At 54.3% G+C, this 57,671-nt stretch carries 52 protein-coding genes, 1 tRNA gene, 2 pseudogenes and 1 riboswitch (2 of these 56 only partly in view); of the genes and pseudogenes, 24 read left to right on the plus strand and 31 right to left on the minus strand.

Annotated elements, in window-relative coordinates:
- Together cls and VSX58_RS03080 are read left to right on the plus strand one after the other, a co-directional pair.
- On the plus strand, nt 1-300 hold the end of the coding sequence (gene cls, locus VSX58_RS03075; protein WP_327616765.1) for a cardiolipin synthase. 1,161 nt of this gene lie to the left of the window's left edge; only the last 300 of its 1,461 coding nucleotides appear in the window; its start codon lies off the left edge, out of view; the stop codon is at nt 298-300.
- A gap of 56 nt (nt 301-356) precedes the next feature.
- Entirely contained in the window at nt 357-680 is a 324-nt protein-coding gene (locus VSX58_RS03080) for an HI1450 family dsDNA-mimic protein (RefSeq protein ID WP_327613534.1), read from the plus strand.
- 116 nt (nt 681-796) lie between these two features.
- Here VSX58_RS03080 and oppF read toward each other — a convergent pair whose 3' ends face one another.
- The 6 genes and pseudogenes from oppF to VSX58_RS03110 all read right to left on the minus strand — a co-directional run bounded on the left by oppF (nt 797) and on the right by VSX58_RS03110 (nt 7,945).
- Nucleotides 797-1,813, minus strand: a complete 1,017-nt coding sequence (gene oppF / locus VSX58_RS03085) for a murein tripeptide/oligopeptide ABC transporter ATP binding protein OppF (protein WP_327616767.1) — start codon at nt 1,811-1,813, stop codon at nt 797-799.
- Entirely contained in the window at nt 1,810-2,808 is a 999-nt protein-coding gene (oppD, locus tag VSX58_RS03090; protein WP_407654836.1) for an ABC transporter ATP-binding protein, read from the minus strand. The genes oppF and oppD overlap by 4 nt, the downstream gene beginning before the upstream one ends.
- A gap of 8 nt (nt 2,809-2,816) precedes the next feature.
- Nucleotides 2,817-3,725 carry an oligopeptide ABC transporter permease OppC gene (oppC, locus tag VSX58_RS03095; protein ID WP_327616770.1) on the minus strand — a complete coding sequence of 303 codons (909 nt, stop codon included), beginning with the start codon at nt 3,723-3,725 and terminating at the stop codon, nt 2,817-2,819.
- An 11-nt stretch (nt 3,726-3,736) separates the two neighbouring features.
- Nucleotides 3,737-4,657 carry an oligopeptide ABC transporter permease OppB gene (gene oppB, locus VSX58_RS03100; RefSeq protein ID WP_327613537.1) on the minus strand — a complete coding sequence of 307 codons (921 nt, stop codon included), beginning with the start codon at nt 4,655-4,657 and terminating at the stop codon, nt 3,737-3,739.
- Nucleotides 4,658-4,725: 68 nt separating this feature from the next.
- The gene (oppA, locus tag VSX58_RS03105) at nt 4,726-6,357 is read right to left on the minus strand and encodes an oligopeptide ABC transporter substrate-binding protein OppA (protein WP_327616771.1); all 1,632 of its coding nucleotides are present in this window, start codon (nt 6,355-6,357) and stop codon (nt 4,726-4,728) included.
- A 944-nt stretch (nt 6,358-7,301) separates the two neighbouring features.
- A pseudogene (locus VSX58_RS03110) lies at nt 7,302-7,945 on the minus strand (YchE family NAAT transporter).
- 547 nt (nt 7,946-8,492) lie between these two features.
- Between VSX58_RS03110 and adhE the strand changes: the two are divergent.
- On the plus strand, nt 8,493-11,183 hold the full coding sequence (gene adhE / locus VSX58_RS03115; protein ID WP_327616773.1) for a bifunctional acetaldehyde-CoA/alcohol dehydrogenase: 2,691 nt from the start codon (nt 8,493-8,495) through the stop codon (nt 11,181-11,183).
- Nucleotides 11,184-11,823: 640 nt separating this feature from the next.
- Here the strand turns inward: adhE and VSX58_RS03120 are convergent.
- Nucleotides 11,824-12,420, minus strand: a complete 597-nt coding sequence (locus tag VSX58_RS03120) for a thymidine kinase (RefSeq protein ID WP_327616775.1) — start codon at nt 12,418-12,420, stop codon at nt 11,824-11,826.
- Nucleotides 12,421-13,061: 641 nt separating this feature from the next.
- On the opposite strand from VSX58_RS03120, the gene hns reads away from it, so the two are divergent.
- On the plus strand, nt 13,062-13,469 hold the full coding sequence (gene hns, locus VSX58_RS03125) for a histone-like nucleoid-structuring protein H-NS (protein WP_327616777.1): 408 nt from the start codon (nt 13,062-13,064) through the stop codon (nt 13,467-13,469).
- Between the two features lie 299 nt (nt 13,470-13,768).
- Here hns and galU read toward each other — a convergent pair whose 3' ends face one another.
- The 3 genes from galU to rssA form a co-directional block, all read right to left on the minus strand.
- Nucleotides 13,769-14,677, minus strand: coding sequence for a UTP--glucose-1-phosphate uridylyltransferase GalU (gene galU, locus VSX58_RS03130; protein WP_327616779.1), 909 nt, complete (start codon nt 14,675-14,677; stop codon nt 13,769-13,771).
- A gap of 203 nt (nt 14,678-14,880) precedes the next feature.
- Nucleotides 14,881-15,897 carry a two-component system response regulator RssB gene (rssB, locus tag VSX58_RS03135; protein WP_327616780.1) on the minus strand — a complete coding sequence of 339 codons (1,017 nt, stop codon included), beginning with the start codon at nt 15,895-15,897 and terminating at the stop codon, nt 14,881-14,883.
- Nucleotides 15,898-15,980: 83 nt separating this feature from the next.
- Nucleotides 15,981-16,889 carry a patatin-like phospholipase RssA gene (gene rssA / locus VSX58_RS03140; protein WP_327616782.1) on the minus strand — a complete coding sequence of 303 codons (909 nt, stop codon included), beginning with the start codon at nt 16,887-16,889 and terminating at the stop codon, nt 15,981-15,983.
- A 132-nt stretch (nt 16,890-17,021) separates the two neighbouring features.
- Between rssA and VSX58_RS03145 the strand changes: the two genes are divergently transcribed.
- From VSX58_RS03145 to VSX58_RS03155, 3 genes are all read left to right on the plus strand, one after another.
- Nucleotides 17,022-17,489, plus strand: coding sequence for a YchJ family protein (locus VSX58_RS03145; protein WP_327616783.1), 468 nt, complete (start codon nt 17,022-17,024; stop codon nt 17,487-17,489).
- 89 nt (nt 17,490-17,578) lie between these two features.
- Complete coding sequence (gene purU / locus VSX58_RS03150; RefSeq protein ID WP_327613547.1) at nt 17,579-18,427, plus strand: formyltetrahydrofolate deformylase; 849 nt, start codon at nt 17,579-17,581, stop codon at nt 18,425-18,427.
- A gap of 165 nt (nt 18,428-18,592) precedes the next feature.
- A tRNA-Tyr gene (locus VSX58_RS03155) sits at nt 18,593-18,677 on the plus strand.
- Nucleotides 18,678-18,761: 84 nt separating this feature from the next.
- Here VSX58_RS03155 and VSX58_RS03160 read toward each other — a convergent pair.
- Complete coding sequence (locus tag VSX58_RS03160) at nt 18,762-19,388, minus strand: trimeric intracellular cation channel family protein (protein WP_327616785.1); 627 nt, start codon at nt 19,386-19,388, stop codon at nt 18,762-18,764.
- A 21-nt stretch (nt 19,389-19,409) separates the two neighbouring features.
- Nucleotides 19,410-19,506: riboswitch (glycine riboswitch) on the minus strand.
- A 233-nt stretch (nt 19,507-19,739) separates the two neighbouring features.
- On the opposite strand from VSX58_RS03160, the gene xthA reads away from it, so the two are divergent.
- Nucleotides 19,740-20,549 (plus strand): exodeoxyribonuclease III, encoded by an 810-nt coding sequence (xthA, locus tag VSX58_RS03165; RefSeq protein ID WP_327616786.1) that lies wholly within the window; start codon nt 19,740-19,742, stop codon nt 20,547-20,549.
- A 62-nt stretch (nt 20,550-20,611) separates the two neighbouring features.
- Here the strand turns inward: xthA and VSX58_RS03170 are convergent, their stop codons facing one another.
- The 3 genes from VSX58_RS03170 to VSX58_RS03180 form a co-directional block, all read right to left on the minus strand.
- Entirely contained in the window at nt 20,612-20,902 is a 291-nt protein-coding gene (locus VSX58_RS03170; RefSeq protein ID WP_327616787.1) for a DUF1496 domain-containing protein, read from the minus strand.
- Nucleotides 20,899-22,821 carry a DNA topoisomerase III gene (locus VSX58_RS03175; protein ID WP_327616788.1) on the minus strand — a complete coding sequence of 641 codons (1,923 nt, stop codon included), beginning with the start codon at nt 22,819-22,821 and terminating at the stop codon, nt 20,899-20,901. Before VSX58_RS03175 ends, VSX58_RS03170 begins: the two co-directional genes overlap by 4 nt.
- Before the next feature lie 96 nt (nt 22,822-22,917).
- The gene (locus VSX58_RS03180) at nt 22,918-23,469 is read right to left on the minus strand and encodes an NAD(P)H nitroreductase (RefSeq protein ID WP_327616789.1); all 552 of its coding nucleotides are present in this window, start codon (nt 23,467-23,469) and stop codon (nt 22,918-22,920) included.
- Nucleotides 23,470-23,667: 198 nt separating this feature from the next.
- Here VSX58_RS03180 and sppA point away from each other — a divergent pair, with 198 nt between their 5' ends.
- The 3 genes from sppA (at nt 23,668) to pncA (ending at nt 27,486) form a co-directional block, all read left to right on the plus strand.
- Complete coding sequence (gene sppA, locus VSX58_RS03185) at nt 23,668-25,518, plus strand: signal peptide peptidase SppA (protein WP_327616790.1); 1,851 nt, start codon at nt 23,668-23,670, stop codon at nt 25,516-25,518.
- A 114-nt stretch (nt 25,519-25,632) separates the two neighbouring features.
- Entirely contained in the window at nt 25,633-26,655 is a 1,023-nt protein-coding gene (ansA, locus tag VSX58_RS03190) for an asparaginase (protein WP_327616791.1), read from the plus strand.
- Between the two features lie 183 nt (nt 26,656-26,838).
- Nucleotides 26,839-27,486 carry a bifunctional nicotinamidase/pyrazinamidase gene (gene pncA, locus VSX58_RS03195; protein WP_327616792.1) on the plus strand — a complete coding sequence of 216 codons (648 nt, stop codon included), beginning with the start codon at nt 26,839-26,841 and terminating at the stop codon, nt 27,484-27,486.
- Between the two features lie 61 nt (nt 27,487-27,547).
- Here pncA and VSX58_RS03200 read toward each other — a convergent pair whose 3' ends face one another.
- Together VSX58_RS03200 and msrB are read right to left on the minus strand one after the other, a co-directional pair.
- A complete protein-coding gene (locus VSX58_RS03200; protein WP_327616793.1) occupies nt 27,548-27,820 on the minus strand; it encodes a YeaC family protein in 273 nt (90 codons plus the stop codon).
- A gap of 69 nt (nt 27,821-27,889) precedes the next feature.
- Nucleotides 27,890-28,312 carry a peptide-methionine (R)-S-oxide reductase MsrB gene (gene msrB, locus VSX58_RS03205; RefSeq protein ID WP_327617053.1) on the minus strand — a complete coding sequence of 141 codons (423 nt, stop codon included), beginning with the start codon at nt 28,310-28,312 and terminating at the stop codon, nt 27,890-27,892.
- Nucleotides 28,313-28,655: 343 nt separating this feature from the next.
- On the opposite strand from msrB, the gene gapA reads away from it, so the two are divergent.
- Together gapA and VSX58_RS03215 are read left to right on the plus strand one after the other, a co-directional pair.
- Nucleotides 28,656-29,651 (plus strand): glyceraldehyde-3-phosphate dehydrogenase, encoded by a 996-nt coding sequence (gene gapA / locus VSX58_RS03210; protein WP_327613557.1) that lies wholly within the window; start codon nt 28,656-28,658, stop codon nt 29,649-29,651.
- Between the two features lie 87 nt (nt 29,652-29,738).
- The gene (locus VSX58_RS03215; RefSeq protein WP_327616794.1) at nt 29,739-30,614 is read left to right on the plus strand and encodes a D-hexose-6-phosphate mutarotase; all 876 of its coding nucleotides are present in this window, start codon (nt 29,739-29,741) and stop codon (nt 30,612-30,614) included.
- Between the two features lie 50 nt (nt 30,615-30,664).
- Here VSX58_RS03215 and VSX58_RS03220 read toward each other — a convergent pair whose 3' ends face one another.
- Entirely contained in the window at nt 30,665-31,519 is an 855-nt protein-coding gene (locus tag VSX58_RS03220) for an aldo/keto reductase (protein WP_327616795.1), read from the minus strand.
- A 111-nt stretch (nt 31,520-31,630) separates the two neighbouring features.
- Nucleotides 31,631-32,380 (minus strand): MipA/OmpV family protein, encoded by a 750-nt coding sequence (locus VSX58_RS03225; protein WP_327616796.1) that lies wholly within the window; start codon nt 32,378-32,380, stop codon nt 31,631-31,633.
- A 448-nt stretch (nt 32,381-32,828) separates the two neighbouring features.
- Between VSX58_RS03225 and yeaG the strand changes: the two genes are divergently transcribed.
- From yeaG to VSX58_RS03240, 3 genes are all read left to right on the plus strand, one after another.
- Nucleotides 32,829-34,763, plus strand: a complete 1,935-nt coding sequence (gene yeaG / locus VSX58_RS03230) for a protein kinase YeaG (protein ID WP_327613561.1) — start codon at nt 32,829-32,831, stop codon at nt 34,761-34,763.
- A 37-nt stretch (nt 34,764-34,800) separates the two neighbouring features.
- A complete protein-coding gene (locus VSX58_RS03235; RefSeq protein WP_327613562.1) occupies nt 34,801-36,072 on the plus strand; it encodes a YeaH/YhbH family protein in 1,272 nt (423 codons plus the stop codon).
- 190 nt (nt 36,073-36,262) lie between these two features.
- Nucleotides 36,263-37,462 (plus strand): multidrug effflux MFS transporter, encoded by a 1,200-nt coding sequence (locus VSX58_RS03240; protein WP_327616798.1) that lies wholly within the window; start codon nt 36,263-36,265, stop codon nt 37,460-37,462.
- Here VSX58_RS03240 and VSX58_RS03245 read toward each other — a convergent pair.
- Entirely contained in the window at nt 37,459-38,715 is a 1,257-nt protein-coding gene (locus tag VSX58_RS03245; RefSeq protein WP_327616800.1) for a D-amino acid dehydrogenase, read from the minus strand. The two genes, VSX58_RS03240 and VSX58_RS03245, sit on opposite strands and share 4 nt — an antisense overlap.
- A gap of 285 nt (nt 38,716-39,000) precedes the next feature.
- On the opposite strand from VSX58_RS03245, the gene VSX58_RS03250 reads away from it, so the two are divergent.
- The gene (locus VSX58_RS03250; protein WP_327616802.1) at nt 39,001-40,536 is read left to right on the plus strand and encodes a SpoVR family protein; all 1,536 of its coding nucleotides are present in this window, start codon (nt 39,001-39,003) and stop codon (nt 40,534-40,536) included.
- A gap of 210 nt (nt 40,537-40,746) precedes the next feature.
- Here VSX58_RS03250 and fadR read toward each other — a convergent pair whose 3' ends face one another.
- Nucleotides 40,747-41,466 carry a fatty acid metabolism transcriptional regulator FadR gene (fadR, locus tag VSX58_RS03255; RefSeq protein WP_327616803.1) on the minus strand — a complete coding sequence of 240 codons (720 nt, stop codon included), beginning with the start codon at nt 41,464-41,466 and terminating at the stop codon, nt 40,747-40,749.
- Between the two features lie 420 nt (nt 41,467-41,886).
- Between fadR and dsbB the strand changes: the two genes are divergently transcribed.
- Nucleotides 41,887-42,420 carry a disulfide bond formation protein DsbB gene (dsbB, locus tag VSX58_RS03260; RefSeq protein ID WP_327613567.1) on the plus strand — a complete coding sequence of 178 codons (534 nt, stop codon included), beginning with the start codon at nt 41,887-41,889 and terminating at the stop codon, nt 42,418-42,420.
- Between the two features lie 124 nt (nt 42,421-42,544).
- Here dsbB and VSX58_RS03265 read toward each other — a convergent pair whose 3' ends face one another.
- From VSX58_RS03265 to ttdR, 4 genes and pseudogenes are all read right to left on the minus strand, one after another.
- Entirely contained in the window at nt 42,545-42,742 is a 198-nt protein-coding gene (locus VSX58_RS03265; protein WP_327613568.1) for a DNA polymerase III subunit theta, read from the minus strand.
- Between the two features lie 482 nt (nt 42,743-43,224).
- On the minus strand, nt 43,225-43,671 hold the full coding sequence (locus VSX58_RS03270) for a YcgN family cysteine cluster protein (protein ID WP_327613569.1): 447 nt from the start codon (nt 43,669-43,671) through the stop codon (nt 43,225-43,227).
- Nucleotides 43,672-43,771: 100 nt separating this feature from the next.
- Nucleotides 43,772-44,428: a fumarylacetoacetate hydrolase family protein gene (locus VSX58_RS03275; RefSeq protein WP_327613570.1), complete on the minus strand. Its 657-nt coding sequence runs from the start codon at nt 44,426-44,428 to the stop codon at nt 43,772-43,774.
- A gap of 500 nt (nt 44,429-44,928) precedes the next feature.
- Nucleotides 44,929-45,833, minus strand: a pseudogene (gene ttdR / locus VSX58_RS03280) (L-tartrate utilization transcriptional activator TtdR).
- A gap of 198 nt (nt 45,834-46,031) precedes the next feature.
- Here ttdR and ttdA point away from each other — a divergent pair.
- The gene (ttdA, locus tag VSX58_RS03285) at nt 46,032-46,973 is read left to right on the plus strand and encodes a L(+)-tartrate dehydratase subunit alpha (protein ID WP_327616804.1); all 942 of its coding nucleotides are present in this window, start codon (nt 46,032-46,034) and stop codon (nt 46,971-46,973) included.
- Nucleotides 46,939-47,544, plus strand: coding sequence for a L(+)-tartrate dehydratase subunit beta (ttdB, locus tag VSX58_RS03290; protein ID WP_327616805.1), 606 nt, complete (start codon nt 46,939-46,941; stop codon nt 47,542-47,544). Before ttdA ends, ttdB begins: the two co-directional genes overlap by 35 nt.
- 78 nt (nt 47,545-47,622) lie before the next feature.
- On the opposite strand, the gene VSX58_RS03295 is transcribed toward ttdB, so the two are convergent.
- Nucleotides 47,623-47,808 carry a hypothetical protein gene (locus tag VSX58_RS03295; RefSeq protein WP_327616806.1) on the minus strand — a complete coding sequence of 62 codons (186 nt, stop codon included), beginning with the start codon at nt 47,806-47,808 and terminating at the stop codon, nt 47,623-47,625.
- A 334-nt stretch (nt 47,809-48,142) separates the two neighbouring features.
- Entirely contained in the window at nt 48,143-48,400 is a 258-nt protein-coding gene (locus VSX58_RS03300; protein WP_327613572.1) for a YcgL domain-containing protein, read from the minus strand.
- A 136-nt stretch (nt 48,401-48,536) separates the two neighbouring features.
- Between VSX58_RS03300 and minC the strand changes: the two genes are divergently transcribed.
- Genes minC through minE form a run of 3 tightly spaced genes read left to right on the plus strand, consistent with a single transcriptional unit; the run spans nt 48,537 to nt 50,331 of the window.
- The gene (gene minC, locus VSX58_RS03305; RefSeq protein WP_327616807.1) at nt 48,537-49,223 is read left to right on the plus strand and encodes a septum site-determining protein MinC; all 687 of its coding nucleotides are present in this window, start codon (nt 48,537-48,539) and stop codon (nt 49,221-49,223) included.
- A 22-nt stretch (nt 49,224-49,245) separates the two neighbouring features.
- Nucleotides 49,246-50,058, plus strand: coding sequence for a septum site-determining protein MinD (minD, locus tag VSX58_RS03310; RefSeq protein WP_327616808.1), 813 nt, complete (start codon nt 49,246-49,248; stop codon nt 50,056-50,058).
- A gap of 3 nt (nt 50,059-50,061) precedes the next feature.
- Nucleotides 50,062-50,331 carry a cell division topological specificity factor MinE gene (minE, locus tag VSX58_RS03315; RefSeq protein WP_327613575.1) on the plus strand — a complete coding sequence of 90 codons (270 nt, stop codon included), beginning with the start codon at nt 50,062-50,064 and terminating at the stop codon, nt 50,329-50,331.
- 219 nt (nt 50,332-50,550) lie between these two features.
- Here minE and rnd read toward each other — a convergent pair whose 3' ends face one another.
- The 5 genes from rnd to VSX58_RS03340 form a co-directional block, all read right to left on the minus strand.
- The gene (rnd, locus tag VSX58_RS03320) at nt 50,551-51,672 is read right to left on the minus strand and encodes a ribonuclease D (RefSeq protein WP_327616809.1); all 1,122 of its coding nucleotides are present in this window, start codon (nt 51,670-51,672) and stop codon (nt 50,551-50,553) included.
- A 148-nt stretch (nt 51,673-51,820) separates the two neighbouring features.
- On the minus strand, nt 51,821-53,509 hold the full coding sequence (gene fadD / locus VSX58_RS03325) for a long-chain-fatty-acid--CoA ligase FadD (RefSeq protein ID WP_327617055.1): 1,689 nt from the start codon (nt 53,507-53,509) through the stop codon (nt 51,821-51,823).
- Nucleotides 53,510-53,713: 204 nt separating this feature from the next.
- Nucleotides 53,714-54,325, minus strand: coding sequence for a Slp family lipoprotein (locus VSX58_RS03330; RefSeq protein WP_407654850.1), 612 nt, complete (start codon nt 54,323-54,325; stop codon nt 53,714-53,716).
- Nucleotides 54,326-54,393: 68 nt separating this feature from the next.
- A complete protein-coding gene (gene tsaB, locus VSX58_RS03335) occupies nt 54,394-55,095 on the minus strand; it encodes a tRNA (adenosine(37)-N6)-threonylcarbamoyltransferase complex dimerization subunit type 1 TsaB (protein ID WP_327616810.1) in 702 nt (233 codons plus the stop codon).
- Between the two features lie 134 nt (nt 55,096-55,229).
- Nucleotides 55,230-57,161, minus strand: a complete 1,932-nt coding sequence (locus tag VSX58_RS03340; RefSeq protein ID WP_327616811.1) for an ATP-dependent DNA helicase — start codon at nt 57,159-57,161, stop codon at nt 55,230-55,232.
- Nucleotides 57,162-57,376: 215 nt separating this feature from the next.
- Here VSX58_RS03340 and VSX58_RS03345 point away from each other — a divergent pair, with 215 nt between their 5' ends.
- Nucleotides 57,377-57,671 carry the 5' portion of a RidA family protein gene (locus VSX58_RS03345; RefSeq protein ID WP_327613579.1) on the plus strand. It continues 50 nt past the right edge of the window, so the window shows 295 of its 345 coding nt (coding positions 1-295); its start codon is at nt 57,377-57,379; its stop codon lies beyond the right edge, outside the window.

Below are 57,671 nucleotides of genomic sequence, written 5' to 3' on the forward strand. Positions count from 1 at the left end.
CTGCTGGCGGCCGGCGTCAAAATCTATCAGTTTAAAGATGGCCTGCTGCATACTAAAAGCGTGCTGATCGACGGGCAGCTAAGTCTGATCGGTACGGTCAATCTCGATATCCGCAGTCTGTGGCTGAATTTTGAAATTACCGTGGTGATCGACGACGCCGGTTTCGGCGCCGATCTCGCCTGCGTGCAGGAGGATTATATCCTCCGCTCCACACTGCTAAGCGCCAAGCAGTGGCAAAGCCGGCCTTATTGGCAACGGATTATTGAGCGGCTGTGCTACTTTTTCAGCCCCTTGCTATAAATACGACTTTACCCGTGTTTTAATGGCTCCACACGCATTGACTGGACATCCCGTATATGGATTTGAATAACCGCCTGACTGAAGACGAAGCGTTGGAACAGGCCTACGATATCTTTTTGGAACTGGCTGCCGATAATCTTGATCCGGCAGATATTTTACTGTTTAACCTACAGTTCGAAGAGCGCGGCGGCGCGGAGCTATTCGATCCGGCGGAAGATTGGTCAGAACATGTCGATTTCGATCTTAACCCTGATTTCTTTGCCGAAGTGGTGATCGGGCTCGCGGAGCAGGATGGCGGCGAAATTACCGATATTTTCGCCCGCGTTTTGATTTGCCGGGAAAAGGACCACAAGCTTTGCCATATCCTGTGGCGAGAATAAACCGCGGCAAAGGCGAGTCGCTTCCCAGCGCGGCAGGCTCGCTCCGGATGTAAAAAGGGCGTCCCCACGGGACGCCTCAGCCCCGTGGTCGCCCCCTGTATCTCGATCTGACAGCCCTACGACGACGCCAGCTCCTGCGGATCGGTCTTCAGGCAGGAGACCGCATGCGTAAAGCTCCCCTCCATTACCGGTCTGTTTTTTACACACTCGGGCCCGGCGATCGGGCAGCGGGTGCAAAACACGCATCCCGCGGGCGGATCGATCGGCGAAGGCAGATCGCCCTCCAGCAGTTGTATCCGCTTGTTTCGCTCTTTATCCGGATCGGGGATCGGCACGGCCGACATCAGCGCCCGGGTATAGGGATGCAGAGGATGGCGATACACCCGATCGTAGGTCCCCAGCTCCACCGCATGCCCCAGATACATCACCAAAACCCGATCGGAAATGTGCTTCACCACCGATAAATCATGGGCGATGAAAATCAGCGACAGCCGCATGTCATGCTGCAATTGCCGCAGCAGATTCACCACCTGGGCCTGAATGGAAACATCCAGCGCGGAAACGGGTTCGTCGCAGATAACCAGCTTCGGCTCCAGTATCAGCGCCCGGGCGATGCCGATGCGCTGACATTGGCCGCCGGAAAACTCATGCGGGTAGCGATTAATCGTATTGGGCAACAGCCCAACCTTCAGCATCATCGCTTTGACTCTGTTTTTCACATCCTGACGCGCCAGCTTGGGATGATAGGTTTTTAACGGCTCGGCGATAATTTCGCCGATAGTCATACGCGGATTAAGCGACGCCAGCGGATCCTGAAATATCATTTGGATATCGCCGCGCGCCTTACGCCACTCTTGAGCATTCATCGCCAGCAAATCGCGCCCCAGCCAGGTAATGTTTCCGCCGGTTGCCTTCACCAGACCGATAATGGCGCGCGCCAGCGTGGATTTTCCGCATCCGGACTCGCCGACCACCCCCAGCGTCTCCCCCTCATATAAACGCAGCGTCACGCCGTCGACCGCCTTCAACGTTTTGGCCGGTTGCCAGAACCACTGTTTATCGTCTCTGACATCGAAGTGAACCTTCAGATCGACCACTTCCAGCAAGGGGGCCTTCTCTTTAGCCGTATTCATCGCACCTCCTCAATGGCTCTCAAACAGGCGCGCAGGCGATGGTCGCCAAAAGGCGTTAAAGGCGGAGTCTCACGGCAGCGCTCCATCGCATAGGGGCAGCGCGGCTGAAACGGACATCCCTGCGGCAGGCGCAGTAAATTGGGCGGATTTCCAGGAATGGTCGCCAAAACCTCATCCTCGGCGTCCAGTCGCGGCACGGCATTCAGCAATCCGATGGAGTAAGGGTGGCTGGGATGGTAAAACAGGTCGCGCGCCGAACCGTACTCCATCGTCCGTCCGGCGTACATCACCAACACCTTGTCGCAAGTACCGGCCACCACGCCTAAATCATGGGTGATCATAATGATGGCGGTATTAAACTCGCGCTTTAGCTCATTCAGCAATGTCATGATCTGCGCCTGTACCGTTACGTCAAGCGCGGTGGTAGGCTCATCGGCGATCAGCAGCTTAGGACGGCAAAGCAACGCCATGGCGATCATCGCGCGCTGGCGCATGCCGCCGGAAAACTCATGAGGATACATCCGCATGCGTTTCCTCGCTTCCGGCATTTTTACCGCGTCGAGCATGTTAACCGACGCTTCAAAAGCCTCGCTTTTGCTAAGTTGCTTATGCAGCATCAGCACTTCCATCAGCTGTTCGCCGACGCGCATATAAGGATTCAGCGAGGTCATCGGATCCTGAAATATCATGGCGATCTCCTGCGCGCGCAGCTTATTCAACTGCCGCTCGGGCAAATTGAGGATCTCCCGGCCCTGAAAGCGCGCAGAGCCGCTGATTTCGCCATTGCTGGCCAGCAGCCCCATCAGCGCAAACGCCGTCTGCGATTTACCTGAACCGGACTCGCCGACAATCCCCAGCGTTTCCCCGGCGCGCAGCGTAAAGTCGAGATCGTTTACCGCGGTTACCTCGCCATCCTCGGTATGAAACCTCACGTGCAAATCCCGCACGCTTAGCAGCGGCTCGCGCCTTTCGGTTGAATCAGATCTATTCATCATGCCGCTCCTCAGCGATCTTTCGGATCGAGGGCATCGCGCAGACCGTCGCCGATAAAATTAAAACAAAACAGCGTCACGACCAAAAACGCCGCCGGATAAAGCAGCAGCCAGGAAGAGACTTCCATTGAGTTCGCGCCGTCATTCAACAACGCGCCCCAGCTGCTTAACGGCTCCTGCGTGCCTAATCCCAGAAAACTCAGAAATGACTCAAACAAAATCATGCTCGGCACCAGTAATGAGGCATACACCACCACTACGCCCAACACATTCGGTACGATGTGGCGCAACACGATGCCGCGCGTCGAAACGCCGGAGACCCGCGCCGCCTCAATAAACTCCTTACGCTTCAGGCTTAGCGTCTGCCCCCGCACGATACGCGCCATATCCAGCCAGGACACCATGCCGATGGCGACAAAGATTAACAGCATGTTCTGCCCGAATAGCGTCACCAGCAGAATGACGAAAAACATAAATGGGAACGAGTTGAGGATTTCCAGCAGACGCATCATCACCGAGTCGACTTTCCCGCCGAGATAACCGGACAGCGCGCCGTACAGCGTGCCGACCACCACGGCGACCAGCGCGGCGGCGACGCCGACCATCAGAGAGATGCGTCCGCCGATGGCGACGCGAACCAGCAGGTCGCGCCCCGATGAGTCGGTGCCGAAATAGTGGCCGGAGGCCATATCCGGCGCGGATGACATCATATTCCAATCCGTATCCGCATAATTAAAGGGCGATAGCCAGGGCCCGACAATCACAAATAACGCGATCAGCGCCAGCACGAACAGGCTAGCAAGCGCGGCGCGGTTATGGATAAAACGCCGGCGGGCATCTTGCCACAGGCTGCGGCCTTCAACGTCCATCTTCTCGTTGAAGTTATCCAACGCCTCACTGTTTTTTCGATTCCAAAACATAACGCCCCCGGTTAGTAGCGAATTTTCGGATCGATAACGGCGTACAGCACGTCGATGATCGCATTAAAGAGAATGGTTAAACCGCCGACCAAAATAGTCAGGCTAAGCACTAGCGAATAGTCACGGTTCAGCGCCCCATTCACGAAAAGCTGCCCGATACCGGGTAAGCCGAAAATGGTTTCGATAACCATCGAGCCGGTAATAATGCCGACAAAAGCCGGTCCCATATACGAGAGCACCGGCAGCAAGGCCGGCTTTAGGGCATGACGCAGAATAATGCGGCGCAGAGGTAGCCCTTTGGCGCGCGCGGTGCGGATAAAGTTGGAGTGCAGCACTTCAATCATCGAACCGCGGGTGATACGCGCAATACTGGCGATATAAGAGAGCGACAAAGCGACCATCGGCAGGATCATATACCGCGGCGCTCCGCCGTTCCAGCCGCCGCCCGGCAGCCAGCGCAGCGTAATGGCGAAGATCAGCACCAGCAACGGCGCCACGACGAAGCTGGGAATAACCACGCCGGTCATCGCAAATCCCATCACCGTATAGTCCCATCGGGTGTTCTGATTCAGCGCGGCGACCACGCCGGCGCCGACGCCGAAAAAGACGGCGAAGAGGAACGCCGCCGCTCCCAACTTGGCGGAAACCGGAAATGAAGACGCCACCAGATCGTTGACGGAATAATCTTTGTATTTAAATGAAGGACCGAAATCGCCGTGAGCCAGCTGCCATAAGTAGCTGCCGTACTGTTTTAATATCGGATCGTTAAGATGATATTTGGCTTCAATATTGGCCATAACTTCCGGCGGAAGGTTACGTTCACCGGTAAAAGGACTGCCTGGCGCCAGGCGCATCATAAAGAATGAAATCGTTATCAAGATAAAAAGCGTCGGTATCGCTTCCAGACAGCGACGAAAAATAAACTTTAACATTGCCCGTACCTATAAAACCTGCGGATAAGCGCGGCGACGCGCATCTCTCCGCCCCGCCCGCGCGATTATCAATGTTTGATGATATAGAGATCTTTCACATGGATATTATCCATCGGATCTTTACCGGTTAAACCGCCGACGTAAGGCTTTACCAGCCGGGTGTTGGCATAGTAATAAACCGGGACGATAACCGCCTCTTTATCCAGTAAGGCTTCGGCCTGCTGGTAAACCTCGGCGCGTTCTTCCTCCGTTTTGACCTGCAGAGATTTGGCCATCAGCGCATCGAACTCGCTGCTCTTATAATGGGAGGTATTGCTGCTGCTGTCCGACAGCATGCTGTTGAAAAAGGTGGAAGGTTCATTGTAGTCCGCGCACCAGCCGGCGCGCGCAAGATCAAAATTGCCCTGATGGCGGCTATCAAGGAAGGTTTTCCACTCCTGATTCTCCAGCTTCACATTCACGCCGATATTCTGTTTCCAGATGGACGCCGCCGCGATCGCCATTTTTTTATGCAGATCGGACGTATTATACAGCAGGCTCAGCGTTAACGGTTTATCCGCCGTAAAACCGGCCTGCGCCAGTAATTTTTTCGCCTCGGCGTTGCGTTTCTCCTGCGGCCAGCCAAACCACGCCGGCTGCATGGCCTTAAAGCCATCAATATAGGGCGGCACAAAACCGTAAGCCGGAGTATCGCCCTGATTTTTCACCTTATTGGTTAAAATATCCTGACTCAGCCCCAGTCGCAGCGCGGTTCTTACCCGTACGTCGGTAAACGGCGCTTTCTGATTATTAATTTCATAATAGTAAGTGCATAGATACGGATTGACTTCGACCTCCTGCGGGATCTCTCTTTTTAACTTCTGAAACAGCTCGATAGGCAGATAGTTATAGGTCATATCAATCTCGCCGCTGCGATAGCGGTTAACGTCGGTCACTTCCGAAGTTATAGGCAGATAGGTGACCTTATTAATAACGGTCTTATCGTTATCCCAATAGAAAGGGTTGCGCTCCAGCACAATCTTTTCGTTCACCACCCACTCCTTCAGCTTATAGGCGCCGTTGCCGACCCAGTTTTGCGGCTGGGTCCATTTATCGCCAAACTGCTCCAGCGCTTTTTTATAAACCGGCGACATCGCCGGATAGATGGGCAGCTTATAGAAGTAAGGCACGGCTTCAGAGAGAGTCACCTCCAGCGTATGGCCGTCAACGGCCTTTACGCCCAGAGTTTCCGGCGATTTTTTACCCGCGATAATATCATCGATATTCAGCAAATGGCCGTATTGCAGGTAGCTGGCGTAGGGAGAGGCGGTTTTCGGATCGGCCAGGCGCCTCCAGCTATCGACAAAATCCTGCGCCGTGACAGGGTCACCATTGGACCAACGGGCGTTTTTGCGCAGATGGAAGGTCCACACTTTGAACGCCTTATTATCCCAGCTCTCCGCCGCGCCGGGGATAACCTTGCCATTGACATCGGAGGTGACCAGCCCTTCCAGTATATCGCGCGACACATTGGACTCGGGCGCGCCTTCTATTTTATGGGGATCCAATGAGGCGACCTCGGCCCCGTTATTGCGCACCAGCTCCTGCTTTGCCGCCAGCTCAACGCCCGCGGGCACCGTAGCGGCCCAGGCGGAAACGCCGGACGCCATGCTCAGCGCGGCAATAATGCCTGCGGCCACGCTTTTTTTTGTTGTTGTCATGTATGCCATTATCTCCTCCTGTTTTTATGACCCGTTACGACATCCGCGCGCCGATAACCCGCATCCGTTGCTCTGAGACCGAGCCTCAAGGCTAATACGCCCGATGGCGCGCCATTAGCCCGATACAGCGGATAAAAGCGAGCGATATGCAAAAACACGACTAGGCACCAACATCATTCATCAATTTATCTTATCAATAAACAACAAGTAACCGCTCAATTCGACGCTATCAAAAGGAAATTAATTCGCCAATATATTTAAAATCGATACGGTTTATTTTTTTGTAAATGTTATAAACACAACCGCAAAACAATAAGCTATGCGTTAAGCCAATCCATAGAGAATATCAGCATCTAGAACGCCGGCGATGCAATACAAAAAACCCCGCAAAATGGGCCCGCTCTCGGTATAAAAAACCGCCGTATCGCGCATATTCCAAGCGGCGACAATAGATCCCGCTATACCGGCATACTTCACGCCGCAGGTGCGTTGGCGTTGTTGTCCGCCTCCTTGGGCCGCCGCAGGCGCTATTCAAAAACGCTCTTGGCGTGTTGTTCCGCAACTCGAATTATTTAGGCTATATAGCGTTAATTCTCCCGCAGAAATGTTATTAATTTCACAAATAAATGAACTATCAGCGAGAGTAAGGAGGGATCCGGATCACGATTAACGTATAAATATTATGTAAAAACTTTTTCAGATATCAGTTTTATTTATGCTATAGATAGAAAATAGGTAAATAAGGCCGGGCGCGGTATCGCTTTTTACCGCGTCGCCGGCGAACGCGATATTCAGATATACTCTAAATAATTCGAGTTGCAGGAAGGCGGCAAGAGAAGGAGTCCCGATGAGCTTACTCAAGTAAGTGATTCGGGTGACTGAACGCAGCCAACGCACATGCAACTTGAAGTATGACGAGTATAAATGCTAACGGGTTCGGACGATCATAATAATCCCGGAAAGAGCGCTTTAACGCCGGTCACAATAAACTCAATTCCCAGCGACATCAGCAATAGCCCCATAATACGGGTAATAACGTTGATTCCCGTCTGGCCGAGAATTTTAACCAGCAGCGGCGCTGCCCGAAACAGCAGCCAGCAGCAAAACGCAAACAGCGCGATAGTTAAAGACAGCCCCGCCAGGTTTCGCCACTCATGATAACGGGAACTCCAGACGATGGTGGAACTGATGGCCCCGGGACCGGCCATTAACGGCAGCGCCAACGGCACGACGCCGATACTTTCGCGATTGGCCGTTTCCGTCTTTTCCTGCTTGTTTTGTTTGTCTTCCCCCAGCTTGCCGCTAATCATCGACATGGCTATCGTCATGACCAATATGCCGCCGGCGATGCGGAAGGAGTCTATCGAAATGCCGAATAGCCGCAAGATACTGTCGCCGAAGAACAGCGATATCCACAAAATCACCACGACGGAGAAGTTGGCCGTCAGGTTGGTTTTATCGCGCCCTTCCGCAGCCTGATAGTTCGTCATGCTGATAAACACGGGAAGAATGCCTATCGGATTGATCAGCGCAAATAATCCGATAAAAACTTTATATAGTCGGAAAAACTCAACAATGACTGAACCACATATCACCCCGGATGGGTTACCGTTCGCAGAGAGACGCCCTATCGGCGCTAATGTAGTGTAATCAGCGCTGTTTATCCATCTCCGTATGCCGAATTTTACCTGCAGCTTAGCGGATGCAATAAAGCCCAAAACCGCTGTCCCGCGTTACCCAGACCTATTGGTGCGGCAAGCAGTCCATCTTTCCGGGCAAAAACCGCTGATAGTGTGCAAAAATACCCCTGCTGAATGGTGTCAGCATGAAAAAACTTAGATGAAGATCACAAAAAAATGACGAGTAAACAGGTATGCTTTTTGCCATCGGGTTAGGTGGATTAGTCGCCTTATTATTGGCGTCGCTTACAAAAAACCCTTTGGGTACGGCGTAACGGCAAACCTGAAGATACGGAGGATAACCATCAGCATAACTGCGAATGAGCTCTTTGAGTCAATGAATGTGGCGACGAACGCGTAAGTAAGAAGTCGGCGGCGCAATATTGCGCGTTTATCTATACTTTGTCACTTGACTGACCATTGACTGAAAGAGTTTAACATTATCAGGAGAGCATTATGCCCGTAACAAATCTTGCTGAACTTAACGCACTGGTCGAAAGAGTAAAAAAGGCGCAGAGTGAATTCGCCAATTATACTCAAGAGCAAGTCGACAAAATCTTCCGGGCTGCCGCGTTAGCGGCTTCAGACGCCCGCATTCCGTTGGCGAAGATGGCGGTCGCTGAATCCGGAATGGGGATTGTGGAAGATAAAGTGATTAAAAACCACTTCGCTTCCGAATACATTTACAATGCCTACCAGGATGAAAAGACCTGCGGCGTTCTCTCCACCGACGATACCTTCGGCACTATCACCATCGCCGAGCCTATCGGTCTGATCTGCGGTATCGTTCCAACCACCAACCCGACATCCACCGCGATTTTCAAAGCGTTAATCAGCCTGAAAACGCGTAACGGCATCATCTTTTCTCCGCACCCGCGGGCGAAAAATGCCACCAACAAAGCCGCAGACATCGTTTTACAAGCCGCGATCGCCGCCGGCGCGCCGAAAGACATCATCGGCTGGATCGATCAACCCTCCGTTGAGCTGTCCAATCAGCTAATGCATCACCCGGATATCAACCTGATTCTGGCGACGGGCGGCCCGGGCATGGTAAAAGCCGCTTACAGCTCCGGTAAACCGGCAATCGGCGTAGGCGCGGGCAACACGCCGGTGGTTATCGACGAAACCGCCGACATCAAACGCGCGGTGGCGTCAATCCTGATGTCAAAAACCTTTGATAACGGCGTAATTTGCGCGTCGGAACAGTCAGTGGTCGTCGTCGACAGCGTTTATAACGCCGTACGTGAACGTTTCGCCTCGCACGGCGCTTACATGCTTAAGGGCAAAGAGCTCCAGGCGGTACAGGGCATTTTGTTGAAGAATGGCGCGTTAAACGCCGCTATCGTGGGTCAGCCCGCGGCGAAAATCGCCGAACTGGCCGGCATCAGCGTTCCTGCGAAGACCAAGGTGCTGATTGGCGAAGTGACCGATATCGACGATTCCGAACCTTTTGCGCATGAAAAATTGTCGCCGACGCTGGCAATGTACCGCGCCGCCGATTTTAACGACGCCGTCCTCAAAGCGGAAAAACTGGTGGCGATGGGCGGTATCGGCCACACATCCTGCCTGTATACCGATCAGGATAACCAGCCGGAACGTGTCGCCCATTTCGGCCACATGATGAAAACCTCCCGTATCTTGATCAACACGCCTGCTTCGCAAGGCGGTATCGGCGACCTGTATAACTTCAAACTCGCCCCTTCACTGACGCTGGGCTGCGGTTCCTGGGGTGGCAACTCCATCTCGGAAAACGTCGGTCCTAAGCACCTGATCAACAAGAAAACGGTAGCTAAGCGAGCAGAAAATATGTTGTGGCATAAACTTCCCAAATCAATCTATTTCCGTCGCGGCTCACTGCCTGTCGCACTTGAAGAAGTCGCCTCCGACGGAGCAAAACGCGCATTCATCGTAACCGACCGCTTCCTGTTCAATAACGGTTATGTCGACCAGATCACCGACGTATTGAAACGCCAGGGATTGGAAACCGAAGTCTTCTTCGAAGTTGAAGCGGACCCCACGCTGAGCATCGTGCGCAAAGGCGCGGAGCAGATGAACTCCTTCAAACCGGATATCATCATCGCGCTGGGCGGCGGCTCCCCGATGGATGCGGCGAAAATCATGTGGGTCATGTACGAACATCCTGAAACCCACTTCGAAGAACTGGCGCTGCGCTTTATGGATATCCGTAAACGTATCTACAAATTCCCGAAAATGGGCGTAAAAGCGAAAATGATCGCCGTTACGACAACATCGGGCACCGGTTCCGAAGTGACGCCGTTCGCTGTGGTGACCGACGATGCGACCGGTCAGAAATATCCGCTGGCCGACTATGCCTTGACGCCGGATATGGCGATTGTCGACGCGAATCTGGTTATGAATATGCCGAAATCGCTGTGCGCCTTTGGCGGTCTGGATGCGGTAACCCACGCGCTGGAAGCCTATGTCTCCGTACTGGCGAATGAATACTCCGACGGTCAGGCTCTTCAGGCGGTGAAACTGCTGAAAGAAAACCTGCCCGCCAGCTATCATGAAGGGGCCAAGAACCCGGTCGCCCGTGAACGCGTCCACAACGCCGCCACTATCGCTGGTATCGCGTTTGCCAACGCCTTCCTCGGCGTCTGCCACTCTATGGCGCACAAGCTGGGCTCAGAGTTCCATATTCCTCACGGTCTGGCGAATGCGATGTTGATTGCCAACGTTATCCGCTATAACGCCAACGATAATCCGACCAAGCAAACCACGTTCAGCCAATACGACCGTCCGCAGGCCCGTCGTCGTTACGCCGAAGTCGCCGACCACCTGGGGCTGACCGCGCCAAGCGATCGCACCGCGCAGAAAATTGAGAAACTGCTGAACTGGTTGGAAGAGATCAAGGCCGATCTGGGCATTCCGACCTCTATCCGTGAGGCCGGCGTACAGGAAGCCGACTTCCTGGCGAAAGTGGACAAACTGTCTGAAGATGCGTTTGATGACCAGTGTACCGGCGCTAACCCGCGTTATCCGCTGATTTCAGAGCTGAAGCAAATCCTGCTGGATACATACTACGGACGTAAGTACTCTGAAAACGCCGCTAAGGAAGAGACGGTCGAAGCCGCCGCTGAGCCGGCGGCAAAACCGGCGAAGCATGCAAAGAAAGTGACCAACTAAGCATCCTGAAATAACGGCCTCGGCAGAGGCCGTTTACGCCGGGAAGCACCTCTCCGCCCCGCCGGGTTATCCGGCGGGGCATTTTTTTATCTTACGAAAAACCGGCGCTGCCCGGCGAAGTCGCCGGCGGCTCAAGGTTACGGGCGCAACCGGCGTGCGTCGCGCGCCCTTCCCGCGAAAAGCGGATTTATCCATACCGCTTACGATATAACGCCCTGACGGCCTCACCAGGCGCCGATAAGCCACGACGCACATTATCTTCATCGATACCGCGCTTTATTGCTCATAGCCGTCACGACACGGATTAGCCGCTATTTCGCACCGGCCGGCTTACGGCGGCCCGGCGTCATAAAGACGGATAAGCCCAATATGGGTAATGCCGTTCACTTAAGCCGGTTTTTAGGGGAAACACCGGGGAGGTTCCCGTAGGGACGCCTCACCCCCGGTGGTCGCCCCGTGTATCTCGATGCTTAAACGATCGGCATTAAATACGGATTGGGCGCCTTTCCATGTCTGATAATTCTATTACCGTGGATAGATCCGTTCGCATAAGATTGAAATTAGGCCGCGAAAGGGCTCGGCCAGAAAATGCGCCGCCTTAAGCGGCTTCTAAGGAATTTATCTGTTCCGCTCGGCCTTTTTATTCGGTTTCGCTCCTGACTAAACCTAGCGCCGTTTTATAATGCTTCCGGCAAACGGAGATATAATGTTCATTACCGCCGATAACCACCTGATCCCCTTCTTGCAAAGGATTTCCCGCAGGGTCCAAGCGTAATACGCAGTTGGCTTTCCGGCCGCAATGACACACGGTTTTAAGCTCGACCAGCTTATCCGCCCAGGCTAATAAATAGTGGCTGCCGGAAAACAATTCGCCGCGAAAATCCGTTCGCAAACCGTAACACAATACCGGGATATCTAATTGGTCCACCACGTCAGAGAGTTCGCTGATTTGTTCGCGGGTTAAGAACTGGCATTCATCAATTAATACACAGTGAATAGGCTGGCGACGGTGCTCTTTAGCCAGCAACCTAAATAGGTCCGTCTGCTGATTAAACAAGCGCGCCGGCGCGGAAAGGCCAATCCGTGAGCTGACGACCCCAACGCCATATCGAGTATCTATTTCCGCAGTAAAAATCACCGTTCTCATACCGCGTTCCTGGTAGTTATATGATGACTGCAACAGTGCGGTGGATTTCCCTGCGTTCATTGCCGAATAATAAAAATAAAGTTGCGCCATAACCCGAGGCTCCCAAAACCAGGCGATACCCGTCATATTTCAAGCTGCAGACGCGCGGTTCGCGTTACTCGGCCTATCCCTGCCCCTTTATGGCGCCGCCCGAATCACTCGCACGTAAGCGCATCGGGATGCATGAGTGGCGTTCTGGCTTTCGCCGCGGCGGGCAAATTATCTTGCCTAGCCAGGCGGCTTAATAACTGCGCCTCGCCCGTTAAGGGCCGATGCCTTGCGTCGTTCCACCGGATAACATTTTGTCCTGCAACTCGAATTATTTAGGATATATATATCATGTATAAGGTAAGCGTTATTGTAACAACGCCCCATTAGGCCGCGCAATGGCTATTAGTTGTGCAAAATCACCAAGTTTCATCTATTGATAGCGCAATATGGATATAATCATTCCTTATAACATTGGGCTGCGTCACAATATCTTATCAGCGGCGCCGGCGCTGGGAAAATGACGGGTTAAATGTATTTCTTTTCGGGATGTCCGTATTTATATTCATGCGACATGACATGTGATATCCGTTTTAAAAATGATATTTTTTAACAAACTTACAAATTTGACTATTGCAGAAAAGAAAATAGCACTCTATTATCACACTACACGCCATCAATAATATAAATTTGAGATTATCACAATGAGCGAAGCACTAAAGATTCTAAACAATATCCGTACGCTGCGCGCCCAGGCCAGGGAATGCAGTCTGGATACTTTGGAAGAAATGCTGGAAAAGCTGGAAGTCGTGGTAAATGAACGCCGCGAAGAAGAAAGCCAGGTTCAAGCTGAAGTTGAAGAACGTGCGCGTAAATTACAACAGTACCGCGATATGCTGATTGCCGACGGTATTGATCCTAATGAACTATTACAGTCTTTGGGTTCCGTCAAATCAATAGGCAAAAGCAAACGAGCCGCCCGTCCTGCCAAATATCAATATACCGACGAAAACGGTGAAGTTAAAACTTGGACAGGCCAAGGCCGCACTCCGGCGGTAATCAAAAAAGCGATCGAAGAACAAGGCAAATCTTTAGACGATTTCTTGATCTGATCGATTTTTTAATAAAAAAATACAAGATGCCCTTGATTTTTATCAAGGGCGTTTTTTTTGGAAAATAAACCCAATGCAAGAAAAAAGCCATGCTCTCCGCCTCGGTAATAAAACAGAGAGCAAACTTTTCTATACTCTAAATAATTCGAGTTGCAGGACAAAAACGCTAAAGCGTTTTTGAACAGCGCTTGCGCTGACCCCGGAGGGGTGAGGCCATCAGGCCGAATCACGCGGCGGCCCCAACGGGGCGAGTAACAAAGCCAACGCACATGCAACTTGAAGTATGACGAGTATAAATATTAATTTTTTTCTTCAACCGTTTCCTGTAGCCATTGCGTCAGCTGCGGCCCCAGGTTTTCATGGCGCATACCGTATTCAACGAAGGCCTGCATATAGCCAAGTTTATTGCCGCAGTCATGGCTGACGCCTTTTAAGTGGTAGGCTTCCACCGTCTCTTTTTCCATTAACATCGCGATAGCGTCTGTTAACTGAATTTCATTACCCGCTCCCGGGGGCGTTTTTTCCAGCAGCGACCAAATTCCGGCGGACAGAACATAGCGGCCGACAACGGCGAGATTAGAAGGCGCCTCGGACGCTTTCGGCTTCTCTACCACCCCAACCATCGGCGCGCTATCGCCCGGCTTTAACGCCGCACCCTGGCAGTCGACGACGCCATAGCTGCTGACATTATCGACGGGCTCAACCATAATCTGGCTATGGCCCGTTTCAGAGAAACGATGCAGCATTTCGCTTAGGTTGTCTTTTTTCAGGTCGGATTTATATTCATCAATAATCACGTCGGGCAAAATAACGGCGACGGGTTCATCCCCGACCAATGGATGGGCGCACAATACCGCATGGCCTAAGCCTTTCGCCAATCCCTGCCGCACCTGCATAATGGTAACGTGTTTCGGGCAGATGGATTGCACCTCTTCCAGCAGTTGGCGCTTAACGCGTTTTTCCAGCATGGCTTCCAGCTCAAAGCTGGTATCAAAATGGTTTTCGATAGAGTTTTTAGATGAGTGCGTAACCAAAATGATTTCATTGATCCCGGCGGCGATACACTCATTGACAACATATTGGATCAGCGGTTTGTCAACCAGCGGGAGCATCTCTTTAGGAATTGCTTTCGTAGCGGGCAACATACGCGTTCCCAACCCGGCAACGGGAATAACCGCTTTTTTAACTTTTTTATTCACAATCGACATAAACAACCTCTTATATATCGTTCAAATAATGAACTTTTAATTGTCTGGTCTAAAAACCGGATGAGTATACCAGTTTAACGCGGCCACGCCTGTCCAACGCCTCAGCCCAATAAAAATTAAGACGATCGCTCAATCATAGGAAATAAAGAATAATAACGGAAGGAGAACGCCGCCAGACAAGGGATATTACCCCAGCTATCGGACTATTCTGTAGAAAGCATCAGACGCAAGCGGCCGCCGCCCCCCCAAATCTGGCATTGCCAGGCGTCGCAATCATGATTTAACTGTCTCAGATAAGCGTCATCAAGCGTGCCTAACGGTACGCCGCTATTCAGGGCAATCTGATTTTCATTAACATTTAATGTCGCATTTAAACCGGCGGAAATCAGTATCAGCCGTTTTAATTCACGGTGATAATAACCGACCAGCAACGGAAAACGCCCCTCCAGACTTGCCTGGCGCAATAGCTGGTTGACCTGTTTTAATAAAAGCGGCAAATGGGGCAGCCGGTGCTGCTGGTTTGCCATATGCTCCTGCAAAACGCTATTGAACAATGTGCGTAACAATAGCGCCGCCAGCGTTCCGTTATTATTCACGGCCTGAGTAACGTCGAGGCAATAAAAAGCCAGATCGTTTTCGGAAAGCGCGGCAATATCCAAAACCAACCCCGGCTGTTCGGCAACGGTAAGCTGCCGGTAATTGATCCGACATCGCGCAAGCGTTTGCTGAACCGGCGGCTGTAACTGCGCCAGAAGTTTTACCACCGCCTCCGGAGATTGATTCAGGGAGTCCATATCCTGCATTAATTGCTCCATCTCGTTAACCGGAGAAGTGAACATATCCGGGTAGAGGCACGACATCACCGACTCGCGCAGCCGGCTATAGTCACGGATCGGCTTGAGCAGCACATCCTGAACGCCAAGGCGCAAAACTTTCGCCACGTCGGCCATCTGGCTGGTCGCGGATATCACCAGTATCGGAGTATCGTTATCTTTTAAACGCAGGCGTTCGAGAAACTCGATCCCGCCCATCATCGGCATTTTCAGATCGCAGATAATCAAATCCGGGCTATGGCGTTCGAGAATGCTTAATCCTTCCAGCCCATGCATCGCTTCCAGAGTTGAAGCGCCAAGCGAAATCAGATAACCGGAAAGCACTGAGCGGAAAACAGCCTCATCCTCGATAATCAACACCTGTTTCCCCGCCAATGGTTGTTCCATCAATCCCCCCTTACCCTCAAACGCTTAATATTCAGATTTGTCTTATCGCCTGTGCGCGCTCGCGGTCTCCAGCACCGCATTCCTTAACGCGTTCTATTTACCAGTGGTAACAACTCATCACGTTTTTTTTCCACCGCCTGACGCCCGGCGGCAATCGTCTCCTGCGCCCGGTGAAAATCCAGCGTGGCTATCTGCGGACAATAGGGCTGTACCAGCACATCCGGCGGATCTCCCGCCATTCTCGTCATCTTCAATCTGTTTTCAAGGATATGAATCGACGTACTCATGATCTCCATCGCCGTTGGCGACACCTCCGCCTGCCGACGCAACCCCCGCGACAAACGCCTGCGGATCTTACGCCGCCAGTCATCTGAGTCCTGCTCCACCTCAGGTGCGGGCGCCGTGGGCTTAATTGATAATAAGTCATGGTGGTTGAGGCTGGCGTCGTGCTGCAGATCAACCGCGATCACCACATCCGCGCCCATAGCCCGCGCCAGCGATACCGGCACCGGATTCACCACCGCGCCGTCCACCAGCCAGTAGCCATTAAACCATACGGGAGAGAGCAAACCGGGAATACTGCAAGAAGCCCGAATAGACTGATGCAGATCTCCCTCGGTCAGCCAAAGTTCGCGCCCGGTGCTCAGGTTGGTCGCCACTACGCCATATTTAATCGCACAATCTTCTATTTGTTTTGTTCTTAACAGATTTTTTACGCTATTGAATACCCTGTCGCCCCGCAACAGGCCGCCGCGTTGCCAAGAGAGATCCATCAGACGGATAACATCCCAGTAGCCAAACCCGCTGACCCAGCGCTCCATGACATCCAACTGACGCGTCGCATACGCCGCGCCGACCAGCGCGCCGACGGAGCACCCGGCCACGACGTCAATCTCAATGCCCAGCTCCGTTAGCGCGTTTATCACGCCGATGTGGGCCCACCCTTTCGCCGCACCAGAACTCAATGCCAAACCAATTTTTATCTGTCGCATGGTTGACCTCATGTGTTTTCATTCTAGCGCACATTGCCACCTCCAGAGATTATTAGGTAACATATCGGCATCCTGATTCAGGATCCCACTATTATTTATCAATTTTTAATTAAATTTTATTCAGGAGAAGCTGTGCCGGAAATCTGCCCCTGTAACAGTGGGTTACCCTATAGCTCGTGCTGCCAGCCCTATCTCGGCAACACCGTTGCGCCGCCCGACCCCGTTGCGTTGATGCGCTCCCGCTATACGGCTTACGTTAAACACGACGTGGATTACCTGATAGCCACCTGGCATCCCGCCCATCAGCCGGAAAAATGGCGCGACTCGATTCAGGAAAGCTGCCTGGAGACGCGCTGGCAGGGGCTTAACATTTTGGCGGCCGCTCCGGGTGCGACGCCGGATGAAGGCTATGTGGAGTTCGCCGCCCGCTATACCGCCGCGACGGATGAACCACAGGCTGGATTAATGCGCGAACGCTCACGCTTCCTTCGCCATCACAATCGCTGGTACTATATGGACGGCATCCATCTGCAAACCGGCAGAAATGAGCGCTGTCCGTGCGGTTCCGGCAAAAAATACAAAAAGTGCTGCGGACAGTAAAACAGAGATCGACCGCGGCGAATTCCGGCGCCGCGCAATATAAACAAACATACGTACGCTATTAAGTTTTGGACAGGATCCACACGCCCATGCAACCCCAAAATGCACAAAGAAAAGTACTCAGAACCATTTGCCCCGACGCTAAAGGTCTCATCGCAAAAATCACTAACATTTGCTACAAACACGAACTCAATATCGTACAGAACAATGAGTTTGTCGATCATCGCACCGGACGTTTTTTTATGCGCACCGAGCTGGAAGGGATATTTAACGACGTCACCCTGCTGGCCGATCTCGACGGCGCGCTCCCGGAAGGATCGGTTCGTGAGCTGACGACCTCCGGCCGTCGCCGCATCGTCATTCTGGTAACCAAAGAAGCCCACTGCCTGGGCGACCTGCTGATGAAAAGCGCCTACGGCGGCCTGGATGTTGAAATCGCGGCCGTTATCGGCAACCACGATACATTGCGTACCCTGGTCGAACGCTTCGATATTCCCTTCCATCTGGTCAGCCATGAAGGATTTACCCGCGAAGAGCACGATCAGCACATGATCGCCCAGATCGACCAATACCAGCCGGATTTCGTCGTGCTGGCGAAATATATGCGCGTGTTGACGCCGGCTTTTGTCCAGCACTATCCGAATCAGGTTATCAATATCCACCACTCATTCCTGCCGGCGTTCATCGGCGCCCGTCCCTATCATCAGGCCTATGAGCGCGGCGTGAAGATCATCGGCGCGACGGCACACTACGTGAACGACAGTTTGGATGAAGGTCCGATCATTATGCAGGACGTGATCAACGTCGATCATACCTACACCGCTGACGACATGATGCGCGCCGGACGCGACGTCGAGAAAAACGTGTTAAGCCGCGCGCTCTACCGGGTGCTGGCTCAGCGCGTTTTTGTTTACGGGAATCGCACCATTATTCTTTAAGTCGCCGACGGCGCATCGACCTAGGCGTTAAATGGTCAAGGATGCGCCGCCTGGAATAAAAAAGCGGCAAACAAGTTCTTTTTTGATATATCAGGCTTTACAGGGGCGTATCATTTGGTATCATGCGCCCCGCTTGAAGCGAAAGCCTCTTGCAGCAAGGCCAGTGGTGGGGTTCCCGAGCGGCCAAAGGGAGCAGACTGTAAATCTGCCGTCACAGACTTCGAAGGTTCGAATCCTTCCCCCACCACCACTTCTAGATACTCCCCTTGAATTAAATCTCAATACGCTTCTTACTGATTCCCGTTGGGGGAAGGTGAGAACCTTCGACCCGCCCCTACTCTTTCTCTTTCCAACTCCCCGCGACGTAGGAAAAAACCGGTAGCTGCCACGACCAGCGTATCGCCGCCAAACGAACCGACAGACCAATGGCGAAAGAAACCGACAGATTGATATCATGATTCACGTTAAGCGCCTTCAATCCCAGGTAAAGCAGCGCCACCAGCAGCGATACGCAGGCATAGAGCTCTTTTTTCAACACCATCGGGGTGCGGTTGCAAAAGATATCGCGCAAAATCCCGCCAAAAATCCCGGTGACGATCCCAGACATCACCACCACCGTAATGGAGTAATTCAGTCCCTGGGCGACATTGCAGCCGATAATCGTAAAGGCAATCAGGCCCATGGCGTCCAGCACTAGAAACAGGCGGTGTAAATGGTGCATCACGCGCGCAATGATAATGGTAAAAAGACCGGCGCCGATGGTGAGATAAATATAACCGGGGTGTTGCGTCCAGCCGATGGGATAATGGCCAAGCAGAATATCGCGCACCGTACCGCCGCCGAGCGCGGTGATAAAAGCGATTAGGCTAACGCCGAAAATATCCATATTGCGCCGCCCGGCGGCCAGCGCGCCAGACATCCCTTCCGCGGTGATCGCGATCAGATAGATATAGGTAAGCACAACGAGTTTCCTGTGAAATGCGCCCCTCCCTCTGTCCGTTTACCTGAGAGTTTACGCCGCCGTCGGCGCTTGCCCCTTCGGTGGGTTGTCGCAACAACCTCTCTCCAGTTGGCGTGAATGAAATTCGCAGTATGGTGGCCTGAGCGATTATGGGAGTTTGCGCCTTCGGCGGAGCGTCAGTTGACGCGCGCTCTCCTGCGAGCAGCGGAGTATACGGGCTCCGCCGCCCGCATTCAACCGACTATGAACGCGTCTTATTTCCCCGCCGACGCCGGGCTCCCGCCGCGCCGTGACTCCCGGTAGGAAAATCTGTTACCATCTGGAAACATTTTCCATCGAACGGCAGCTAACATGAAAGTTGTTTCTTTTAATATCAATGGACTACGGGCGCGCCCTCATCAGTTGGCCGCCATTATCGAACAGCACCGGCCCGATGTGATCGGGCTTCAGGAAACCAAAGTTCACGACGATATGTTTCCGCTGGAAGAGGTGAGCCAATATGGCTATCACGTTTTTTATCACGGACAGAAAGGCCACTATGGCGTCGCGCTGCTGTGCAAAAATCAGCCGCTAGCGGTTCGCCACGGTTTTCCAACGGATGAAGAAGACGCGCAGCGGCGGATTATCATGGCGGATTTTGCTACCGAGCAAGGGACGCTTACCGTGGTGAACGGCTATTTCCCCCAGGGGGAAAACCGCGATCATCCGATTAAATTCCCCGCCAAAACCCGTTTTTATCAGGATCTGCAAAACTATATCGAACAGCACCATACCGCCGATCGGCCTTTGATTATCATGGGCGATCTGAATATCAGCCCGACGGACCTCGATATCGGCATCGGCGAGGATAACCGCAAACGCTGGCTGCGGACGGGAAAATGTTCGTTTTTGCCGGAAGAGCGCGAGTGGCTTGCCCGCCTGCAAGATTGGGGCCTGACCGATACGTTCCGAGCCGCCCACCCTGACTGCGGCGATCGTTTCTCATGGTTTGACTACCGCTCCGCCGGCTTTGACGTTAATCGCGGTTTGCGTATCGATTTAATACTGGCGACTCAACCGCTGGCGGCGCGCTGCACCGATACCGGTATTGATTATGCCATTCGGGCGATGGAGAAACCCTCCGACCATGCGCCGATATGGGCGGAGTTCGCGCTGTCATAGCTCAAAGGCGCGGCGCCGGCATACGCAGCGTCCGCGCCTTGAAATTCCGCAGCCCGCCGTTATCACTGCTTAAGCGGTTGCCAAATCAGATCGTTGGTTCCCACCGTCTGCTTATCCCGCACGCACTGCAGGACCGCGCCGTCCACTTTTAACACCGCCCCCTCCGAATAGCGGCGGTTCTCATAGACGCAGCAGCGCGGGCAGTCGCTATTCTGTCCGCGCGCGGCGGATCCCGCGTTCCATACCTCGGCAGGCACCGGCACCACAATATCCGTCCCGCCGCGATTCGCCAGCGCCGCAGACGGCAACGCCAGCACGGTAGCGACAACCAACCAGCAAATCCGCGATTTCATTGATTCTGCTCCTTTACTTTGGGTCGGGCCTTACGCCGTTTTTTACCGTTCGCCTGAGGCGCGGCAATACCTTTGAAAGCGCTCACCGCCCGATTCTGCCTGGCCTGATGAATCAACTCCTGTAAAGCGTGCGTCAGCGGCTGCATAAAATCCTGGTAGCGGCATTGCTTCTCGCTGATTTGCGTCAGCGTCGCCTCCCAGTGCGCCGTCATATCCGGATGCGCGGCCATATCAGGCAGCGAGTGAATCAACGCCCGCCCCGCTTCGCTGGCATGAATATAGCGCCCTTTCTTGTACAGGAATGCGCGCTTGAACAACAGCTCGATAATACCGGCGCGCGTCGCTTCCGTCCCTAAACCATCGGTTGCCCGCAGGATTTTCTTTAGCGCTTTATCCTGAACAAAACGTGCGATTCCCGTCATCGCCGACAGTAGGGTCGCATCGGTGAAGGGGCGCGGCGGCTGCGTTTGCCGCTCAACCACCTCGCCGCGCTCGCACAGCAACTCATCGCCTTTGGCGACGACCGGCAGCGGCGACCCTTCATTTTCTTCATCGCGTTCTTTTCCCCCCAGCAGCGTACGCCAGCCCGCTTCGGCCAGAAACCGGGCTTTGGCGACGAATTTCCCGCCGGCGATATCCAGATCGATAACGCATTTACGGAACACGGCATCCGGGCAAAACTGCATGATGTACTGCCGGGCGATCAGCCCATAGACCTTCTGTTCGTTGTCCGACAGCGCAGCGCGCGCGCTGCGCGCGGTGGGAATAATCGCATGGTGGGCGTCTACCTTGCCGTCATCCCAGCAGCGGTTGCGCCGGTCGATATCCATAACCGGCTGCGGCAGCAGATCCGGCTGATGAACCGAAATCGCGTTCAGTACCGCATGGCGCCCGGCGAAATGCTCTTCAGGCAGGTAGCGGCTGTCGGAGCGGGGATAGGTGATCAGCTTATGGGTCTCATAGAGCTTCTGGCAAATATCCAGCACCTGCTGGGCGCTGAGCCCAAACCGTCTGGCGGCTTCGATCTGCAGCGTCGACAGCGAATAAGGCAGCGGCGCCGTTTCTGATTCCCGTTTATCATTATAGCCGGTCACGAAAGCGGGCTGACCATCAATGCGCTTGACGACATGTTCCGCCAGAGCGCGGTGCAGCAGGCGCCCTTCTTCATCCTGATAGGGTTCGCAGGACTCGCTCGGCTGCCAGATCGCCACAAAGCGTTCGTCGGCCGGCGTTACAATGTGCGCTTTCACCTCGAAGTAGTCTTTCGGCGTAAAGTTCTCGATCTCTTCGTCGCGGCGCACCACCAGCCCCAGCACCGGCGTTTGCACCCGTCCGACCGATAGAACGCCGTCATAGCCGGCATTACGCCCCAAAAGCGTATAAGCGCGCGTCATATTGATGCCATACAGCCAGTCCGCGCGCGAGCGCGCCAGCGCGGAGACGCACAGCGGAATAAATTCCCTGTTTTCACGCAGCCGCGAAACCGCTCTCTCCACCGCCTGGGGGTTCAGGTCATTAACCAGGCAACGTTGCACCTGCCGTCGTTTCTCTTCCGGCAGAGAAAGATACTCCAGCACTTCGTCGACCAGCAGTTGACCTTCGCGATCGGGGTCTCCCGCATGAATGATTTCGCTGGCGTCCGCCAGAAGCTTTTTGATGGTGTTGAGCTGTTTACTCACCGAGGGGCGAGGCTGGAGCAGCCACTTCTGCGGAATAATCGGCAGGTCGGCCAGTGACCAGCGCGCATAGCGCGCGTCATAAACGTCGGGCTGCGCCTGTTCGAGCAGATGCCCGACGCACCAGGTCACCACATCGTTCTGGCCGCAGGCGATAAACCCGTCGCCGCGACGGTGCGGTTTAGGCAGCACATCCGCAATCGCCCGCGCCAAGCTGGGCTTTTCGGCAATAAAAAGTCGCATTACGCCCCATTGCGCGCGAAGTTCGCGCTCCGGCGCCCCGGCCGCGGGGCGCATCGCAAACGCACAGAAGAACGAAAGTTTTTCACTGGGCGCTTATCAGAAATAACGGACAAATTTTTCCGCATCCGGCGGCGTAACCTTAGCCGACGCCTTCAGCTGCGGCGTACCCAGATAGAGGAAGCCGACGATCTCATCCTGCTCGCGGCAATGAAAAGCGTCGCGCACCCGCGGGTTATGCGTCCAGGCGCCGCTGCGCCAAATTCCGCTAAACCCCTGGGCCAGCGCCGCCATTTGCATCGCCTGAACGGCGCAGCCGGCGGAAACGAGCTGTTCCCAGTGCGGCACCTTCGGATTTTTTTCGCAGTGCGCCACCACCGTCACGATCAGCGGCGCGCGAAACGGCGCCTGCCGGGCTTTTTCTATACCGGCTTCATCCAAACCTTCCAGCTCCGCCGCCTGCGTCAGCAACGCGCTGAAGCGCGCCAGGCCCTCATTTTCAATCACGAAGAACCGCCAGGGCTGTAAAGCGCCGTGATCGGGGGCGCGCATGCCGGCATGAATAATATTGTTCAGCGCCTCGCCGGAGGGGGCCGGCGCCGTCAGACGCGAAGCCGAACGTCGATTAAGTAACAGTTCGAGAGCATCCATCGCACATCTCCTGTATTGCAATCTGGTTTTTGTGGCAAGACACGGTGCGCGCCACGGTAGCATAAGTAGAAGTTTTGTTACAAGATAGCCCCACCCAAGAGCGGCCTGGGGATCATTTAATGCTGACTTTTTACTGTCCGCTCATTAGGATATTAGGATATTAGGATAATAAGCAGTTTTCCCGTTTCCGGAGATATTATGCGCACATTGTGGCGAATTTTTAGCGGCATTTTTAAGTGGACCTGGCGTCTGCTTAATTTTGTCAGAGAATTTATTCTCAATATTTTTCTTATCGCGCTTATTCTGGTCGGCGTCGGGATTTACACACAGTTTAAGAGCGCGCCGGCGGATATTACGCGCGGCGCCCTGTTGGTCGATTTGACCGGCGTTGTCGTCGATCAGCCCTCCGTAAACAATAAATTGCGGCAATTAGGACGTGAATTTTTCGGCGCGTCCGGCAATCGCCGGCAGGAAAACTCCCTGTTTGATATTGTCGACAGCATTCGTCAGGCCAAGAGCGACAATAATATTACCGGCATGGTGCTGGATCTGCGCGATTTCTCCGGCGCGGATCAGCCCTCTTTACGCTATATCGGCAAAGCGCTGCGCGAATTCCGCGACAGCGGCAAACCGATATACGCCGTAGGCGATAGCTATTCCCAGGCGCAATACTATCTGGCCAGTTTCGCCAATACCATCGCCCTGACGCCGCAGGGGGAAGTCGATCTCCACGGTTTGGCCACCAACAATCTCTACTTCAAGTCACTGCTGGACAAACTGAAGGTCACCACCAATATCTTCAGGGTCGGCACCTATAAATCCGCCGTTGAGCCCTACCTGCGCGACAATCTGTCTCCGGAGGCCAGAGAAGCCGACAGCCGCTGGATTAACACGCTCTGGCAGCACTATCTGGATACCGTCGCGGCGAATCGGCAAATCACCCCCGAGCAGCTATTCCCCGGCGCGGCCGGCATCATTTCCGGCCTGCAGGCCGTGCAGGGCGACACCGCCCGCTATGCGCTGCAAAACAAACTGGTTGATGAAGTCGCTTCCCGTTCGGTTATTGAACAAACGCTAATCAAAGCCTTCGGCTGGAATGACAAAACCAACAATTTCAACTTCACCAGTATTTACGACTACCAGCCCAAGCCTCCGGTCCAGAACAATAATCAGATAGCGGTGGTCTTCGCCAACGGCGCGATTATCGATGGCCAGGAAACGCCCGGCATGGTGGGCGGCGATACCACCGCCGCCCAGATCCGCGCGGCGCGCCTCGATCCCAAGGTGAAAGCGGTGATCCTGCGCGTCAACAGCCCCGGCGGCAGCGTGACGGCATCGGAAAAAATCCGCGCTGAACTGATGGCCGCGCGCCTTGCCGGCAAGCCGGTGGTGGTCTCCATGGGCGGTATGGCGGCATCCGGCGGGTACTGGATTTCAACGCCGGCCAACAGCATTATCGCCAGCCCGAGCACGCTGACCGGTTCCATCGGCATCTTCGGCGTAATCAATACGTTTGAGAACTCGCTGGAAAGCATCGGCGTGCATACCGACGGCGTCGCCACCTCGCCATTGGCCGACCTGTCGGTAACCAAATCGCTATCCCCCGAGTTCAGCCAAATGGTTCAATTGAGCATCGAGCGCGGATATAAGAACTTTATCGATATCGTTGCCCAGGCGCGTAAAAAGACGCCGGAGCAGATCGATCAAATCGCGCAGGGTCACGTCTGGATCGGTAGCGACGCGAAAGAAAACGGGCTGGTCGATCAACTGGGCGATTTCGACGATGCGGTGAAGAAAGCCGCCGAACTGGCGAAGCTGGGCCAATATCAACTTAGCTGGTTCGAAGAGCAGCCCGGCATGTTCGATGCCGTGCTGAGTCAGATCAATGCCTCGGTTTATGCCTGGCTGCCTACGGCCGTTCAGTCCATGCTGCCCGCCCCGGCGGCGCAGTTGACCAACGCGATACGGGCGCAGCCTTCCATCACAAACAACCTTAACGATCCGCAGCATCGCTATGCGCTTTGCCTCACCTGCGGTGAGATAAAATAGAGCTGAAACAGCCGTAGCCCGGCATATAACCCCAGAAGGGCGTGATATGCCGGGCTGCTTTTACCTCCGGTTATTCCTATAATCCTGTTTTTAGTCTGATTAACATCAATTCCCATGCACAAGAAATCTATCTATGTCGCCTATACGGGCGGCACCATCGGGATGCAGCGTTCCGCCAACGGCTATATTCCCGTCTCCGGGCATTTACAACAGCAGCTGGCGCAAATGCCGGAATTTCACCGTTCCGAGATGCCGGCCTTCACCATTCATGAATATTCGCCGCTGATCGACTCCTCCGACATGACCCCAGCCGACTGGCAGATCATCGCGGACGATATTCAGCGACATTATGATAATTATGATGGTTTCGTTATTTTACATGGTACGGACACCATGGCGTTTACCGCCTCGGCGCTGTCGTTTATGTTGGAAAATCTGTCTAAACCGGTAATAGTGACAGGGTCACAAATTCCGCTCGCCGAACTGCGTTCCGACGGACAAACCAATTTGCTTAATGCGCTGTATGTCGCCGCCAACCACCCGATTAATGAGGTCGCCCTGTTTTTCAACAACAAACTGCTGCGCGGCAACCGCACCACCAAGGCGCATGCGGATGGCTTCGACGCTTTCGCCTCGCCTAACTATCCGCCGCTTCTGGAAGCCGGTATCCATATTCGCCGGCTGACGCCGGCGGCGTCGACATGCGCGGATTGCCCCCCGCTGCGGGTACACCACATTACGCCCCAACCTATCGGGGTGATTACCATTTATCCCGGTATCTCCGCGGATGTGGTGCGCAACTTTCTACGCCAGCCGGTGAAGGCGCTGATATTGCGCTCTTACGGCGTGGGCAATGCGCCCCAGAGCCCCGGTTTGCTGAATGAGCTGCGTCAGGCGGCGGAACGCGGCATCGTGGTGGTCAACCTGACGCAGTGTATCTCCGGCCGGGTGAACATGGACGGCTACGCCACCGGCAATGCTCTGGCGCAGGCCGGCGTGATCAGCGGTTTCGACATGACGGTTGAGGCGGCGCTGACCAAATTGCACTATCTGCTGAGCCGGCAGGATATCGACCCAGAGCGGATTCGCTACCTGATGCGGCAAAATCTGCGCGGCGAATTAAGCGATATACTCTAATTAATGCGCGTTTTAAACGGCGCGACGCTGACCCCGAAGGGGTGAGGCCATCAGGCCGAATAACGCGGCGAGCTTGCGGCGGCCGCAACGAGGCGAGCTCCCAGGATGGCGCGAGTAACAAAGCCAACGCACTTGCTGCTTGAAGTATGAAGGGTATAAAAATTAACTCGATTGCGAGGTCCCATGAAGAAAGCGCTGTTATTGATTGATTTGCAAAATGACTTTTGCCCTGGCGGCGCCCTGGCCGTCAATGAGGGCGATCGGGTGATTGATGTGGCAAACCGCGCTATTGCGGCCTGCGTCGCTGCGGGTGTCGCGGTTATCGCCAGCCAGGACTGGCATCCGGCCGATCATGGCAGTTTTGCCGTCAATGCCGGCAGGCCGGCGGGTGAAACGGGCGAACTTGACGGCCTGCCCCAGGTCTGGTGGCCCGTTCACTGCGTTCAGGATCGGCCGGGAGCGGCGTTCCACCCGGCGTTAAACCAGCAGGCGATTGACTGGGTGGTGCGCAAAGGGACGCAGGCCAATATCGACAGCTACAGCGCATTCTTTGATAACGGACATCGGGCTAAAACCGCGCTGGACGACTGGCTGCGGGCTCAGGGCATCGCGCACCTGACCATCATGGGCATCGCCACCGACTATTGCGTCAAATTCAGCGTTCTGGACGCTCTCGCCCTGGGTTACCAAACGGATGTGCTGGCGGAGGGGTGCCGCGGCGTAAACCTGCACCCGCGGGATTGCCAAACGGCGCTTGAGGAAATGCGGCGAAAAGGCGCCAATCTTATCGATCTGGAGACCTTCATTTCCAGCCTGCCCGCACCGCGCTAGGCCAGCGAACGCTGTCGGGGAAGGCGCGGCAAGCCGTCCGTTTCCCCCGCACGTCAGCCGCTCACTTGGGATAAGGCTTCGCAGTATCCGGCGCGCCGAACTGCTGTTTCAGCTCCTGTTTGCTTTTCATCACAATCTCCCCGTCGGCGCCGATGGTCATATGCTCCGCGTTTTTATTGTGGCGCGACTGCCACAGCATCACCATCTGCAGGCTGTGCGCTTTCTGTTCGGCGGACAAGGGAACGCCGTCCGGCCACTTCCCTAACTCCACCGCGGTCGCCAGCCGTTGGTAGATTTCCGGCGTCATCGCATCAATCAAATCATCAAGCTGCATAGCGTCATTCTCGCGTATTTGAGCTGAAACGTTTAAGCCAAATCAATCCGAGTGCGTCAAATCGCCGGATTAACCGTCGATGCGCTGACCGTCATCGCCATCGACAAAACTCAATGACGCCGAGTTGACGCAGTAACGTTCGCCGGTGGTCTGCGGAGGGCCATCAGGAAACACGTGCCCCAAATGCGCGTCGCAGTTTCCGCAGCGGATCTCCGTGCGCTGCATGTTGTGGGAACGATCGTCGAGATAGCGGACGGCCTCGGGCGATACCGGCTGGTCGAAACTCGGCCAGCCGCAGCCGGAATCAAACTTGTTGGCGGAGTAAAATAGCGGCTTCCGGCAGCAGAGACAGTGATAAATACCGGTGCGCTTGTTGTGCAGCAGTTTACCGGAAAAAGGCGGCTCCGTGCCGCGTTGCTGGGTCACATAGCGCTGTATTTCTGTCAATTCAGCCAAGTCCGAAGAGGTTTGCTGAGGGGGTTTATTAACCATAACGGCCTCGCTGGCGCAGTCGTCAATCAAATCTTTCATTAATAATAACAAAAAATTAACAACTTTACAGACCGTTTTGGCTTAATATAATGACCGTGGGCAAGATGAGCATTTAATTGTGATATTCATCACAATTTTAGACGGAATGAGCTTTATATGATACACGGAGCCCGATATCAGTCTTAAATGTTCTTAATTTACAGCGTTAGGTGGAATTTCGCGCAAAGGTTGGTCATAGGATTGACTTACAGCAACTATTGACACGATTCCGCTTGACGCTCAGCAAGGTTTTTGTAATTTTACAACCAACCTTTTATTCACTAACCAATATCTGGTGGAATATATGACTATCAAAGTAGGTATCAACGGTTTTGGCCGCATCGGCCGTATTGTTTTCCGCGCAGCGCAAGAACGCTCTGACATCGAAATCGTTGCAATCAACGATCTGTTAGACGCTAACTACATGGCGTACATGCTGAAGTATGACTCTACTCATGGCCGTTTCAACGGCACCGTTGAAGTTAAAGATGGCCACCTGGTTGTTAACGGCAAAACTATCCGTGTTACCGCAGAACGCGATCCTGCCAACCTGAAATGGAACGAAGCAGGCGTTGACGTGGTTGCGGAAGCAACTGGTCTGTTCCTGACTGACGAAACTGCGCGTAAACACATCGCCGCCGGCGCGAAGAAAGTGGTTTTGACCGGTCCGTCCAAAGACAGCACTCCGATGTTCGTTATGGGCGTTAACCATAAATCCTATGATGGCCAAGACATCGTTTCCAACGCGTCTTGTACCACTAACTGCCTGGCTCCGCTGGCTAAAGTTATCAACGACAACTTCGGTATCGTTGAAGCGCTGATGACCACCGTTCACGCCACCACCGCTACGCAGAAAACCGTTGACGGCCCGTCTCACAAAGACTGGCGCGGCGGCCGCGGCGCATCTCAGAACATCATCCCGTCCTCTACCGGCGCTGCTAAAGCAGTAGGTAAAGTTATTCCTGAACTGAACGGCAAACTGACCGGTATGGCGTTCCGCGTTCCTACTCCGAACGTATCCGTTGTCGACCTGACCGCTCGTCTGGAAAAACCAGCCTCTTACAAAGAGATCTGCGCCGCTATCAAAGCAGCGTCTGAAGGCGAACTGAAAGGCGTTCTGGGTTACACCGAAGACGACGTTGTTTCCACCGATTTCAACGGTGAAAAACAGACTTCCGTATTCGATGCCAAAGCCGGTATCGCTCTGAGCGACAACTTTGTGAAACTGGTTTCCTGGTACGATAACGAAACCGGCTACTCCAACAAAGTTCTGGATCTGATCGCTCATATCTCCAAATAAGTTCGGGCGATAGAGTTCAATGATGAAGGGCGGCCAAAGGCCGCCCTTTTTACTTGCTGATTAACAACAATCAAAATAGGCAACATCATGAATGATAAGATTTTCAAACTTCCCATTAGCAAACAGATCACCCCTACCATCAGCCAGCGCCAGTTAGAACAACTGCCGATGATCGTGGTTGAACATCCTCAGGTCAGCGCCGCCATAGCATTGCAGGGCGCGCACCTGCTGAGCTGGCAACCCGCCGGCGAAGCGCCGGTTCTCTGGCTGAGCGACAACACGGCCTTCACCGAACATGTGGCTATCCGCGGCGGTATCCCTATCTGTTTCCCATGGTTTGGCCCGTTTGCCCAACCGAACCACGGCTTCGCCCGTCTGCTGCCGTGGGAATTTACCTCCCACAGCGAAGATGAACAGGGCGTGGAGCTCGCCTTCACACTGCGGGATTCGGCGCAAACCCGTGAATACTGGCCGCATGAATTCACCCTTATCGCGCGTTTCAAGCTGGGTAAAACCTGCCATGTCGAGCTGGAGGCGCACGGCGACTACAGCATCACCAGCGCATTGCACACTTATTTCCAGATCGGCGACATCAGCGCAATCAGCGTTAGCGGCCTGGGCGACCGGTTTATTGACAAGGTCAACCAGGGCCAGCTTTCTCAGCAGCAAGGGGATTTGCGGTTTACCGAACGCGCCGATCGCATTTACACGCACGCGCAGAATATTAGCGTTATTAATGACCCGGTACTGCAACGCACGATTGAAGTGCAGCACATCAACTATAGCGATGTCGTGGCATGGAACCCCGGCGCCGAACTGTCGCACACTATCGGCGACATGGCCGATGATGGCTATAAGACCTTTGTCTGCGTGGAAACGGCCCGGATTAATCAGCCTTTAAGCGCAACGGTGCGCTCCCCCGCCCGTTTATCGACTCTTATTCGCATCAAAAAGTCGTCATAAATAAAAATGGCGCGTGAACGCACGTTCAGGCGCCATGATTTTTTCATGTATTACACCACATCCAAACGTTGTTTACCCTTCGGCGGCGGAAAAGCCTGATCGAGCACGGCCAGATCATCGGCGTGAAGGACAATATCCAATACCTGCGCATTCTCTCTGATATGTTGTGCCGAACTGGCTTTGGGTATGGCGATTATCCCAGGATGACGGATAGCCCAGGCGAGCAAGACCTGAGCCGGCGTGATGCCATGCTGTCGGGCGATGGCGTTGATGACGGGATGAGTAAATAACCCGTTACGCAACCGCCCCGCCTGAGCAATCGGACAATACGCCATAACCGGCACATGGTGCTGCTGGCACCAGGGCAGTAAATCGAACTCTATTCCCCGTGAGGCCAGATGGTAGAGCACCTGATTGGTCATGCATTCCCGTCCGCCCTCCAGCGACCAGAGCTCATGCATATCATCCGTATCGAGGTTGGATACGCCCCAGCGCCCAATTTTGCCCGCACGTTGCAGTTGCCGCATGGCGGTAATGGTCTCTGTCAGTGGCACACCGCCGCGCCAATGCAACAGATACAAATCGATATAATCGGTTTGCAGGCGCGCCAGACTTTGCTCGCAGGCTTTTACTGCTTTTTCACCGCCGGCATTGTGGGGATAAACTTTAGAAACCAGATACACCTTGTCGCGCCGGCCGCGGATCGCCTCGCCGACGACCCGCTCCGCCCCGCCATCCGCATACATTTCAGCGGTATCGATCAGCGTCAGCCCTCGATCAATCCCGGCCTGCAACGCTTTCACTTCCTGCGCCTTCGTCTGAGGATTTTCCCCCATAAACCAGGTGCCTTGCCCAATGGCGGGCACCGTGGCGCCATCCGGGAAACGGACTTGCTTTATCGTCACGCTAGGTTTTCCCCCCTGATAACACGGCGCACCGCGCAATGCGCCGATAATGTGCAAGCGGGGTCGAATGGCACTATTTTTGTGCAACATCTGCACCCCGATGGAATGAACTTAGAATCTATAGCTAACGCCTACGCTCATCGCCGCGCTATAGCTGCTATCGACTATCGGGCTATCCTTTATTTCATCGGACAAGCGGGTATAACGGCCGGTAGCCCAGGCGCTCCAGCTTGAATTGATGTGATAGTTGACGCTCAGCTCGGCGTACGGCGACCAGCCGTCGCCCGGCTGATAACGGGCAAAGCCCGAACGGGCGGACTCCTGACCGCTGACCCCGTAGTAATAACGGTTCATATTCTCGCTAAACCAGGTAACGCCCAAAGCGGGCACAATTCTCAGGTCGCCCAGCGTGAAACGATAAAGATAGGCGGTATCCCACAGAAAACCATCGCTGTAATCCAGGGTATCCCCGGACAGCACGGTGCGAATCTCGCCCCAGTCGGCGATATGCCGATAGGCGGCTCCGGCCATCAGCGTGCCGCGCCTTTTATCCAGCTGCTGCATCCGTATGTCATCGTTGTCGCCTGGCCTAAACCCCAACGGCAGGTAATAAGCGGTCAGCGATAACTTATTGGCGTCGTCATTCCATAAGTAGTAGCCGCCGCCCAAGCCATGAAAATAGAAGTTTTCGCTTTCGTAAGTCAGCAGCGGAAGCGGATAAATAGGGTTATCGTCGCCGCGGTAAACGGATGTCGCCCCTGCCGCCCCTACCCCCAGGGAGACGTCGGCAGCATAGGCCGTAGGCAACGCGGCAACCGCCGAGAGCAGCGCAGATGACAGAAATATTTGAGATTTATTCACGGTTTTTCGTTTCCTATTTCGGACGAACATCGTTAAACATGATATTGCTGCGGTTAATATCTTCTTTTAGTCTAAATGAAGATAAGATAAGCGAATAACTTATATTAATATTATCTCAATTTCCCCAACCCGGCGCCAAGCGCCCCGCGCTGGCGCATTACGCGATATTACTGGCGATTTCTGAGAAGTGAGTCATTGAAATATCTTAAAAATATCTCCGCCGAGTGGAGGAAATTTTACGGATGCAAACTACGCTTTAATAAAGGAGGTAGCGTTTTTCCGAGTCGGCGTAAATGGGTAAAACCATGATATTGTCCTTATACCACAAGTTGGCATAAGGGTTGCTGTATTCAGGAAGACTTCTTCTTTCGGGGAGCAATATTATAGGCTGTACGCACTCTACACGCTCTCTTATATCTGTGCTAATCGACGAAGGACGGGCATCGCTATGAACATATTTGATCACTACCGTCAGCGTTACGACGCTGCCAAGGATGAAGAGTTCACACTGCAGGAATTCCTTACTATCTGTCAGCAGGATCGGAGTGCGTATGCCAACGCTGCTGAACGATTGTTAATGGCCATCGGTGAACCCGTGATGGTGGATACCGCTCATGAGTCGCGCCTATCCCGTTTGTTCTCCAATCGGATCATTGCCCGTTACCCTGCTTTCGAAGAGTTCTACGGCATGGAGGACGCCATAGAGCAAATTGTGTCTTATCTGAAACACGCCGCGCAGGGATTGGAAGAGAAGAAACAGATTCTGTATCTGCTGGGGCCGGTCGGCGGCGGGAAATCCTCGCTGGCGGAGCGCCTGAAGGTGCTGATGCAGCGCGTTCCCATCTACATTCTCAGCGCCAACGGCGAGCGCAGCCCGGTTAACGATCACCCGTTGTGCCTGTTCAACCCGCAGGAAGACGCATCGATCCTGGAGAAAGAATATTCCATACCGCGGCGCTATCTGGGCACCATTATGTCTCCGTGGGCGGCCAAACGCCTGCAGGATTTCGGCGGCGACATCACCAAGTTCAAGGTCATCAAAGTGTGGCCCTCCATTCTAGCGCAGGTGGGCATTGCCAAAACCGAGCCGGGAGACGAAAACAACCAGGATATCTCGGCGCTGGTCGGGAAAGTGGATATTCGTAAGCTGGAGCATTACGCGCAGAACGACCCCGATGCCTATGGCTATTCCGGCGCGCTGTGCCGGGCCAACCAGGGCATTATGGAGTTCGTGGAGATGTTTAAGGCGCCCATCAAGGTGCTGCACCCGCTGCTGACCGCGACGCAGGAAGGCAACTATAACGGTACGGAAGGCATCGCCGCCCTGCCGTTCAACGGCATTATTCTGGCCCACTCCAATGAATCGGAATGGGTGCAATTCCGTAACAACAAAAACAATGAGGCCTTCCTCGACCGCGTCTACATCGTAAAAGTGCCTTATTGCCTGCGCGTTTCCGAAGAGGTCAAGATCTACGACAAGCTGCTTAACCACAGCGAGCTCGCGCATGCGCCCTGCGCCCCCGGCACCCTGGAGACGCTGGCCCGCTTCTCGATCCTGTCGCGGCTGAAAGAGCCGGAGAACTCCAGCATCTATTCCAAAATGCGGGTTTATGACGGCGAAAGCCTGAAAGATACCGACCCGAAAGCGAAGTCTTATCAGGAGTATCGCGATTATGCGGGCGTGGATGAGGGGATGAACGGCCTTTCAACCCGTTTCGCCTTTAAGATACTTTCCCGGGTATTTAACTTCGATCACAGCGAAGTGGCCGCCAACCCGGTACACCTGTTCTACGTGCTGGAGCAACAGATTGAACGCGAGCAGTTCCCGCAGGAGCTGGCGGAAAAATACCTTGAGCACCTGAAAGGATATTTGATACCCAAATATGCGGAATTTATCGGCAAAGAGATTCAGACCGCCTATCTGGAATCCTACTCGGAATACGGACAGAACATTTTCGACCGTTATGTCACCTATGCCGACTTCTGGATTCAGGATCAGGAGTATCGCGACCCGGATACCGGACAGCTGTTCGACCGGGAAGCGCTCAACGCCGAGCTGGAAAAAATCGAGAAGCCTGCGGGTATCAGCAATCCCAAAGACTTCCGTAACGAGATCGTCAATTTTGTGTTGCGGGCCCGGGCCAACAATAACGGGCGTAATCCAAACTGGACCAGCTATGAGAAACTGCGGACGGTGATCGAGAAGAAAATGTTCTCCAACACCGAAGAGCTGTTACCGGTAATTTCGTTTAATACCAAGACCTCAACGGATGAACAGAAGAAGCATGACGACTTCGTCGATCGTATGATGGAAAAAGGCTATACCCGCAAACAGGTACGCTTGCTGTGCGAATGGTATCTGCGGGTGAGGAAATCATCGTAATGATGCATGAAGTCGGCAATGTCGTTTGGGGGGAAGTATGGCCTATTTCATTGATCGACGGCTAAACGGCAAAAATAAAAGCATGGTTAACCGCCAGCGCTTTCTGCGCCGTTACAAGTCGCAAATAAAACAGTCGATTGCCGAGGCCATTAACAAGCGTTCGGTGACTGATATCGAAAGTGGGGAGTCCGTTTCGATCCCCAATGGGGACATCAACGAACCGATGTTTCATCAGGGACGCGGCGGACGACGCCATCGTGTACACCCGGGAAACGATCATTTTGTGCAGAACGATCGCGTCGAGCGGCCGCAGGGAGGCGGCGGCGGCTCGGGTCAGGGCGACGCCAGCAAGGATGGCGAGGGACAGGATGAGTTCGTCTTCCAGATCTCCAAGGACGAATATCTGGACCTGCTGTTTGAAGATTTGGCGCTGCCGAATCTGAAAAAAACGCAGCATCGCCAGCTCACCGAGTACAAAACGCACCGCGCGGGATATACGGCCAACGGCGTTCCCGCCAACATCAGCGTGGTGCGCTCGCTGCAAAACTCCCTGGCCCGCCGTATGGCAATAACCGCGGGGAAACGCCGAGAGCTGCACGCCCTGGAGGAAGCGCTGGAGCAGCTGGAGCATACGGAACCGGTACAGCTGCTGGAAGAAGAGCGGCTGCGCCGGGATATCGCGGAGCTGCGTCAAAAGATTGCCCGCGTGCCGTTTATCGATACCTTCGACCTGCGCTACAAAAACTATGAGCGGCGGGCCGAGCCTTCCAGCCAGGCGGTGATGTTTTGCCTGATGGACGTCTCCGGCTCGATGGATCAGGCGACCAAGGATATGGCCAAACGCTTTTATATTCTGCTCTACCTGTTCCTCAGCAGAAGTTATAAAAACGTCGAAGTGGTCTATATTCGTCACCATACGCAGGCGAAGGAAGTCGATGAGCAAGAGTTTTTCTACTCCCAGGAAACGGGCGGCACTATCGTTTCCAGCGCCTTGAAGCTGATGGAGGAGGTGGTGCGCGAACGCTACGATCCGGCGCAGTGGAATATCTATGCGGCACAGGCGTCGGACGGCGATAACTGGGCCGACGATTCGCCGCTCTGTCACCAGATTCTGGCGAATCAGCTTCTGCCTATCGTGCGCTATTACAGCTATATTGAAATTACCCGGCGCTCGCATCAAACACTGTGGCGCGAATATGAAATGTTACGCGATGAGTTTGATAACTTCGCCATGCAGCATATTCGCGATCAGGATGACATCTACCCGGTATTCAGAGAACTGTTCCGCAAACAAACCGCCGGCCATTAGCATAATATAAATCAGCCAGTTATCGCCTTTCTCTGGCTGATTTTATGTTGCCGCGCCCTTTTCTCCCTCCCCGACGCGCCCAGCGATTCCGCCCGTCCGCATTAGTGACGCCGTCACTAATATAACGCTTTCATTCCCTCCCGCCAGACATTACCCTAATGGAAACGTATATTCAGGTTTCTGTTTTCCCATGCAAAAATTTGTTCTGCTCTTGCTGGCGCTGGTATTGCTGGGGCCGCTAGGGATCGATATCTATTTACCGCTGATTCCCGCTATCGCTCAGGGATTGAATAGTCCCGAAGCGCTGATTCAATCAACCATCGCGCTTTTCATTATGGTTATGGGACTCGGCCAACTGGTCGCCGGCCCGCTGGTGGATAGGTACGGCCGGCGCCCTATGGCGTTAACCGGCGTGACGCTCTACATCATCGGAGCGATCATGGCGGCATTGGCATCCAGCGCCGCCCTTTTCGTGCTTTCCCGTCTCTTTCAGGGCGTCGCGGTCTGCTGCACCGCCGTCGCCATTTTCAGCAGCGTGCGCGATAGGCTGAACGGCGACGATGCCGCCCGAACCTTCGGCTTTCTTAACGGGACGCTGAATATTGTGCCGGCTCTGGCGCCGTTGCTCGGCGGACTTCTGGCGGAAACCTTCGGCTGGCGAGCCCCCTTCTGGTTCCTGTCCGGCTACGGCGCGGCCATTCTGCTGTTAACCATCCTTTTTCTGCCGGAGACCAGGCCGGATTCCACATTGCCGATTCGGGGATTACCGCTGCGTCAATATCTGCGCATATTATCCGACTCGCGCTTTTTAGGCTTTGCCTTAGTCAACGCGGGCGCCATGGGCATGGCGCTGACCTATGTGACCTTTTCATCCGCGGTATTGATGAATCAGGCCCGGTTAACCCCATTGCAATTTTCATTCGCCTTCGGCGGCAACGGCTTCTGGATCATGCTGGTCAGTTTCTTCGCCAACCGGATTATTCGCCGCGTGGGCCGGCCGGCGTGCCTAAGCGTCGGGAGCCTGTTGATGGGCGCCGGATTTCTCAGCCTGACCCTGGGAGTTGCCCTGCTGCCGGCGCACTTGCAGAACACCTGGCCGAGCTATATGCTGCCGGTCGCGCTGGCCTGCGCGGGGCTGGCGTTTCTAATGGGGCCGGCCACCAGCTATGCGCTGGAGCCTTACGCCAATGAAGCGGGCATCGCCTCGGCGATGATCGGTTTTATTCAGATGGCCGGCGGCGCGACGCTGGGGCTGGCGGCCATGGCGTTACCGCTGCCGGCGAAGATATCGCTGGCGGCGGTTATGCTATGCGCGGGTTTACTGGCCCTGCGGGCAAGGTTATTAACCCGCGGGCTGCAAGGCAGTATTACCGAACTGTCCCGGAGTTAAACTTTGGCATAACGGAATACGGATAAATCATCGGATTGAATATCCGGCGCGTTGCCCGAAATAATGTCGGCCAGCAGTTGTCCGGAGCCGCAGGCCATCGTCCACCCCAACGTGCCGTGCCCGGTGTTCAGATAGAGGTTTTTCAGCGGGGAGCGGCCGACCAGCGGCGTGCCGTCGGGCGTCATCGGGCGCAATCCGCTCCAGAACGTCGCCTGCTCCACCGGCCCCACGTTCGGGTAGAGATCGCGCACCACCATCTCCAGCGTCGCTCTCCGTTTCGCGTTCAGCCCGGTATCGAAACCGACGATTTCCGCCATCCCGCCGACGCGAATACGCCGGTCAAAACGCGTGATGGCGATTTTATAGGTTTCGTCCAGCACCGTGGAAACCGGCGCCGCGGCTTCATTGGTCAGCGGGATGGTCAGCGAGTATCCTTTGAGCGGATACACCGGAATACGGAACCAGTCACGCACCAGCCCCGTGGAATAGGCGCCGCAGGCCATGACGTAGGCGTCCGCCGTCAGCGTTTCACCGCTGCATTGCACGCCGCTAACCCGCGATCCCTCAACCTGCAGCCGGCCGATCTCCTGACCGAACTTAAATATAACGCCGGCCTGCGCCGCCATTTTCGCCAAATTCCGCGTGAACAGCTGACAGTCGCCCGTTTCATCGTTCGGCAGGCGCAGGCCGCCGGTAAGTTTATCCGCCGCGCCGGCCAAAGCCGGTTCGACCGTGGCCAACTGCCGCCTATCCAGCAATTGATAGGGGACGCCCGCCTCTTTTAACACCATAATATCGCGCACCGCATTTTCATACTGCTGTTCGGTGCGAAACAGTTGCAGCGTGCCGCCCTGCCGTCCCTCGTACTGAATGGCGGTTTTCCGGCGCAGCGCCTGCAGGCAATCCCGGCTATATTCGGCCAGTCTGACCATACGGGCCTTATTGACTTTATAGTGCCGACTATCGCAATTCAGCAGCATCTGCCACATCCATGCCAACTGCTCAGTCGAAAAGTCTGGCCGAATGGCCAGCGGAGCATGGCGTTGAAATAACCATTTGACGGCTTTTAACGGTATCCCCGGCGCCGCCCAGGGCGCAGAATAACCGGGGGATATCTGCCCTGCGTTACCGGCGCTGGTTTCAAGCGCCGGTTCCGGCTGCCTGTCGATCACCGTCACGTCATGCCCGGCTTGCGCCAGATACCAGGCGGTACTCACACCAATAACGCCACTTCCCAGAATAGCAACCCGCATGCTTAATGCTCTCCGACAATTTTTACGACCGGCCATGTAATATGCTGGCTAACCGGTTGTGTACTGGAATAAAAGTCTACTCTAGCATTTAGGTAAAAATTATCATCAGGCGTAGATATAGTATTTATCTATTGTTCGTGGGCCGTAATAACGTCATATTATAGATAACGAGTCTGTAAATCTTTTCCGCCAACCCACCGTTTTTACGTCACTTTTATCAGATTGAGCTACGATTAATAATGTCTGTACGATCTGGTGCAGGCCGATCATGTAAGGGGCGCGCTGATGGCTATATCGACTGATAACCCGGTAAAGAAAACTAATCGCCTGGATGACGGGCCAGACTGGTCGTTTGAGTTATTGCAAATCTATCTTGATGAAATAGATCGGGTAGCGAAGCTTTATCGTCTGGACACCTATCCTCATCAAATCGAAGTGATTACCTCTGAGCAGATGATGGATGCCTACTCCAGCATAGGCATGCCGATTAACTACGCCCACTGGTCATTCGGAAAAAAATTCATCGAGACCGAGCAGCGCTACAAACACGGGCAGCAAGGGCTGGCTTACGAAATCGTCATTAACTCGGATCCCTGTATCGCTTATCTGATGGAAGAGAACACCATGCCCATGCAAGCGCTGGTCATGGCGCACGCCTGCTATGGACATAACTCGTTCTTCAAAGGCAACTATCTGTTCCGCAGTTGGACCGATGCCGGTTCCATCGTCGACTATCTGATCTTCGCGCGCCAATACATCGCGCAGTGTGAAGAGCGTTACGGCGTGGAAGAGGTTGAACGTCTGCTGGACTCTTGTCACGCGCTGATGAACTACGGCGTGGACCGCTACAAACGTCCGCAGAAGATCTCGCTGGAAGAGGAACAATCCCGGCAAAAGAGCCGCGAGGCTTATCTGCAAAGTCAAGTCAACGAGCTGTGGAAGACGCTTCCTCGCCGCGAACCCGACATCGCGCACCAACGCTCCCAACGCTTCCCGCAGGAGCCGCAGGAAAACCTGCTCTACTTTATGGAGAAGAACGCGCCGCTTCTGGAACCCTGGCAGCGTGAAATTCTGCGTATCGTACGCAAGGTCAGCCAATATTTTTATCCGCAAAAGCAAACGCAGGTGATGAATGAGGGCTGGGCCACATTCTGGCACTACACCATTCTTAACCATTTATACGATGAAGGGCGGGTTTCCGAGCGTTTTATGCTGGAATTTCTGCATAGCCATACCAATGTGATTTACCAACCGCCGTACAACAGCCCTTACTACAGCGGGATCAATCCCTATGCGCTGGGCTTTGCGATGTTCCAGGACATCAAGCGTATCTGTCAGAACCCGACGGAAGAAGATCGTTACTGGTTCCCGGATATCGCCGGTAAAGACTGGCTGGATACGCTGCATTTCGCCATGCAGAACTTTAAGGATGAAAGCTTTATCAGCCAGTTCCTGTCGCCGAAAGTGATGCGCGATTTTCGCCTGTTTACCGTACTTGACGACGATAACAACAATTACCTTGAAATCGCGGCGATCCACAATGAAGAGGGCTACCGTTTAATCCGCCAGGAGCTGTCCGCGCAGTACAATTTGAGCCATCTTGAACCGAATATCCAGATTTGGAACGTCGATTTACGCGGCAATCGTTCATTAACGCTGCGCTATATCCCGCACAACCGCGCGCCGCTGGATAAAAGCAGTCATGAAGTGATGAAACATGTCCATCGTCTGTGGGGGTTTGAAGTCTTTATGGAGCAGGTGAACGACGACGGCAGCGTTGAACTGCTGGAGCGCTGCCCGCCGCGCAACGCTCCCGCCTAATTTAAGTAATGCCGATCGTTTAAGCATTGAGATACGCGGGGCGGCCACCGGAGCGAGGCGTCCCTACCGGAACCGCCCCGGTGTTTCCCTAAAAACCGGCTTAAGTGAACGGCATTACGCTTAAATTGAAGGGGGCTGTTTCAAAACGTTGACAGTAGATCAACGTATACCGTAGGGGTATTCGGGCAACGGCCGGATACCCTTTCATTTTTAGCGATGGATTTCGGCGATATCGTGCGGAATCGCGCTGCGCATATTGTGCCAGATAGCGCCGCTTTCTTTGCCGTAATGCCGCACCACATCCAGAACCTGCTCATATAATCCTTCCCGACACAGCGTTCTCAGCCGGCCATAGAAATCCAGCGCCAGCTTGCGCGCGTCGGGGTTGGAAAAGTAGTAACGTCCAACGCGAATATACATCCCTTTCAGCCCGTTGAGGATCAGGCCGTAAATCGGATTACCGGACGCGAACGCCAGGCCGCGGAATACGTTGTAGTCGAGCTGGGCAAAAGCGTCCGCGTTATCCGCCACGGACTCGGTTTGCCTTAATACGTCATGCGTTTTTTCCGGGTGCTGCCGCAAGGCGGCGCGGATAAAAATAGCGGCGATATTCGTCCGCACGGAGAGGAGATTGTCGATAAGTTGAGGCACGCTGTCGTGATCGAGGCGGGCCAGCGTTTCCAGAATATTCAGCCCCGACGTTTCCCAAAAGTTATTAATTTTTGTCGGTTTGCCGTGCTGAATAGTCAACCAGCCGTCGCGCGCCAGACGCTGCAGCACTTCTCTCAACGTGGTGCGCGTCACGCCAATCAGCTCGGAAAGTTCTCTTTCAGCCGGGAGAATCGACCCTGGCGGAAAGCGGTTATTCCATATACTTTCAATAATATACTCTTCCGCGAATCCAGCCGGACTTTGCGCCTTTATAACCATGAGTTGATATTCCGTAGCGATATTCACCGATAAAAGCCGAACTCATCATACCAGATGAGTCAGGCATGATATAGCGTTGCAACCGCGCGCAAAACACATTCAGACTAAAATTGTGATTGCCGACAACGCCGCCCGTCACGGCGTCGATATACTCTCGTGGGCTGGTTGTAAAAGAGCGCCGTCGGTTAAGCCGCGTCGGCAAATCCGTCGGTCATTGGCGATCGCAATCGTGTATAGTGGCCCAATGCGATGCAAAATCGGTCGCCAAGGACGACGTCAGATTAATGGTTGTTGAACCATTGCTGAATAAAGAAGAGAATCAACCCAATACCTACGATGTTTTGCACGGTGAAATAATGGTGGTGAAGCCGATTACGTTTACACTGCTGATTCGATCATTCTTAGCATGGAATACTTGTTATGTTGCGATTTCTTAACCGTTGCTCACGCGGGCGCGGTGCCTGGTTGTTAATGGCATTGACAGCCTTGATTTTGGAACTGGTCGCGCTTTATTTCCAGCATGTAATGCTGCTTAAGCCCTGCGTACTCTGTATTTATCAGCGCTGCGCGCTTTTCGGCGTGATGGGGGCCGGCCTATTGGGCGCCGTCGCGCCAGCCAGCCCGTTATTACGTTACCCCGCCATCGCGCTTTGGATATACAGCGCGTTTGCGGGACTCCGCCTGGCCTGGGAACATACCAATATCCAGCTTCATCCGTCGCCCTTCGCGACCTGCGACTTCTTTGTCAGCTTCCCGTCATGGCTGCCATTGGAAAAATGGCTTCCCGCCGTATTCAACGCCTCAGGCGACTGCGCCGAACGGCAATGGCAGTTTCTGTCGTTGGAAATGCCGCAGTGGATGATAGGTATATTCGCGGCCTATCTGCTGGTTGCCGTGCTGGTATTGATTGCCCAGCCTTTTCGCCCGAAACGCCGCGATCTGTTCAGCCGTTAAAGATCGGCCGCTCTGACGCAGAAAAAGCCCAGGAGAGCAATCCCGGGCTTTTTTTATGACGGGCTTCCTGACCGTCACCCTTTGGGCCGGCGGGACGACGCCCCGGCGCTATTCTCGTCTCCGGCTATTGCTGAGAGCCGTAAATATCCCGGTAGTGATCCAATCTCTCTTTGAAATATTGTCTTTTATCTAAAGGGATTTTTTCCGCAATTTCCTCAGCGTTAATCTGCTTTTTCTGGCTCTCCATGAAAGCTATGGTGGAAGCAGCAAAATCAGCGTACTGATCGCTGTATCCAAGAATCATCTTTTCAAAGTTAATCATCTGCCCCCCCTTTTTTCGTCCATTGCTGTATTAAAAGTATACAACACCTATAGATTTTCACATGGGGAAAGCAAGCCGACTTTAACTTATCTGGCTAAAGTCGGCGGGTTTAAAATAAATATGTGACGGACGCTGGAAAACCGCGCGGCGGTGGGCCTTGCCAACTGTGATCGCATGCAAAAAAACCGTTTCGAACGCGCCGAAACATGATTACCGCCTTGATTTACCAGCGTTGCAAACTACTATGGCGCGCCAGAATATATTTCAATCCCGATATATGCCAAATATCCGGCGATATAACACAGCGGGATCAAACACAAAATCATAAAAAATCTGGCGCCCGCGCTCTTACTTGAGCTAATGGCGCTCAATAGCGCCCAAATAGCAAACAGAACCACCATAAGCGCTACGGCGCCGCCAATAATTACCATACCCATACAAACGGCCTGCAAAAAGTGATGATGACCAACGCTCTGCGGTAATCAACGCGCCCACTCCGGCTTGTTCAGGATGTGGTCCTGCCAGTCCACGACTTCGCTTTCCCGCACGGCGATATGCCGGACGGAAATACGTTCTCCATGCATCGCCGCTTTAGAACCGGTGAGCAGCGGATGCCACGCCGGCAGTCCCTTTTTTTCATGAATCAGACGGTAGGCGCAGGTCGCAGGCAGCCAGTTAAAGGTGAGCAGGTTTTCTCGCGTGAGCTTGATGCAGTCGGGCTCATATTCGAAACGGCGCGCATAATTACGGCATTGACAGCTTTTTATGTTTAACTGATTGCAGGCGACGTTAGTGAAATAGATCTCTTCCGTGTCTTCATCAATCAGCTTATTCAAACAGCACTGACCGCAGCCATCGCACAGCGACTCCCATTCGTCGTCACTCATCTCAGACAACGTTTTATGCTGCCAAAAAGGGCGTTCAGTCATTTTTCTTTCCGGTTAATCAGTCTTGGATGCTCTGTATAGCGGGTTTAGCTGACGGAGGCAAGATCATCGCCCGTTCGCGGCGGAACGGGCGGTTCGGCATTCAGATAATACGGGTGTTCAGCGAGCGATCGTTGATGGTGATTTTCAGCATATCGCCTGACTGAATCGGCCCGACGCCCTGCGGCGTGCCGGTCAGGATAATGTCTCCGGCCCGCAGAGTAAAGAAGCGGCTCATGTAGGCGATCAATGGCAGGATCGGCGTAATCATGTCGCGGGTATTCCCCTGCTGGCGCACTTCGTCATTCACTTTCACGCCCAGCTCGGTCTGTTGCGGATCGCCGAACTCGGCGACCGGAATAAAACCGGATATGGGGCAGGAGCCGTCAAACGCTTTCGCCTTTTCCCACGGCTGTCCCGCTTTCTTGAATTGAGACTGCAGGTCGCGCAGGGTTAAATCCAACGCAACGCCATAACCGGCTATCGCCCGCGCCGCACGCTCTTCCGTGGCCTGTTTTAACGGCGTGCCGATCAGCACCGCCAGTTCGACCTCATGATGAACGGCGCCAAAATTTTTAGGAATCGCCACCGGCTGACGCAAATCGCACAGCGAGGTTTCTGGTTTGATGAATAGCACCGGCTCCGTCGGCGTCGCGCTTCCCATTTCCTTGATATGCTCCGAATAGTTGCTGCCGACGCACACCACTTTGTTTACCGGAAAGTCGAGCAGCGCGCCCTGCCAGTCTCTGTGTTGGTACATAAAGATTCTCCTGCCCTGTCAGTTGGGTAAATATTACGCTCATCACGGTGAAATCTTGTGAAAATGTAATCAAGTAACAATATGTTCTATCACGGTCATCAAACAATGCCGATGGCAAATCAATACGGGCGGATAGCCGAATAGTGCTTATACCCTTCATTCTTCAAGCTGCAGGTGCGTTGGCTTTGTTACTCGCCCCATCCTTGGAGCTCGCCCCGTTGGGGCCGCCGCAAGCGGCGTTCAAATCTGCTCCCGGCAGATTTGTCGCTCACCCCAGTAGCTTGACGTCAGTAAGCTCCTGACGAATTTGTCGCAGCAATGCCGCGTGATTCAGCCTGATGGCCTCACCCCTTAGAGGTCAGCTCAAGCGCTGTTCAAAAACGCTTTAGCGTTTTTGTCCTGCAACTCGAATTATTTGGGGTATATAATACGCCATCGGCGTACGTATTCGCATTTCGCTTATGAAACAACGACAATCTACACCGACTTTGCAGCAAACATCAAAATTTCTGCTGCTGACAATAGTTAGCAAAATGCTCCACGCAAACCCGTAGCTTTGCGGAAGAATATAGCGGCGTCTGATATACGGCCCAAATATTGGCGCTTTGCGCATACTCAGGCAGCACTCTGACTAGCGAACCGTCTTTTAGCAACGGGGCGATATCCCACAGGGAACGTAGCATAATCCCCTTTCCCTCTAAGGCCCAGCGAAGAACGATCTCCCCGCTATTAGAAGATAAATGACCAGAGACCTTGACCGATTTCCGCCCTTGCTCGTTTTCCAGTTCCCACACCCCCGCCGTTTGGTCGCGCTCTTTCGTGATGAGACAGTCGTGCTGCCGCAGCTCCGCCAGCGACTTCGGCATTCCGCGGAGTTGTATATATCTGGGCGCGGCACAGAGTATGCGTTGGTTTTTCGTTAACAACCGGGCGATACAGCTATCGGAAATATCATCGTTAATACGGATATCGAGATCGATATTGTCCTTAAGCAAATCAATTTGGCGATCGAAAAGTTCGAAGTGTATCTGCAGATCGGGATAGTTCTCCAGGAGCTGGGTAATCGCCGGCGCGATATAGTTGCGCCCGAAGCCAAAGCTGCAGCCGATACGCCCCCCCCTTTCGGTTCCGCCTTCACCTGAGAGACGGCATCGAGCAGACTTTGCAACTGCCCAAGAATATCGCCGCCGCGTTGGTATACCAGCTTACCGACATCCGTCAGCGCAATGCCGTGCGACGAACGATACAACAGCTTCACACCCAGTTGGCTTTCCAAAAACTGTATTCGCTTGGTGACAAAAGCAGGCGTTTGCCCTAACTCGTCCGCGGCGCCGGCAAAACTGCCTTAGTCAACAACCGTAGTAAGCACCTGCAGATCTTTGGGAATAGGAAATTTGCTGTTCATCTAAAACGTTATCCTATGCAGGAAATATTATGCAGCAGACCGTAATTCATGAATCGTGAATCTTATATTCATACTTCCACGCCCCGTAAACCACACGCTTTGTGTTAGTTTACCAACGGGCAGTGATAAAAACGATCGTTAAAAAATGATAACGAATAGCAAAGATCTCCCCCGGCTACTTAATACTGGAGCGCATAAATGATAATACAAGATGATAAAAATAAGAGCGTGGAAAAACTGACCGACATTATCGCCCGGTTTACCGCAATGATTTCAACCCGCATGCCGAATGATGTTGTAAAAAAATTGGAAGCATTACGCAATATAGAAAATGCGGGAATGGCAAAAACCATCTATGACACAATGTTCGATAATATGGAAAAAGCCATAGCGCTGAATCGGCCGGCCTGTCAGGACACCGGCGAAATTATGTTTTTCGTTAAGGCCGGCGTTCATTTTCCATTATTGGCAGAATTACAATCTATTTTAAAACAGGCCGTGGAGACAGCGACGATAAACGCGCCACTTCGTCATAATGCGGTGGAGATTTTTGATGAGTTTAATACCGGGACCAATACAGGCACCGGGGTGCCTTGGGTGACGTGGGATTTAATTCCCGATAGCGACGAAGCCGAAATTGAAATCTATATGGCCGGCGGAGGATGTACGTTGCCCGGACGCGCAAAGGTGCTAATGCCATCCGAAGGATACGAAGGCGTGGTGCAATTCGTCTTTGAAAATATCTCAACGTTAGCCGTCAATGCCTGCCCGCCGGTGCTGGTCGGCGTCGGCATCGCCACCTCGGTAGAAACGGCCGCCGTACTTTCACGCAAAGCGATATTAAGACCCATCGGCACGCATAATGCCAACCCGAAAGCCGCCGAGCTGGAAAAAAGGCTGGAGGACGGACTGAACCGCCTGGGAATCGGCCCGCAAGGATTGACCGGTAAAACCTCCGTCATGGGGGTGCATATCGAATCCGCCGCCCGCCATCCCTCAACCATCGGAGTGGCGGTATCTACCGGATGCTGGGCGCATCGCCGGGGCACCTTATTAATCCATGCGGATATGACTTATGAAAATATTTCTCACCGGGGGTTTCGCTATGAAAAAAATATTAACAACGCCAATCAAAGATGAAGACCTGGTTGATATCAAGGCCGGAGACATTATCTACCTTAATGGGACTATCGTTACCTGCCGCGATGTTTGTCATCGCCGTTTAATTGAATTGAAGCGCGAATTACCGATTGATCTGCATGGCAAAGCGATCTTTCACGCCGGGCCTATCATCAGAAAAAATGGCGAAAAATGGGAAATGGTTTCCGTTGGGCCGACAACGAGCATGCGCATGGAAAAATTCGAAAAAGAATTTATCGAAAAAACGGGCGTGAAGCTGGTCGTTGGGAAAGGAGGCATGGGGACGAATACCGAACAGGGTTGTATGCAATATAAAGCTCTGCATGCGATATTCCCCGCGGGATGCGGAGTATTAGCCTCAACCCAAGTTGAAGAAATAGAAGAAGTACACTGGATGGAATTAGGCATGCCCGAATCACTGTGGGTTTGCCGAGTGAAAAATTTCGGCCCGTTAATTATTTCCATCGACACATATGGCAATAACCTTATCGAGAAAAATAAAAAATCATTCGCCGAAAAGCGCGACGGCATCGTGGAAGAGATCTGCCGGCACGTCCATTACATCAAATAATATTATTCGAACTGAAATATGTTCCATATTTTAGCGGCGATTAACCTGACGGAACACAGATACGGCACCTGACACTTGTCATCCGTCGGGTTTCGCCGCGGCGAACGGCTCCTCCGCCGGGCGGCAAAAATTGGCGAAGACGGGGCCGCGGCGCGTCAGGGGGAAAACCATACCGCGCGTCATGGCGACGGCATTGCCGTTGTGGATGTTCGGCGCCGATTTCATTGATGCCGCTATGGCGGTTTTGTCCGCCGTCGCCGTCATATTGCCGACGCGCGCCCCATCTCAGGCTGATAGCATCAGCGATAAATCGGCTCGGGGAAACATTTTTCCGCCCGGCGTCGCCGATCGCGCCGGCGAATGGACTGAGTCAAACGGGGCCCATCGGCTGGTTCGGCGCCCGTATCCCCGTATCCCCACCTTCCCGATGGCTGTCCGCCTTCGCGGGTAACCGCGTTTTTCGTGCTGATTAGTTTGATGATTGACGCAGCGGTCGGGTCGCTTTGAACCGGAAACCCGGTTATTGGCGCCGGGTTTCTTTTAGCGGCGGCAAGACTAAGGCATTATCCGAAAATAGCCGCGGTATTGTTTTTTTACATTATAAAAGCGTCTTTAATAAATTCTCCGGAGGCGGCGGAACCTGGAGATAAAACCCCTGCTCTTTAAGCGCCTGTTTAACTTTTTCAATATCGGCGTTAACCAATTTCTTACTGCCGTCCAGCGGCAATAACATCGCCAAATGCGGCGTACCGAAACTCTTCATCAACGCCTCGGGCACGCGGGAAAAATCGTCTTTTTTTTCGACATAAAGATATGTTTGATCGCGTTTGGAACTTCGATAGATCACACAAAACATTTTTTTTACTCTATTTAATGAGAATGGCGTCTTGCCTGTATATAATTGTGACTATAACATGCTTATAGCGCTCTGGAATATCATGCCTTAAATGTTACTCTGGGGATTAAAAGATGCTGAAACTGAGTCAGGATAGATGTCACAAACGCCAATTGAGCTAAAAGGCAGCAGCTTTACCTTATCGGTTGTTCATTTGCATGATTCCCAACCAGAGGTAATTTATCAGGCATTACAGGAAAAGATTGAGCAAGCGCCGGCTTTTCTGAAGAATGCCCCCGTTGTCATTAACGTCGCCGCTCTAACGGCGGAAACCGACTGGATAAAATTACAACAGGCTATTTCATCGACAGGACTGCGCGTCGTCGGCATCAGCGGATGCAAAGACTTGCAGTTAAAACAGGCGATTACCCAAGCCGGGCTGCCGCTGTTGAGCGAGGGGAAAGAGCAGCGTCGGGCGCTTGAGCCTATCGCCGCCCCTCCCGCGGCGGTGAAAACCAAAGTCGTTAATACGCCTGTTCGTTCCGGCCAGCAGATTTACGCCCGGAACAGCGATCTGATTATCACCAACGGCGTCAGCGCGGGCGCGGAAGTCATCGCCGACGGCAATATTCATATTTACGGCATGATGCGCGGCCGCGCCCTGGCAGGCGTTTCCGGCGATGTGCAAAGCCAGATTTTTTGCACGCATCTGGCCGCAGAGTTGGTATCCATCGCCGGCCGCTACTGGCTGAGCGACCAGATACCCGCTTCCTATACCGGACAGGCGGTCAGGATCAACCTGAACCTGCTGGACAATGCATTAAACATACAACCTTTAGACTAAGCCCTTTGACAAGGAAACATTTATGGCACGCATCATTGTTGTTACATCGGGTAAAGGGGGCGTTGGCAAGACCACTTCAAGCGCGGCCATTGCTACCGGTTTAGCCCAGAAAGGAAAAAAGACGGTTGTCATCGACTTCGACATCGGTCTGCGTAACCTCGACCTGATCATGGGATGCGAGCGTCGTGTGGTTTACGATTTTGTTAATGTTATTCAAGGCGATGCCACATTAAATCAGGCGCTGATAAAAGATAAACGCACGGAAAATCTTTATATCCTGCCTGCGTCGCAGACCCGCGACAAAGACGCCCTTACCCGCGAAGGGGTAGAAAAGGTGCTGAACGATCTGCACGAAATGGCGTTTGATTTCATCGTCTGCGATTCGCCGGCGGGGATCGAAACCGGGGCGCTGATGGCGCTCTACTTTGCCGATGAAGCCATTATCACCACCAACCCCGAAGTCTCCTCCGTACGCGACTCCGACCGAATCCTCGGCATTCTGTCGTCGAAATCCCGCCGGGCGGAACGTTCGGAAGAGCCGATTAAAGAACACCTGCTGTTAACCCGCTATAACCCTGGGCGGGTAAGCCGCGGAGATATGCTGAGCATGGAAGACGTGCTGGAGATTCTCAGGATCCCGCTGCTGGGCGTTATTCCTGAAGATCAGTCGGTGCTGCGCGCATCCAACCAGGGCGAACCGGTTATTCTCGACGACGACGCCGATGCGGGCAAAGCCTATGCCGATACGGTAGATCGGCTGTTGGGCGAAGAAAGGCCTTTCCGCTTCGTTGAAGAAGAGAAGAAAAGTTTCCTTAAACGCCTTTTTGGGGGATAAATTATGGCATTACTCGACTTCTTTCTGTCCCGCAAAAAAACAACGGCTAATATCGCCAAGGAGCGGCTGCAAATTATTGTTGCGGAACGACGCCGGGGAGATAGCGAACCCCATTATCTGCCGCAATTAAAACGGGATATCCTTGAGGTTATCTGTAAATATGTACAGATAGATCCTGAAATGGTAAATGTTCAGCTAGAGCAAAAGGGGGATGATATTTCCGTGCTCGAGCTGAACGTCACATTGCCGGAAGTGGAAGATACTCCGAAATGATTCTTCTGCCCTAACACCCCCGGTTTATTTTCGGGGGTGTTATATCGCGGGAAATGATCTGCGAAAAAATAGCAGAGCCGAATAAAAAATATCGCCTGAAACGTTTTCCCCCTTATCTCGGATATTTCCGAAATAAGCGTTGCCATCGCCGATTATCCATGCCGGCTTTCCGCCGCCTTCCCCACGAAATATCTCGTCGATAATTGCAGCGAATCGCCCTTAATATTCTTGCAGAATAGCCCGCAGTTCAGCGCCGAATAACTCATTGCGCCAGCCTGACAGCATTTCCGGTTCGGAATTCCGCTCGTTTAATTGCCAGCGCCAGTTAAGCACCCGATTAATCTGGCGCCGGGAAGCCAGTAGTTCGCTGGATAATCCGCTCCGCTCGCTGACGTTCTGCACCAACGCTTTAATCGCTTTAAACGCCTTTTTATACCCCGGATGCTCGATAAGATTCATCACCGGCGCCGGGCAGGCGTCTTCGGGCAATTCCTTCGCCTGCTCAACCAGCGCCAGCAGCGTTTTGCCATGATAGCGAATTTCCGGACCGCTCAGCCCCAGCGAATCCAGTTCGCCCAGCGACGCGGGCAGGCAACGGGCCACCTGCCACAGATTTTCCTCGCGCACGACGAAATTCACCGCGCTATCCCGCTCGCGCGCTTTACGCAGGCGCCACTCGGCAAGCAACCGCAGGCAGGCCAAATGTCGTCCGCGCAGCTGCCAGGCGTTGCCGATCTCGCGATAGGCAGCCGATGGCTCCAGGATCTCTTGCTTGCGCCGGCACAGCGAACGGCATTCGTCCAGCGCCGCATCCATCCACCCGGCGGTTTGCGTCTCGTCAACCAGCCTGAGCGCCATCGGCAGCAGATAGAACACATCCGCGGCGGCATAGTCGCACTGTTTTTCGCTCAACGGACGCGCCAGCCAGTCGGTACGCGACTCGCTTTTATCCAGCGTGACGTCGCTATATTCCGCCACCAGCGCGGCGAAGCCGTAAGAGAGCGGCTTACCCAAAAAGGCCGCCAGAATCTGGGTATCGATAAACGGTTGCGGCGTCGTGTCGAAGGCATTGAGAAAAACCTCCAGATCCTCGCTTCCGGCATGCAGGAATTTGACCACCCGCTCATCGCGCAGCAGCGCCTGAAAAGGCGTCCAGTCGGTTATCGTTAGCGGGTCGATAAGCGCAAGCCGCTCGCCGTCGTACAATTGAATCAGCCCTAATTGCGGATAGTAAGTTCGCGTTCTGACGAATTCGGTATCCAGCGCCACCTGTTTATGTTGGCGCGCCTGCGTGCAAATCTGTTGTAAGCCGGAGTCGGTCGTGATCAGCTGATAATTCAAAACATCTTTCTCTTGGTTGTACTGACGTGGGTGTGCTTTATAGCGATAAAAAAACTAACGCCGGGTCTACCGGCGTCCTGTACTGTCGGTGATGATAACGCGTCTCGGCGCCTTTCGGCAGAGGATTTATTGATAAATAGTACGGAGCCTAACCATTCGCGGCGCTCTTGGGCGAATACTTATCGCCGCGCAACGCCCGCCGCAGGATCTTTCCCACATTCGACTTGGGCAAATCCGCGCAGAACTCAATGTCTTTCGGCACCTTATATCCCGTCAGGCTGCGGCGGCAGTGCGCAATCAGCGCCTCTTTGGTCAGTGAAGCGTCGCGGCGCACCACAAAAGCCTTTACCGCCTCGCCGGTTAATTCGCTGGCTACGCCGACCACCGCCGACTCCGAGACCTTCGGGTGGCGGCCAATCACATCTTCGATTTCACTCGGGTAAACATTAAACCCCGAGACCAGAATCATATCTTTCTTGCGGTCGATAATGCGCAAAAAACCTTCGCCGTCAGAGGTGACAATGTCACCAGTAGCTAACCAGCCGTCTTGCAAAACCGCATCGGTCTCGGCAGACTGCCTCCAGTACCCTTCCATCACCTGCGGCCCCCGAATCCACAGCTCGCCGGCTTCCCCCATCGGCACGTCATTCCCTTCATCATCGACGATTCTGACGTCCGTGGAAGGCACCGGTATCCCGATGCTGCCGCTATAGCGCTGCAAATCGTAAGGGTTGCCGGAAACCAGCGGAGAGCTTTCCGTTAGTCCGTAGCCCTCCAGCAGATGTTTGCCGGTCAGTTTCTCCCAGCGCTCAGCCACCGCCTGCTGAATGGAGGCGCCGCCGCCGACCGATAGGCGGAGCGTTGAGAAGTCAAGCTGATGGAATTTTTTCTCATTCAGCAGCGCGTTAAATAACGTATTTACGCCGACGATAACGGTAAAGGGGTGTTTATCCAGTTCGCCGACCAGCGCGGGGATATCGCGGGGATTGGTAATCAGCAGATTGGTTCCGCCGAATTCGATAAACAGCAGGCAGTTTACCGTTAGCGCGAAAATGTGATACAGCGGCAGCGCCGTAACCACCAGCTCATGCCGCTCGCGCAATACCGGTCCGTAAGCGGCCTGACACTGCGCCAGATTCGCCTGTAGGTTGCGATGGGTCAGCATGGCGCCTTTGGCGGTGCCCGTCGTGCCGCCGGTATACTGGAGAAAAGCCAGATCGCGATTGCCGATGTCCGGCCTCACGTACGGCAATCGCCGCCCCTGGCGCAGCGCCCGGCGAAAAGGGATCGCCTCGGGCAACGCGTATTTGGGCACCAGCCGCTTGATATATTTAACGATAAAGTTAACCAGCGCGCCCTTGACCGTAGCCAGCTGATCGCCCATGTGGGTCAGAATAACGTGCTGCACCTGAGTGTTATGCACCACTTGTTCCAGCACATGGGCGAAATTGGAGACGATGACGATGGCGCGGGCGCCGCTGTCTTTTAATTGATGCTCCAGCTCGCGCGGCGTGTAGAGCGGATTCACGTTGACCACCACCAGGCCGGCGCGTAACACGCCAAACAGCGCCACCGGATACTGCAGCAGATTCGGCATCATCAGGGCCACCCGATCGCCTTTTTGCAACTTAAGCCGATTTTGCAGATAGGCGGCGAACGCCCTGCTGCGCTCGTCCAACTGACGAAAGGTCATCTCCGTCCCCATATTGATAAAGGCGGGACGGTCGGCATAACGCGTTATCGCGTTTTCAAACATGTCAACCAGCGAAGAATAGCGATCGGGATCGATATCCGCGGGGACGTCCGCCGGATAGCGGGATAGCCAGATTTTGTCCAAGACCTTACTCCCGAGGTGTGTTCTTAATAGCATCGTTCGCCTCCGCGCCGGTCTGTTATTAACATTATTTTAACCTAAATCGGTTATTAATAACCCGCCGATGCGCAAATTGCGAAGCCGATCGCCAATTTCATGTTAATTGTTTATTAAAAAAATCAGGCAACCGAAGTCGCCTGATTCACCATCGCGCGCAACAGCCCCTGGCTATTCGGTGACGAAGGTTTCAATCTCCGCGGGGCCGTACCAACCGCCAAACCCCCAGTCGGGGCCCCAGCCCGGTCCCCAGCCATAGCGGCCACGCCAGCCCCAAGGACCGGGACCATAGGGATTCACCACCCGCTGCGCGACGTTCCAGCGTTGATAGCCCTGAACCTCGACGACTACATAGCGGTAAGGCCGATCGCCGATCGCGCCCTGCTCCGTCCCGGTAATCGGGCCGACCACCGTCACCAGCCTATTTTGAAAATCAACCGGCTCTAGAAAACGATTAACGTAAGCGATAAACCGCCCTTCGGAAGGCGCGTCCAGACGCGGCCTGGCGGCGCTATCGAGCGGCAGGCTGACGATTTCCAGGCGCGTTTTGTCGGCCTCGTTGCGAACACCGACCACCCGGCCGCCAAAGCGGGACGCCTGGCCGACATAAAGCTGCGGCGCATTCATCACCCGGACAAGATCGTCCTGCGGCGTCGGCGAGGCGCCTTTAATGGCATCCGGCACCGTAACGCAGCCGGCAAGCAGCAGCGCGGCCGCGCCGCAAGCCCAGCTTAAGGCCGCGCGGGGGATGCGCCGCCGCCCCTGATTCATACGTCGAGTCATCATGTTCATGACATGCACCTTTTCCAATGTCTGCTGATTAGACTATAACGCACGGAATAAGTTGCCATTTACTCACGGCCGGGCAGTTTCTTCCAGGCGACCTCATTACGCAGATAGCGCGGCTGCGCCAGCTCAACGCCAACGCTCCGCCCCGCCATCCACTGCCGACAGGCCAGGGGCAGCATATCCTCCGCCTGCGGCAACGGCGTCTCGCCGCTTTGTAATGAGAGCGCCGGGTGCTTCGCCATCTCGGCGTAGGTTTCCCAGCCCGTGCCCACCGTGGCCCACAGCCCGCTTAACGGCGCGGTCCGCGCCTGAGCCTGCTGCGGCGTCAGCACCGCCTCTGAATCATCGCCGAGCCAATCCCCGTCGGCGGCGCGCTGATATTGCGCCCAGTAGACCTCGCCCATACGCGCATCGATAGCCGCCAATACCCGCGTCGCGCCGGTGCGGCGGAAGGCGCCCTGCGCCATGGTCGCCAGCGAGGAGACGCCGATCATCGGTAAGCCGGCGCCCAGGGCGAGCCCCTGCGCGATACCGATGCCGATACGCACGCCGGTAAAACTTCCCGGCCCCTGGCCGAACGCCAGCGCGTCCAACGCCTGGAGCGTCAGACCGCTTTCGGCCAGCACCTGCCGGACCATCGGCAGCACACGCTGCGTATGCTCCCGGGGACAAACTTCAAATAAAGAATGAATTTCACCATCATTCCAGAGCGCGACGGAACAGGCTTCCGTCGCGGTATCAAGCGCTAGAATTCGCGTAGACATGCCAACCTCAGGCGGGATCAATAAATCGTAACGGCGCGCATCATAACATATATCCCTGACCGACTTGAGTTAAGCGGATCGCGACGCGCGCGACGCGCGCGATGCGCGCCTCGGCTCCACCTGCGCGCCGGCGATTAGCGCGCGTTTTTCCGGGTAAGAAAGGCGATGGCCCGCGCCAGATCGCGCGTACGCGGCGCCGGCGGCAGGCTATTGAGAAAAACCTCGCCGTAAGGGCGCATAACCAGCCGGTTATCGCAAATAACCAGCACCCCGCGATCGTCGGTATCGCGTATCAGACGCCCCACGCCCTGCTTTAAGGCGATGACCGCATCCGGCAGTTGTACGTCATCAAAGGGTTCGCCGCCGCGCACGCGGCAATCTTCAATGCGCGCTTTCAGTAACGGGTCCTCCGGCGAGGTGAACGGAAGTTTGTCGATAATCACGCAGGACAGCGTATCGCCGCGCACATCCACCCCCTCCCAAAAGCTGCTGGTCGCCACCAGCAGCGCGTTGCCGGCGGAAACGAATTGCGAGAGCAGCTGCGCCTTGCCGGTTTCGCCCTGCAGCAGCACCGGCAGCGTCAGCGCGGCGCGGAATTCGGCGGCCAGATCGCGCATCATCTGGTGCGAGGTGCACAGCATAAAGCAGCGCCCCTGATTGGCTTCAATCAACGGGCACAGCATGGCGGCGAGTTTGCGCGCGGCGCCCGGCCGGTTGGTTTCCGGCAGATAGCGCGGCACGCAGAGCAGCGCCTGGCTGGCATAATCAAACGGGCTCGGCAGCAGCAGGGTGCGGGTATTTTCATCGTCCAGCCCCAGCCTGGCGGTAAAATGTGTCAGCCGATCGTTGACGGACAGCGTGGCGGAAGTGAAAACCCAGGCCGACGGTTTTTCTTTCATCAGCTCACGAAAACGATCGGCCACGGAGAGCGGCGTCAGCGCTAGAACGAAATGCCGGGAACTGCATTCGAACCAGTAGCTGTAGCCGGGCTGCCGCACATCCATCAGACGTTTTAAGCGGCTACGGTAGAGCGTCGCCCGCTCAAAGGCGGCGTCCAATAGGGCGGAACGCCCCAAGGAGAGCTTCGCCACGTCATAGCACAGCTCCAGGGCGTCATCCAGCAGCACCAGCGCGCGCTGAACGGCGGGTTGATTAAAGATGTCGCGCAGATTGCCCCGGAACCCCGGTTCGCCCAGCGCCAGACGAAAATCCTGGGTGCTTTGCGACAGGCGATCCGCGCTTTTTTGTAACTGCGCCGCATCGCGCACCTCGGTGCGATAGGCGATTACGATATCTTTCGCCAAATCCATCAGCTGGCGGCTGGTGAGCTGCTGGCCGAAATACTGGCTGGCGATATCGGGAATTTGGTGCGCCTCATCGAAAATCACCACGTCGCTGTCCGGGATCAGTTCGGCAAAGCCGCTCTCTTTCACCACCATATCGGCAAGATATAAGTGGTGGTTGACCACCACGATATCCGCTTCCATCGCTCTCCGGCGGGCCTTCACCACAAAGCACTCTTTATAGCGCGGGCAATCGCCGCCCAGGCAATTATCATTGGTGCTGGTCACCAGCGGCCAGATAGGGCTATCTTCCGCCACTCCGGCGCAGGTGGTGACGTCGCCCTCCGCCGTTTCGGAAGACCATCCGCGCAGGCGGACCAATTCGCTTAGCGTTTCGGCCGACAGATCGCCGCCCGCCAGCGATTGCTGATCGAGCCGTTCCAGACAGAGATAGTTGGAGCGCCCTTTCAGCAGCGCCAGTTTCCCGGTGTATTTTAGCGCCTGCGCCACCATCGGCAGATCCCTGCTGTAGAGCTGGTCCTGCAACGCCTTCGACCCGGTCGAAATGATGACTTTCTTCTCCGCCCGCAGGGCCGGCGCCAGATAGGCATAGGTTTTCCCTGTCCCGGTTCCCGCCTCCACCACCAGCGCCTGCCGTGCGTCGATGGCCTGCGCGACGGCCTCCGCCATCCGCCGCTGCGGCGCGCGCGGTTTAAATCCGCTGATGGCTTTCGCCAGCGCGCCGTCGGTTGCAAAATCATCAATTACAGGATCGCTCGTCACACACACTCTCTTTGTCGGGTATTGCGGCGCCCGCCGCCCGATGACGGCGCCGCGCCGATTATGCCAAGACTCAACCGGCGCTGCCAGCCTAAATCAGGCGGGCCGTTATCGTGAACAAATTGTCACCAACAATGGTCGCGAACAATTAAAGACGCATACAAGATTATGTTACGCTTGCCGACACGATTTCCCCAAAACCGGAGAAGCAACGCCCCATGTCTATCACACGAATCGACCCCGAAGCCCGCTGGTCCAACGCCGTTATTCATAACCACACCTTGTACCACACCTGCGTCGCGGACAATCTGGATGAAGACGCCCGCGCGCAGACCAAAAACGCGCTGGCGGCATTGGACGAGGTTTTACAGCAGGCGGGCACGGACAAAAGCCGTCTGTTGGACGTCACGATTTTTCTGGCCGACGCCGACGATCTGGCGGCGATGAATGCAGAATGGGACGCTTGGGTGGCGCCGGGCAGCGCGCCCGTCCGCTGTACCGTACAGGCCAAAC

Origin of the sequence: Brenneria populi (assembly GCF_036016195.1) — a bacterium.
Taxonomy (GTDB): Bacteria; Pseudomonadota; Gammaproteobacteria; order Enterobacterales; family Enterobacteriaceae; genus Brenneria; species Brenneria populi.

What these genes read in the sequence shown, in the direction of transcription:
- VSX58_RS03080 (WP_327613534.1), top strand. Translation starts at nt 357, where the DNA reads ATGGATTTGAATAACCGCCTGACTGAAGACGAAGCGTTGGAACAGGCC.
- oppF (WP_327616767.1), bottom strand. Translation starts at nt 1,813, where the DNA reads ATGAATACGGCTAAAGAGAAGGCCCCCTTGCTGGAAGTGGTCGATCTG.
- oppD (WP_407654836.1), bottom strand. Translation starts at nt 2,808, where the DNA reads ATGATGAATAGATCTGATTCAACCGAAAGGCGCGAGCCGCTGCTAAGC.
- oppC (WP_327616770.1), bottom strand. Translation starts at nt 3,725, where the DNA reads ATGTTTTGGAATCGAAAAAACAGTGAGGCGTTGGATAACTTCAACGAG.
- oppB (WP_327613537.1), bottom strand. Translation starts at nt 4,657, where the DNA reads ATGTTAAAGTTTATTTTTCGTCGCTGTCTGGAAGCGATACCGACGCTT.
- oppA (WP_327616771.1), bottom strand. Translation starts at nt 6,357, where the DNA reads ATGACAACAACAAAAAAAAGCGTGGCCGCAGGCATTATTGCCGCGCTG.
- adhE (WP_327616773.1), top strand. Translation starts at nt 8,493, where the DNA reads ATGCCCGTAACAAATCTTGCTGAACTTAACGCACTGGTCGAAAGAGTA.
- VSX58_RS03120 (WP_327616775.1), bottom strand. Translation starts at nt 12,420, where the DNA reads ATGGCGCAACTTTATTTTTATTATTCGGCAATGAACGCAGGGAAATCC.
- hns (WP_327616777.1), top strand. Translation starts at nt 13,062, where the DNA reads ATGAGCGAAGCACTAAAGATTCTAAACAATATCCGTACGCTGCGCGCC.
- galU (WP_327616779.1), bottom strand. Translation starts at nt 14,677, where the DNA reads ATGTCGATTGTGAATAAAAAAGTTAAAAAAGCGGTTATTCCCGTTGCC.
- rssB (WP_327616780.1), bottom strand. Translation starts at nt 15,897, where the DNA reads ATGGAACAACCATTGGCGGGGAAACAGGTGTTGATTATCGAGGATGAG.
- rssA (WP_327616782.1), bottom strand. Translation starts at nt 16,889, where the DNA reads ATGCGACAGATAAAAATTGGTTTGGCATTGAGTTCTGGTGCGGCGAAA.
- purU (WP_327613547.1), top strand. Translation starts at nt 17,579, where the DNA reads ATGCAACCCCAAAATGCACAAAGAAAAGTACTCAGAACCATTTGCCCC.
- xthA (WP_327616786.1), top strand. Translation starts at nt 19,740, where the DNA reads ATGAAAGTTGTTTCTTTTAATATCAATGGACTACGGGCGCGCCCTCAT.
- VSX58_RS03170 (WP_327616787.1), bottom strand. Translation starts at nt 20,902, where the DNA reads ATGAAATCGCGGATTTGCTGGTTGGTTGTCGCTACCGTGCTGGCGTTG.
- VSX58_RS03175 (WP_327616788.1), bottom strand. Translation starts at nt 22,821, where the DNA reads ATGCGACTTTTTATTGCCGAAAAGCCCAGCTTGGCGCGGGCGATTGCG.
- VSX58_RS03180 (WP_327616789.1), bottom strand. Translation starts at nt 23,469, where the DNA reads ATGGATGCTCTCGAACTGTTACTTAATCGACGTTCGGCTTCGCGTCTG.
- sppA (WP_327616790.1), top strand. Translation starts at nt 23,668, where the DNA reads ATGCGCACATTGTGGCGAATTTTTAGCGGCATTTTTAAGTGGACCTGG.
- ansA (WP_327616791.1), top strand. Translation starts at nt 25,633, where the DNA reads ATGCACAAGAAATCTATCTATGTCGCCTATACGGGCGGCACCATCGGG.
- pncA (WP_327616792.1), top strand. Translation starts at nt 26,839, where the DNA reads ATGAAGAAAGCGCTGTTATTGATTGATTTGCAAAATGACTTTTGCCCT.
- VSX58_RS03200 (WP_327616793.1), bottom strand. Translation starts at nt 27,820, where the DNA reads ATGCAGCTTGATGATTTGATTGATGCGATGACGCCGGAAATCTACCAA.
- msrB (WP_327617053.1), bottom strand. Translation starts at nt 28,312, where the DNA reads ATGGTTAATAAACCCCCTCAGCAAACCTCTTCGGACTTGGCTGAATTG.
- gapA (WP_327613557.1), top strand. Translation starts at nt 28,656, where the DNA reads ATGACTATCAAAGTAGGTATCAACGGTTTTGGCCGCATCGGCCGTATT.
- VSX58_RS03215 (WP_327616794.1), top strand. Translation starts at nt 29,739, where the DNA reads ATGAATGATAAGATTTTCAAACTTCCCATTAGCAAACAGATCACCCCT.
- yeaG (WP_327613561.1), top strand. Translation starts at nt 32,829, where the DNA reads ATGAACATATTTGATCACTACCGTCAGCGTTACGACGCTGCCAAGGAT.
- VSX58_RS03235 (WP_327613562.1), top strand. Translation starts at nt 34,801, where the DNA reads ATGGCCTATTTCATTGATCGACGGCTAAACGGCAAAAATAAAAGCATG.
- VSX58_RS03240 (WP_327616798.1), top strand. Translation starts at nt 36,263, where the DNA reads ATGCAAAAATTTGTTCTGCTCTTGCTGGCGCTGGTATTGCTGGGGCCG.
- VSX58_RS03245 (WP_327616800.1), bottom strand. Translation starts at nt 38,715, where the DNA reads ATGCGGGTTGCTATTCTGGGAAGTGGCGTTATTGGTGTGAGTACCGCC.
- VSX58_RS03250 (WP_327616802.1), top strand. Translation starts at nt 39,001, where the DNA reads ATGGCTATATCGACTGATAACCCGGTAAAGAAAACTAATCGCCTGGAT.
- fadR (WP_327616803.1), bottom strand. Translation starts at nt 41,466, where the DNA reads ATGGTTATAAAGGCGCAAAGTCCGGCTGGATTCGCGGAAGAGTATATT.
- dsbB (WP_327613567.1), top strand. Translation starts at nt 41,887, where the DNA reads ATGTTGCGATTTCTTAACCGTTGCTCACGCGGGCGCGGTGCCTGGTTG.
- VSX58_RS03265 (WP_327613568.1), bottom strand. Translation starts at nt 42,742, where the DNA reads ATGATTAACTTTGAAAAGATGATTCTTGGATACAGCGATCAGTACGCT.
- VSX58_RS03270 (WP_327613569.1), bottom strand. Translation starts at nt 43,671, where the DNA reads ATGACTGAACGCCCTTTTTGGCAGCATAAAACGTTGTCTGAGATGAGT.
- VSX58_RS03275 (WP_327613570.1), bottom strand. Translation starts at nt 44,428, where the DNA reads ATGTACCAACACAGAGACTGGCAGGGCGCGCTGCTCGACTTTCCGGTA.
- ttdA (WP_327616804.1), top strand. Translation starts at nt 46,032, where the DNA reads ATGATAATACAAGATGATAAAAATAAGAGCGTGGAAAAACTGACCGAC.
- ttdB (WP_327616805.1), top strand. Translation starts at nt 46,939, where the DNA reads ATGAAAAAAATATTAACAACGCCAATCAAAGATGAAGACCTGGTTGAT.
- VSX58_RS03295 (WP_327616806.1), bottom strand. Translation starts at nt 47,808, where the DNA reads ATGACGGCGACGGCGGACAAAACCGCCATAGCGGCATCAATGAAATCG.
- VSX58_RS03300 (WP_327613572.1), bottom strand. Translation starts at nt 48,400, where the DNA reads ATGTTTTGTGTGATCTATCGAAGTTCCAAACGCGATCAAACATATCTT.
- minC (WP_327616807.1), top strand. Translation starts at nt 48,537, where the DNA reads ATGTCACAAACGCCAATTGAGCTAAAAGGCAGCAGCTTTACCTTATCG.
- minD (WP_327616808.1), top strand. Translation starts at nt 49,246, where the DNA reads ATGGCACGCATCATTGTTGTTACATCGGGTAAAGGGGGCGTTGGCAAG.
- minE (WP_327613575.1), top strand. Translation starts at nt 50,062, where the DNA reads ATGGCATTACTCGACTTCTTTCTGTCCCGCAAAAAAACAACGGCTAAT.
- VSX58_RS03330 (WP_407654850.1), bottom strand. Translation starts at nt 54,325, where the DNA reads ATGACTCGACGTATGAATCAGGGGCGGCGGCGCATCCCCCGCGCGGCC.
- tsaB (WP_327616810.1), bottom strand. Translation starts at nt 55,095, where the DNA reads ATGTCTACGCGAATTCTAGCGCTTGATACCGCGACGGAAGCCTGTTCC.